Source organism: Citrobacter cronae (genome assembly GCF_016893685.1).
Classification (GTDB): domain Bacteria; phylum Pseudomonadota; class Gammaproteobacteria; order Enterobacterales; family Enterobacteriaceae; genus Citrobacter; species Citrobacter werkmanii.
Window position 1 is genome coordinate 3,879,684 of the sequence record NZ_CP069763.1, and the last position, 55,349, is coordinate 3,935,032.

At 50.7% G+C, this 55,349-nt stretch carries 57 protein-coding genes, 2 pseudogenes and 1 other annotated feature; of the genes and pseudogenes, 31 read left to right on the plus strand and 28 right to left on the minus strand.

Translation table 11 applies throughout. The annotated features are described in order from the left end of the window. From JSN25_RS16805 to pspA, 5 genes and pseudogenes are all read right to left on the minus strand, one after another. Positions 1–369 (minus strand): annotated as a pseudogene (locus JSN25_RS16805) (sugar phosphorylase); the annotation flags it as partial. 191 nt (positions 370–560) lie between these two features. Continuing rightward, positions 561–791 carry a phage shock protein PspD gene (pspD, locus tag JSN25_RS16810; protein ID WP_038640914.1) on the minus strand — a complete coding sequence of 77 codons (231 nt, stop codon included), beginning with the start codon at positions 789–791 and terminating at the stop codon, positions 561–563. A gap of 8 nt (positions 792–799) precedes the next feature. Beyond that, on the minus strand, positions 800–1,159 hold the full coding sequence (gene pspC / locus JSN25_RS16815) for an envelope stress response membrane protein PspC (protein ID WP_004193243.1): 360 nt from the start codon (positions 1,157–1,159) through the stop codon (positions 800–802). Further along, entirely contained in the window at positions 1,159–1,383 is a 225-nt protein-coding gene (gene pspB / locus JSN25_RS16820; protein WP_038640917.1) for an envelope stress response membrane protein PspB, read from the minus strand. The genes pspC and pspB overlap by 1 nt, the downstream gene beginning before the upstream one ends. A gap of 54 nt (positions 1,384–1,437) precedes the next feature. Then, positions 1,438–2,106: a phage shock protein PspA gene (pspA, locus tag JSN25_RS16825; protein ID WP_003020532.1), complete on the minus strand. Its 669-nt coding sequence runs from the start codon at positions 2,104–2,106 to the stop codon at positions 1,438–1,440. Between the two features lie 155 nt (positions 2,107–2,261). On the opposite strand from pspA, the gene pspF reads away from it, so the two are divergent. Further along, complete coding sequence (gene pspF / locus JSN25_RS16830) at positions 2,262–3,251, plus strand: phage shock protein operon transcriptional activator (protein ID WP_160956288.1); 990 nt, start codon at positions 2,262–2,264, stop codon at positions 3,249–3,251. An 82-nt stretch (positions 3,252–3,333) separates the two neighbouring features. Continuing rightward, positions 3,334–3,978 carry a quinolone resistance pentapeptide repeat protein QnrB12 gene (locus tag JSN25_RS16835; protein WP_038640920.1) on the plus strand — a complete coding sequence of 215 codons (645 nt, stop codon included), beginning with the start codon at positions 3,334–3,336 and terminating at the stop codon, positions 3,976–3,978. 95 nt (positions 3,979–4,073) lie between these two features. On the opposite strand, the gene JSN25_RS16840 is transcribed toward JSN25_RS16835, so the two are convergent. The 4 genes from JSN25_RS16840 to JSN25_RS16855 all read right to left on the minus strand — a co-directional run bounded on the left by JSN25_RS16840 (position 4,074) and on the right by JSN25_RS16855 (position 6,644). Beyond that, complete coding sequence (locus JSN25_RS16840) at positions 4,074–4,982, minus strand: SDR family oxidoreductase (protein WP_204525160.1); 909 nt, start codon at positions 4,980–4,982, stop codon at positions 4,074–4,076. 176 nt (positions 4,983–5,158) lie between these two features. Next, entirely contained in the window at positions 5,159–5,674 is a 516-nt protein-coding gene (locus JSN25_RS16845) for a 2-oxo-tetronate isomerase (protein WP_233593107.1), read from the minus strand. A gap of 10 nt (positions 5,675–5,684) precedes the next feature. Further along, the gene (locus tag JSN25_RS16850; protein WP_204525161.1) at positions 5,685–6,131 is read right to left on the minus strand and encodes a DUF421 domain-containing protein; all 447 of its coding nucleotides are present in this window, start codon (positions 6,129–6,131) and stop codon (positions 5,685–5,687) included. Between the two features lie 9 nt (positions 6,132–6,140). Further along, positions 6,141–6,644 (minus strand): hypothetical protein, encoded by a 504-nt coding sequence (locus JSN25_RS16855; RefSeq protein ID WP_204525162.1) that lies wholly within the window; start codon positions 6,642–6,644, stop codon positions 6,141–6,143. A gap of 131 nt (positions 6,645–6,775) precedes the next feature. Here JSN25_RS16855 and JSN25_RS16860 point away from each other — a divergent pair, with 131 nt between their 5' ends. The 6 genes from JSN25_RS16860 (at position 6,776) to sapF (ending at position 12,780) form a co-directional block, all read left to right on the plus strand. Next, positions 6,776–7,168: a YdeI family stress tolerance OB fold protein gene (locus JSN25_RS16860; RefSeq protein ID WP_087856130.1), complete on the plus strand. Its 393-nt coding sequence runs from the start codon at positions 6,776–6,778 to the stop codon at positions 7,166–7,168. Positions 7,169–7,497: 329 nt separating this feature from the next. Continuing rightward, complete coding sequence (sapA, locus tag JSN25_RS16865) at positions 7,498–9,141, plus strand: ABC transporter substrate-binding protein SapA (protein WP_204525163.1); 1,644 nt, start codon at positions 7,498–7,500, stop codon at positions 9,139–9,141. Beyond that, the gene (gene sapB, locus JSN25_RS16870) at positions 9,138–10,103 is read left to right on the plus strand and encodes a peptide ABC transporter permease SapB (RefSeq protein WP_038640933.1); all 966 of its coding nucleotides are present in this window, start codon (positions 9,138–9,140) and stop codon (positions 10,101–10,103) included. Before sapA ends, sapB begins: the two co-directional genes overlap by 4 nt. Continuing rightward, the gene (gene sapC / locus JSN25_RS16875; protein WP_016156640.1) at positions 10,090–10,980 is read left to right on the plus strand and encodes a peptide ABC transporter permease SapC; all 891 of its coding nucleotides are present in this window, start codon (positions 10,090–10,092) and stop codon (positions 10,978–10,980) included. The genes sapB and sapC overlap by 14 nt, the downstream gene beginning before the upstream one ends. Next, positions 10,980–11,972 (plus strand): peptide ABC transporter ATP-binding protein SapD, encoded by a 993-nt coding sequence (gene sapD / locus JSN25_RS16880; protein ID WP_003020556.1) that lies wholly within the window; start codon positions 10,980–10,982, stop codon positions 11,970–11,972. The genes sapC and sapD overlap by 1 nt, the downstream gene beginning before the upstream one ends. 1 nt (position 11,973) lies before the next feature. Further along, positions 11,974–12,780 (plus strand): peptide ABC transporter ATP-binding protein SapF, encoded by an 807-nt coding sequence (gene sapF, locus JSN25_RS16885; RefSeq protein ID WP_038640937.1) that lies wholly within the window; start codon positions 11,974–11,976, stop codon positions 12,778–12,780. Positions 12,781–12,820: 40 nt separating this feature from the next. On the opposite strand, the gene JSN25_RS16890 is transcribed toward sapF, so the two are convergent. Further along, a complete protein-coding gene (locus JSN25_RS16890) occupies positions 12,821–13,510 on the minus strand; it encodes an EAL domain-containing protein (protein ID WP_150345577.1) in 690 nt (229 codons plus the stop codon). Between the two features lie 443 nt (positions 13,511–13,953). Here JSN25_RS16890 and fabI point away from each other — a divergent pair, with 443 nt between their 5' ends. The 7 genes from fabI (at position 13,954) to osmB (ending at position 22,061) form a co-directional block, all read left to right on the plus strand. After that, on the plus strand, positions 13,954–14,742 hold the full coding sequence (fabI, locus tag JSN25_RS16895) for an enoyl-ACP reductase FabI (protein WP_038640941.1): 789 nt from the start codon (positions 13,954–13,956) through the stop codon (positions 14,740–14,742). Between the two features lie 211 nt (positions 14,743–14,953). Continuing rightward, on the plus strand, positions 14,954–16,096 hold the full coding sequence (locus JSN25_RS16900; protein WP_204525164.1) for a carboxymuconolactone decarboxylase family protein: 1,143 nt from the start codon (positions 14,954–14,956) through the stop codon (positions 16,094–16,096). A gap of 89 nt (positions 16,097–16,185) precedes the next feature. Next, entirely contained in the window at positions 16,186–18,120 is a 1,935-nt protein-coding gene (locus JSN25_RS16905) for an exoribonuclease II (RefSeq protein WP_204525165.1), read from the plus strand. Between the two features lie 263 nt (positions 18,121–18,383). Beyond that, positions 18,384–20,375 carry a cyclic di-GMP phosphodiesterase gene (pdeR, locus tag JSN25_RS16910; RefSeq protein WP_204525166.1) on the plus strand — a complete coding sequence of 664 codons (1,992 nt, stop codon included), beginning with the start codon at positions 18,384–18,386 and terminating at the stop codon, positions 20,373–20,375. A 182-nt stretch (positions 20,376–20,557) separates the two neighbouring features. Further along, positions 20,558–20,740, plus strand: coding sequence for a YciZ family protein (locus JSN25_RS16915; RefSeq protein WP_042308514.1), 183 nt, complete (start codon positions 20,558–20,560; stop codon positions 20,738–20,740). Between the two features lie 81 nt (positions 20,741–20,821). Beyond that, complete coding sequence (gene yciT, locus JSN25_RS16920; protein ID WP_085048103.1) at positions 20,822–21,574, plus strand: DNA-binding transcriptional regulator YciT; 753 nt, start codon at positions 20,822–20,824, stop codon at positions 21,572–21,574. Positions 21,575–21,842: 268 nt separating this feature from the next. Further along, a complete protein-coding gene (gene osmB, locus JSN25_RS16925; protein WP_038640946.1) occupies positions 21,843–22,061 on the plus strand; it encodes an osmotically-inducible lipoprotein OsmB in 219 nt (72 codons plus the stop codon). Positions 22,062–22,149: 88 nt separating this feature from the next. Here the strand turns inward: osmB and yciH are convergent, their stop codons facing one another. From yciH to pgpB, 5 genes are all read right to left on the minus strand, one after another. Continuing rightward, the gene (gene yciH, locus JSN25_RS16930) at positions 22,150–22,476 is read right to left on the minus strand and encodes a stress response translation initiation inhibitor YciH (protein ID WP_204525167.1); all 327 of its coding nucleotides are present in this window, start codon (positions 22,474–22,476) and stop codon (positions 22,150–22,152) included. Next, on the minus strand, positions 22,477–23,214 hold the full coding sequence (pyrF, locus tag JSN25_RS16935; RefSeq protein WP_110497944.1) for an orotidine-5'-phosphate decarboxylase: 738 nt from the start codon (positions 23,212–23,214) through the stop codon (positions 22,477–22,479). It abuts the gene before it with no gap. Positions 23,215–23,404: 190 nt separating this feature from the next. Further along, entirely contained in the window at positions 23,405–24,574 is a 1,170-nt protein-coding gene (lapB, locus tag JSN25_RS16940) for a lipopolysaccharide assembly protein LapB (RefSeq protein WP_038640951.1), read from the minus strand. Positions 24,575–24,580: 6 nt separating this feature from the next. Beyond that, positions 24,581–24,889, minus strand: coding sequence for a LapA family protein (locus tag JSN25_RS16945; protein ID WP_038640953.1), 309 nt, complete (start codon positions 24,887–24,889; stop codon positions 24,581–24,583). Between the two features lie 149 nt (positions 24,890–25,038). Further along, positions 25,039–25,803, minus strand: a complete 765-nt coding sequence (gene pgpB / locus JSN25_RS16950; protein ID WP_038640956.1) for a phosphatidylglycerophosphatase B — start codon at positions 25,801–25,803, stop codon at positions 25,039–25,041. Between the two features lie 201 nt (positions 25,804–26,004). On the opposite strand from pgpB, the gene ribA reads away from it, so the two are divergent. Then, positions 26,005–26,595 carry a GTP cyclohydrolase II gene (ribA, locus tag JSN25_RS16955; RefSeq protein WP_038640958.1) on the plus strand — a complete coding sequence of 197 codons (591 nt, stop codon included), beginning with the start codon at positions 26,005–26,007 and terminating at the stop codon, positions 26,593–26,595. 52 nt (positions 26,596–26,647) lie between these two features. Here the strand turns inward: ribA and acnA are convergent, their stop codons facing one another. The 5 genes from acnA to topA all read right to left on the minus strand — a co-directional run bounded on the left by acnA (position 26,648) and on the right by topA (position 34,037). Then, on the minus strand, positions 26,648–29,323 hold the full coding sequence (acnA, locus tag JSN25_RS16960) for an aconitate hydratase AcnA (RefSeq protein ID WP_204525168.1): 2,676 nt from the start codon (positions 29,321–29,323) through the stop codon (positions 26,648–26,650). Positions 29,324–29,630: 307 nt separating this feature from the next. Then, entirely contained in the window at positions 29,631–29,798 is a 168-nt protein-coding gene (locus tag JSN25_RS16965) for a hypothetical protein (RefSeq protein ID WP_199952020.1), read from the minus strand. Positions 29,799–29,801: 3 nt separating this feature from the next. Next, the gene (locus tag JSN25_RS16970; RefSeq protein WP_165353571.1) at positions 29,802–29,963 is read right to left on the minus strand and encodes a YmiA family putative membrane protein; all 162 of its coding nucleotides are present in this window, start codon (positions 29,961–29,963) and stop codon (positions 29,802–29,804) included. A gap of 293 nt (positions 29,964–30,256) precedes the next feature. After that, the gene (gene cysB, locus JSN25_RS16975) at positions 30,257–31,231 is read right to left on the minus strand and encodes an HTH-type transcriptional regulator CysB (RefSeq protein ID WP_042308079.1); all 975 of its coding nucleotides are present in this window, start codon (positions 31,229–31,231) and stop codon (positions 30,257–30,259) included. Positions 31,232–31,439: 208 nt separating this feature from the next. Next, positions 31,440–34,037: a type I DNA topoisomerase gene (gene topA, locus JSN25_RS16980; RefSeq protein WP_137347850.1), complete on the minus strand. Its 2,598-nt coding sequence runs from the start codon at positions 34,035–34,037 to the stop codon at positions 31,440–31,442. Positions 34,038–34,435: 398 nt separating this feature from the next. Here topA and JSN25_RS16985 point away from each other — a divergent pair, with 398 nt between their 5' ends. After that, positions 34,436–34,687: a YciN family protein gene (locus JSN25_RS16985; protein ID WP_003020616.1), complete on the plus strand. Its 252-nt coding sequence runs from the start codon at positions 34,436–34,438 to the stop codon at positions 34,685–34,687. Between the two features lie 108 nt (positions 34,688–34,795). Here JSN25_RS16985 and sohB read toward each other — a convergent pair whose 3' ends face one another. Continuing rightward, positions 34,796–35,842 (minus strand): protease SohB, encoded by a 1,047-nt coding sequence (gene sohB, locus JSN25_RS16990; protein ID WP_069324978.1) that lies wholly within the window; start codon positions 35,840–35,842, stop codon positions 34,796–34,798. A 222-nt stretch (positions 35,843–36,064) separates the two neighbouring features. Between sohB and JSN25_RS16995 the strand changes: the two genes are divergently transcribed. Together JSN25_RS16995 and cobO are read left to right on the plus strand one after the other, a co-directional pair. Continuing rightward, positions 36,065–36,826: a YciK family oxidoreductase gene (locus JSN25_RS16995; protein WP_038640968.1), complete on the plus strand. Its 762-nt coding sequence runs from the start codon at positions 36,065–36,067 to the stop codon at positions 36,824–36,826. Further along, positions 36,823–37,413, plus strand: a complete 591-nt coding sequence (gene cobO / locus JSN25_RS17000) for a cob(I)yrinic acid a,c-diamide adenosyltransferase (protein ID WP_204525169.1) — start codon at positions 36,823–36,825, stop codon at positions 37,411–37,413. Before JSN25_RS16995 ends, cobO begins: the two co-directional genes overlap by 4 nt. An 83-nt stretch (positions 37,414–37,496) precedes the next feature. Here the strand turns inward: cobO and rluB are convergent, their stop codons facing one another. From rluB to rnm, 3 genes are all read right to left on the minus strand, one after another. Further along, on the minus strand, positions 37,497–38,372 hold the full coding sequence (gene rluB / locus JSN25_RS17005) for a 23S rRNA pseudouridine(2605) synthase RluB (RefSeq protein ID WP_038640972.1): 876 nt from the start codon (positions 38,370–38,372) through the stop codon (positions 37,497–37,499). Between the two features lie 100 nt (positions 38,373–38,472). Next, positions 38,473–39,093, minus strand: coding sequence for an L-threonylcarbamoyladenylate synthase (locus JSN25_RS17010; RefSeq protein ID WP_042308069.1), 621 nt, complete (start codon positions 39,091–39,093; stop codon positions 38,473–38,475). After that, positions 39,090–39,968: an RNase RNM gene (rnm, locus tag JSN25_RS17015; RefSeq protein ID WP_069324976.1), complete on the minus strand. Its 879-nt coding sequence runs from the start codon at positions 39,966–39,968 to the stop codon at positions 39,090–39,092. The genes JSN25_RS17010 and rnm overlap by 4 nt, the downstream gene beginning before the upstream one ends. A gap of 135 nt (positions 39,969–40,103) precedes the next feature. Between rnm and trpL the strand changes: the two genes are divergently transcribed. The 6 genes from trpL (at position 40,104) to trpA (ending at position 46,772) form a co-directional block, all read left to right on the plus strand. Beyond that, positions 40,104–40,148, plus strand: a complete 45-nt coding sequence (trpL, locus tag JSN25_RS17020) for a trp operon leader peptide (RefSeq protein ID WP_012905981.1) — start codon at positions 40,104–40,106, stop codon at positions 40,146–40,148. Then, positions 40,125–40,219 (plus strand) — a sequence feature (Trp leader region). (Overlaps the previous gene by 24 nt.) A gap of 23 nt (positions 40,220–40,242) precedes the next feature. Then, positions 40,243–41,805 carry an anthranilate synthase component 1 gene (locus JSN25_RS17025; protein ID WP_085048097.1) on the plus strand — a complete coding sequence of 521 codons (1,563 nt, stop codon included), beginning with the start codon at positions 40,243–40,245 and terminating at the stop codon, positions 41,803–41,805. Beyond that, positions 41,805–43,400, plus strand: a complete 1,596-nt coding sequence (gene trpD / locus JSN25_RS17030) for a bifunctional anthranilate synthase glutamate amidotransferase component TrpG/anthranilate phosphoribosyltransferase TrpD (RefSeq protein WP_038640980.1) — start codon at positions 41,805–41,807, stop codon at positions 43,398–43,400. Before JSN25_RS17025 ends, trpD begins: the two co-directional genes overlap by 1 nt. Positions 43,401–43,403: 3 nt before the next feature. Continuing rightward, positions 43,404–44,762 carry a bifunctional indole-3-glycerol-phosphate synthase TrpC/phosphoribosylanthranilate isomerase TrpF gene (gene trpCF / locus JSN25_RS17035; protein ID WP_204525736.1) on the plus strand — a complete coding sequence of 453 codons (1,359 nt, stop codon included), beginning with the start codon at positions 43,404–43,406 and terminating at the stop codon, positions 44,760–44,762. A gap of 10 nt (positions 44,763–44,772) precedes the next feature. Further along, positions 44,773–45,966, plus strand: coding sequence for a tryptophan synthase subunit beta (trpB, locus tag JSN25_RS17040; protein ID WP_038640982.1), 1,194 nt, complete (start codon positions 44,773–44,775; stop codon positions 45,964–45,966). Beyond that, positions 45,966–46,772, plus strand: coding sequence for a tryptophan synthase subunit alpha (trpA, locus tag JSN25_RS17045; protein WP_085048095.1), 807 nt, complete (start codon positions 45,966–45,968; stop codon positions 46,770–46,772). The genes trpB and trpA overlap by 1 nt, the downstream gene beginning before the upstream one ends. A gap of 32 nt (positions 46,773–46,804) precedes the next feature. Here the strand turns inward: trpA and JSN25_RS17050 are convergent, their stop codons facing one another. Next, positions 46,805–48,277 carry a GGDEF domain-containing protein gene (locus JSN25_RS17050; RefSeq protein WP_085048094.1) on the minus strand — a complete coding sequence of 491 codons (1,473 nt, stop codon included), beginning with the start codon at positions 48,275–48,277 and terminating at the stop codon, positions 46,805–46,807. A 184-nt stretch (positions 48,278–48,461) separates the two neighbouring features. Further along, on the minus strand, positions 48,462–48,734 hold the full coding sequence (locus JSN25_RS17055) for a hypothetical protein (RefSeq protein ID WP_204525170.1): 273 nt from the start codon (positions 48,732–48,734) through the stop codon (positions 48,462–48,464). Between the two features lie 649 nt (positions 48,735–49,383). Here JSN25_RS17055 and JSN25_RS17060 point away from each other — a divergent pair. After that, positions 49,384–51,018 (plus strand): phosphoethanolamine transferase, encoded by a 1,635-nt coding sequence (locus tag JSN25_RS17060; RefSeq protein WP_325168714.1) that lies wholly within the window; start codon positions 49,384–49,386, stop codon positions 51,016–51,018. Between the two features lie 65 nt (positions 51,019–51,083). On the opposite strand, the gene ompW is transcribed toward JSN25_RS17060, so the two are convergent. Then, positions 51,084–51,722 (minus strand): outer membrane protein OmpW, encoded by a 639-nt coding sequence (gene ompW, locus JSN25_RS17065; protein ID WP_204525171.1) that lies wholly within the window; start codon positions 51,720–51,722, stop codon positions 51,084–51,086. Between the two features lie 283 nt (positions 51,723–52,005). Here ompW and JSN25_RS22130 point away from each other — a divergent pair. From JSN25_RS22130 to yciA, 4 genes and pseudogenes are all read left to right on the plus strand, one after another. Beyond that, a pseudogene (locus tag JSN25_RS22130) lies at positions 52,006–52,092 on the plus strand (YkgJ family cysteine cluster protein); the annotation flags it as partial. Positions 52,093–52,120: 28 nt separating this feature from the next. Beyond that, the gene (locus JSN25_RS17070; protein ID WP_085048092.1) at positions 52,121–52,864 is read left to right on the plus strand and encodes a YciC family protein; all 744 of its coding nucleotides are present in this window, start codon (positions 52,121–52,123) and stop codon (positions 52,862–52,864) included. A 53-nt stretch (positions 52,865–52,917) separates the two neighbouring features. After that, the gene (locus tag JSN25_RS17075) at positions 52,918–53,457 is read left to right on the plus strand and encodes a septation protein A (RefSeq protein ID WP_069324644.1); all 540 of its coding nucleotides are present in this window, start codon (positions 52,918–52,920) and stop codon (positions 53,455–53,457) included. A 164-nt stretch (positions 53,458–53,621) separates the two neighbouring features. Further along, positions 53,622–54,023, plus strand: a complete 402-nt coding sequence (yciA, locus tag JSN25_RS17080; RefSeq protein WP_038640996.1) for an acyl-CoA thioester hydrolase YciA — start codon at positions 53,622–53,624, stop codon at positions 54,021–54,023. A gap of 87 nt (positions 54,024–54,110) precedes the next feature. On the opposite strand, the gene tonB is transcribed toward yciA, so the two are convergent. Continuing rightward, the gene (gene tonB / locus JSN25_RS17085) at positions 54,111–54,827 is read right to left on the minus strand and encodes a TonB system transport protein TonB (protein ID WP_038643203.1); all 717 of its coding nucleotides are present in this window, start codon (positions 54,825–54,827) and stop codon (positions 54,111–54,113) included. A 224-nt stretch (positions 54,828–55,051) separates the two neighbouring features. Here tonB and JSN25_RS17090 point away from each other — a divergent pair, with 224 nt between their 5' ends. Beyond that, positions 55,052–55,348 carry a YciI family protein gene (locus JSN25_RS17090; RefSeq protein ID WP_006684292.1) on the plus strand — a complete coding sequence of 99 codons (297 nt, stop codon included), beginning with the start codon at positions 55,052–55,054 and terminating at the stop codon, positions 55,346–55,348. The last annotated feature ends 1 nt before the right edge of the window (position 55,349 follow it).

Here is a 55,349-nt window from a genome sequence, read left to right on the forward strand (position 1 = left end):
CCTGGATTCAGCTAATTGCTTAATATCATTCCAGTCACCGGTTTCTTCGGCAACCTGATAGTAATTAATTACTGAAAAACCATCATCCGATGACCACGGATAAAATGGCAACAGATGCACATGAGAAAATATCGACTTAAGCCATTCATTATAAAACTGATTAAACGTTGGCAGCGGTTTTTTATCTTCCGCGTAAAATTGATCGGCGTAGGTGATCAGAACGACATCACCCTCATCCCAATGCGCTTTACGGTTTTTTTTAATTAATTTTTGTGATTTTTCTAAACGCGCAACCAGCGCTTCATAGTGAAGTGAAGAAAATGTGTCGCCATAGACTTCACTCAGACATTTTTGGATTTTTTGGTTCACCTTCATTTCTCGTGGTAGCGGTCCCATGACGCAAGAGACTACTCTGCCGGAAATAAGCTGTCAATCAGCTGAGGTGGCCTGGAGGGGGGTTAGAAAAGAATTTTGGCAGCCAAAAAATCGTATTTGTGAGCTGCCGCAAATTAACTGAGGGAATGTTGATTAATTGTTGCTTGCTTTTGTTGTTTCGGATATCAGGGTTGATTACCTGAATAGCGTTTCGACAATTTTGTCGCTGCCCGGCTCAACAAAGGTTCAAGTACTAACGCCAGCAACATTTTTAGCGGACGTCGGGCCACGGACTTCACGGCCCACCCTGCTACTCCAGCCGGGCCATAGCGCAGCGCAGTCAGCAGCACCAGCTTACCTGCTATTTTAAAGCCCGGCTTTACCTTTTGCCCGGCACGTTGCCAGCGATTATTCATTTTTAACCTCACAATTGGCGGAAGCGGCTGCGTAATGTGAAGGTATCAGATGTCACATAACGCTCCATCTCACGCAAACGTTTTTCACTTGCAGCCAGCTCACGATCGACAGCATCCAACAGCTCACCGCTTGATGGCTGCTGTTCTCCGGAAACCACGTTGTCCGGCATCGGATCCAACACAAACGTCAGTACGATGTAGGCGACAAAGGTGAAAAAGGCCAGACCAAAAAAGATGGACAGCACCACCAGGATCCGCACCAGTTTCACAGGAACATCGAGATAATGCGCAATACCCGCGCAAACCCCTTTCACCATGCCTTGCTGCGGTATACGCCACAGTTTTTTGTTCAGATTAACGCCCCCCATTAGCGGTCCCTCCAGTTTGGATGTTCAGCATCAAGGATGTCTTCCAGCGCTTGAATGCGCTCACGCATCCGCTGTGCGTCCTGGTTAAGTTCAGCCAGACGCTGTTGTTCACTTTGCGCCAGCTCGCCGCGACTGGAACGATTGCTGTAATGCAGCCAGAGCCAAATCGGTAAGACGAACAGCACAAAGATGGTTAACGGGATGGCCAGAAATAGCGCGCTCATGAGTACTCCTTACAGGTGATGAGCGGCGGCGCGTTCGGGCACCGCCAGATATTATTATTGCTTGTCTTGCTGCATTTTGGCTTTCAATTGCGCCAACTGCTCGCTGATTTCATCATCTGCTTTCAGGTCAGCAAATTGCTGATCCAAAGACTTCTGCTTACCGAAGTTATGGCTTTCAGCTTCAGCTTCCATTTGATCGATACGGCGCTCAAAAGATTCAAAGCGCGCCATCGCTTCATCCAGTTTGCCGCTGTCCAGTTGACGACGAACATCACGGGAAGAGCTGGCCGCCTGATGGCGCAGCATCAATGCCTGCTGACGAGCACGGGTTTCACTAAGTTTGTTTTCCAGTTCACCAATCTCTTTTTTCATGCGCGCCAGCGTATCGTCAACCAGCGTTACCTCATGCTCCAGGGAGGCAATCAGGTCAGTCAGTTTCTGTTTTTCGATTAACGCAGAACGCGCCAAATCTTCTTTCTCTTTGCGCAGCGCCAGCTCTGCTTTTTCCTGCCACTCTGCCTGTTGGGCGCTGGCCTGTTCGATACGACGCGATAACTGTTTCTTTTCTGCCAGAGCGCGTGCGGAGTTTGAGCGCACTTCAACCAGCGTGTCTTCCATTTCCTGGATCATCAACCGCACCAGCTTCTGCGGATCTTCAGCCTTTTCCAGCAACGCATTAATGTTGGCGTTCACGATGTCGGCAAAACGAGAAAAAATACCCATAATGTAATCCTCACTTACTGTTCTGATATCGGGCAATGCCCTGCTGCTGTTCTAATGCACTTCGCATGCCAACTTTTTAATCTATTGAATTATTTGAAAATATCCAATTTTACCTGCCGGGATATATAGGGTAAATTGGTGAATAACACTAACAAATGGTGAATTTCATCATGGCAGGATACAAAGATAATCTTCTGGGCGAAGCGAACAGCTTTATTGAAGTTCTGGAGCAGGTTTCTCATCTCGCGCCGCTGGATAAACCTGTGCTGGTCATTGGGGAACGCGGTACGGGGAAAGAGCTTATCGCCAACCGCCTGCACTATCTCTCCACCCGCTGGCAAGGCCCGTTTATTTCACTTAACTGCGCGGCGCTCAACGAAAATTTACTCGATTCCGAACTTTTTGGTCACGAAGCTGGCGCCTTTACTGGCGCGCAGAAACGTCATCCGGGTCGGTTCGAACGCGCCGATGGCGGCACGCTGTTTCTTGATGAACTGGCGACCGCCCCGATGCTGGTACAGGAAAAACTGCTGCGCGTTATTGAGTACGGAGAACTGGAACGCGTCGGCGGTAGCCAGCCGTTGCAGGTCAACGTACGACTGGTTTGCGCAACCAATGCCGACCTGCCGCGCATGGTAAGTGAAGGCACGTTCCGCGCGGACCTGCTGGATCGTCTGGCTTTTGATGTGGTGCAACTCCCACCGTTACGCGAACGTCAAAGCGACATCATGTTAATGGCTGAACATTTTGCCATTCAGATGTGCCGTGAGATCGGGTTACCGTTGTTTCCAGGGTTCACCGACGAGGCCAAAGAAACGCTCCTCCACTACCGTTGGCCGGGCAATATTCGTGAGCTGAAAAACGTCGTGGAGCGTTCGGTTTACCGGCACGGGACCAGCGAATACCCGCTGAATGAGATTGTGATTGACCCGTTCAGGCGTCACACCACACCGCCGCAGGCGCAGGAAACCAGACCTGCATCCGTAACCTTACCGCTGGATCTGCGTGAATTCCAACAGCAGCAGGAGAAGGAATTTTTGCAAAGCAGCTTACAGCAGGCGAAATTTAATCAGAAAAAAGCCGCTGAATTATTAGGTCTGACCTACCATCAGCTCCGTGCGTTACTCAAGAAACACCAAATTTAGCGTACAGGGGCAGACGTTGGACGCGAGGGTTAAAACAGTTTACCATGATGCAATTACTGTATAAAAAAACAGGTTAATCATGATGACTCTGGCGTTAGTTGGCGAAAAAATTGACAGAAACAGATTCACTGGTGCGAAAGTTGAAAATAGCACATTTTTCAACTGTGATTTTTCGGGCGCCGACCTCAGCGGCACTGAGTTTATTGGCTGCCAGTTCTATGATCGAGAAAGCCAGAAAGGGTGTAATTTTAGTCGCGCTATCCTGAAAGATGCCATTTTCAAAAGTTGTGATCTCTCCATGGCGGATTTCAGGAATGTGAGCGCGCTGGGAATCGAAATTCGCCACTGCCGCGCACAAGGTTCAGATTTTCGCGGCGCAAGCTTTATGAATATGATTACCACACGCACCTGGTTTTGTAGCGCCTATATCACCAATACCAACTTAAGCTACGCCAACTTTTCAAAAGTCGTACTGGAAAAGTGCGAGCTGTGGGAAAACCGTTGGATGGGTACTCAGGTACTGGGGGCGACGTTCAGTGGTTCGGATCTTTCCGGCGGTGAGTTTTCGTCGTTCGACTGGCGGGCCGCAAACTTTACGCACTGTGATTTGACCAATTCAGAACTGGGCGATCTCGATGTCCGGGGTGTTGATTTGCAAGGCGTCAAACTGGACAGCTACCAGGCATCGTTGATCCTGGAACGTCTTGGCATCGCTGTCATTGGTTAATATTCAGGGAGCGGTGCCTGCCGCCCCCTGCCCTTAAACAATATTGTCCGCGCTGGCTTTCCCCCGCGGACGTTTCGACTCAGCGAACATAGACGTCAGAGAGTTCCGGTCCCCCCGTCAGAACACCATACCTGACCGGAGGTATAGCTGTTCTCTTCAGCCGCTAAAGTGACATACAGAGGGGCAATTTCTACCGGTTGGCCTGGCCGACCGAGCGGCGCATTTGCGCCAAATTTCTCAATTTTTTCCTGTGGCTGGCCGCCGCAACACTGCAATACCGTCCAGTACGGTCCAGGCGCGACAGCATTCACACGGATCCCTTTGGGTGCCAGTTGCTTTGCCAGCGATTTAGTAAATGACACTATCGCCGCCTTGGTCTGAGCATAATCAAGCAGGATCTCACTTGGCTCATAAGCCTGTACCGACGAGGTATTAATAATCACGCTGTCTCGTGAGAAATGAGGAACAGCCGCTTTGGTGATCCAAAACATGGCGTAGACATTGGTCTTGAATGTCGCATCAAACTCTTCTGTGGTGAGGTCTTCGATCGATTCGCAAAATTGCTGACGACCGGCGTTATTCACCAGAATATCCAACCCTCCCAGCGCTTCTACCGCCTGTTTTACCAGATGGTTACAGAAAGTTTCGTCACGAATATCACCGGGAATCGCCGCGACTTTTCTCCCTGCTTTTTTTATCAATTCGACAACCTCACGCGCATCGTCCTCTTCTTCAGGTAAATAATTAATCGCGATATCGGCGCCTTCGCGGGCATAAGCAATGGCAACAGCACGCCCAATACCTGAGTCACCTCCGGTAATTAATACCTTGCGACCATTTAACCTGCCGCTTCCCTGATAGCTTTCTTCGCCATGATCGGGACGCGGTTGCATTTTTCCAGCCAGACCCGGAAAAGGTTGTTTTTGATGTGGAAAAGGCGGCTGCGGAAAACGTTCTGAATTAGTTTTATTGGTGGTCTGTTTTCCTTTATTTAGGTCAGTCATTCAATCACCTCTCATGAGTCATCGTTCATCGCAAAGACTAATAAGCGTAGAACAAAATGAATGACATGACCTTTATAATTTACCCACAACTTAATTTTTGCCAAATATTAACCTGGTCCTTACGATGATAACTTCACATTGCGTTGAGATATTTACTCGGATAAGTCCTGGTTTATTTATTTGTTCTTCCAGGCTGAAACTTCTTCAACCAATACCGCAAGGCTAAAACGTACCGCCTTTTCTATAACGTCCTGGCAATCACCGGAAAAATATTCCCGTTTTGTTATTATCCGCCCGCGGAAATTCCACGCAAACCACACCGTTCCTGCGGGAGTACCATCCTCCCCACCCTCCGGCCCCGCATATCCGCTAATGGCTATGCTGATGTCGGTTTCGGCTTGCTCACGTATTCCTACAGACATCTCACTGACCGTTTGCTCACTAACGGCGCTATATTTCTCCAGCGTACTGGCCCGCACGCCGAGCATTTTCTGCTTGGCGCGATCGCTAAAGGTTATAACGCCGATATCATAAAATTCTGCGGTATCCGCCTGTGCACAAAGCGCGGCGGCCAAGTTTCCTCCTGTACAAGATTCTGCGGTAGTCAACGTTAAACCGCGATCAATAAGCGTTTTTGCAACCCGTTTCGTCAGTTCATTGCGTGTTTTTGCGTCATTGTACTCCGTGTTCATTACCGCCTCGCTAATTCTCTTCAGGAATGACAGAAATATGTCCGTTACGTTCCAGAATGGCATATTTGATTTTACTGGATTCGGTAATCCCCTGATTTTGTCGTGCTGCGACTAATATATCGTCAAGAGAAACATCCACTTTCTTCATTTTATCCAATAAAGGGATCCCATGATCAAGCAGGATAACCGGAGAGCCATCCAGTACAGATTCTGCCCCACCTACCTTTTTCTTAATGAAACCAAACAGAATATCAAGAGTAACCAGTGTGACAATCGTGATCATGGCGCCGGTTAGCGAAAAATCATTACCCAATAAGGCTTGCTGAGTTGCTTCACTGATAATCAGTAATAAAATCAGATCGAAGCTGGTCATTTGTAACAATGCCCGGCGACCGGCTATTTTGAAAACCACCAGCAAAATAAGGTAAATGGCTAATGCCCGGAAGACCATCTCCATACCCACCTCCTAAGGATAAATAAATTGTCTGAAGCGGATTTCAGGTTCGCCATTTAGCTGGAGAAAACTCATTACACTTCCTGGCTTCACGGGCGTAACCTGCAGCCAGACAGTAAAATCCTGCGTTGCTTCAGAATCATTGTAGACAAGGTAAAGATCGTTACCCTTGCTGTACATGCTGTCTGGCTGCGGCCAAATACTTTCCATCTCATAAAAGTTGTTGAAATCGCCGCCAATGCGCAACGTCATGTTCACAGAATCATGCTTCTGTGCCGAGATTTTAAATTTAAATTCCGTTTGCAAACGACCAAATTTTTCGAATTGTAACTCTGTTGTGTTTAAGGTGTTTTTTCTCGTTACCTCACTTAAATACCCGCCGGAAAACGCTCCCGCCGTAGCAAGTAAAACAATGCAGAGCAAACAGATAAAACCAATCTTGTGAAAGCCTGATTCAAAATTCAGAAAACGCTGACTCTCTTTCACTCCTTGCAAATGGGCTTTCTCTCTGTTCATTTCACCGCCTCGCTTATATCACACCAATCCTTTGTTTTAATGAAAAATTATCATTTGAGACTTATCCCACTCGCCAGATTAATAAATAGCAACCAAACTTAATAAGTCAAATCAATTTCTATGGAGGCTCTATGAAAATATCTTTCGCCCCCTTACTGTGTTGTTTTTTATTGCCATCAGCGTTTGCCGATGATAATGGTGGATTGAAAAAAGATACCGCCCCGCCACCTGCCCACGCACTGGATGAAGGATATCGCGGCACTGAAGATGCAAGAATCATGACCGTCCAACAAGCTAAAACTATGCATGACGGAGCGACTATCTCTTTACGGGGTAATCTCATTGAGGATCAAGGAGGAGATAAGTTTATCTTCCGTGACAAAACCGGCACGATCAATACGCTTATTCCGCTTGCCGTCTTTGATGGCCGAACGGTAAAACCCGATCAAATGATCAGGATTAACGGTAGCCTTGACGCCAAAATGCAACCGCCGGTGGTACGCGTTAATAAAATCCAGAAGTAATTCGACATACGGGAAGATATTCACTCTTCCCGCCTCATTCTTGTTTATTTTCCTCTGATTCTGCAGACATTCCTCCCACACAACAGACTCATTTTTCCCGTCAGACACCTCCCGCCATTGAATCCGGCGTTTAAGCGAGTCAGAGGTGCCATGAAAATGCTAAGATAACTAATAGAGGATATGCAAAGTGGATAGCAGGTATGAATTTTGACCAACTGGCGATGTTGAATTCGCGGTTATCAACCCTGCAGCCCCCAAACACAAACGGTAATGGCAAATGTCATTAAGTATTAGTAAGATAGCTTCTTTATATATAACCCTTTAAAATTATGCGCCTGGTTTTATCATCTCTGATCGTGATGGCTGGACTTCTGAGTGGTCAGGCTGCAGCTGCGCCTGAGCAGGCCTCGTACGCTGATATTCGTGACAGTGGCTTTGTCTATTGCGTCAGCGGGCAGGTCAATACGTTCAATCCACAAAAAGCGAGCAGCGGTCTCATCGTAGACACATTAGCGGCCCAATTGTATGACCGACTGCTTGATGTCGATCCCTATACTTATCGTCTGGTGCCAGAACTGGCTGAAAGCTGGGAAGTATTGGATAACGGCGCAACCTACCGCTTCCATTTACGTCGCGATGTTCCGTTTCAAAAGACAGCCTGGTTCACGCCCACCCGCAAACTGAATGCGGACGATGTGGTATTTACCTTCGAGCGCATCTTTGATCGCCAACATCCGTGGCACAATATCAATGGCAGCAGTTTTCCCTATTTTGACAGCCTGCAATTCGCCGATAACGTCCAAAGCGTGCGCAAGATGGACAACAACACCGTTGAATTTCGCTTAAATCAACCCGACGCCTCCTTCTTGTGGCACCTTGCCACACATTATGCCTCGGTGATGTCGGCAGAATATGCCGCCAAATTAGCCAAACAGGATCGCCAGGAATTACTTGACCGTCAGCCCGTCGGCACAGGTCCGTATCAACTTTCAGAAAATCGTGCAGGCCAATATATTCGCCTGCAACGGCATGAAAAATTCTGGCGAGGTACCCCCTTGATGCCCCAAGTCGTGGTGGATCTCGGCTCTGGCGGAACCGGCCGTTTATCGAAATTACTGACCGGCGAGTGCGACGTGCTGGCCTGGCCGGCTGCCAGCCAGCTCAGCATATTGCGTGATGATCCTCGACTGCGTTTGACGTTGCGTCCTGGGATGAATATCGCCTATCTGGCGTTCAACACGGATAAACCGCCTTTAAACAACCCTGCCGTACGACATGCGCTAGCGCTGGCCATTAACAACCAACGGTTAATGCAATCTATTTACTACGGTACGGCGGAAACCGCGGCATCTATTTTGCCTCGCGCCTCGTGGGCTTATGACAACGAAGCTAAAATTACTGAGTACAACCCGGCAAAATCGCGCGAGCAATTAAAAGCGCTGGGGCTGGAAAATCTGACGTTACAACTTTGGGTCCCCACCAGTTCTCAGGCCTGGAACCCCAGTCCGCTGAAAACCGCAGAGCTGATTCAGGCTGATATGGCTCAGGTGGGTGTGAAAGTGAAGATCATCCCGGTAGAAGGTCGTTTTCAGGAGGCGCGATTAATGGATATGAACCATGATCTGACGTTGTCCGGCTGGGCAACTGACAGTAACGATCCTGACAGCTTTTTCCGACCAATGCTCAGTTGTGCCGCCATTAACTCACAGACCAACTTTGCCCACTGGTGCAATCCGGAGTTTGACAGCATTTTGCGCAAAGCCCTCTCTTCGCAACAACTCTCCTCGCGAATTGATGCCTACGACGAAGCGCAAAATATTCTCGCGCGCGAGTTGCCGATCCTGCCGCTGGCCTCTTCGCTTCGTTTGCAGGCTTATCGCTATGACATCAAAGGGTTGGTGCTCAGCCCGTTCGGCAACGCTTCTTTTGCCGGGGTTTCCAGGGAAAAGGCTGACGAGGTGAAAAAACCATGATTATCTTCACCCTGCGCCGTTTTTTATTACTGCTGGTCACCCTGTTCTTCCTGACTTTTATTGGGTTCAGCCTGAGCTACTTCACACCTCATGCACCGTTACAGGGCGCATCGCTGTGGAACGCCTGGGTATTCTGGTTCAATGGCCTGATTCACTGGGATTTTGGTGTGTCCAGTATTAACGGCCAGTTGATCTCAGAACAACTCAAAGAGGTGTTTCCGGCGACAATGGAGCTGTGCATTCTGGCCTTCGGTTTTGCACTGATGGTTGGGATCCCGATAGGCATGTTAGCGGGCATAACACGTAATAAATGGCAGGACCGTTGCATCAGCGCATTGGCTCTGATGGGCTTTTCTATTCCGGTTTTTTGGCTGGCGCTGCTGCTGACATTGCTCTTCTCTCTGACCCTCGGCTGGCTGCCCGTTTCCGGGCGTTTTGATCTGCTCTATGAAGTTAAGCCCGTTACCGGATTTGCCATTATCGACGCCTGGATCGCCGACTCGCCCTGGCGCGATGAAATGCTGGTCAGTGCGATCCGCCATATGGTGCTTCCGGTGTTAACGCTCTCCGTTGCACCGACGACGGAAGTTATTCGTCTGATGCGTATCAGCACCATTGAGGTCTTTGATCAAAACTATGTTAAAGCGGCGGCTACTCGTGGTTTGTCACGGTTAACGATTTTACGCCGTCACGTACTGCACAACGCTCTCCCACCGGTTATCCCGCGCCTGGGGTTACAGTTTTCCACCATGCTGACGCTGGCGATGATCACCGAGATGGTCTTTAGCTGGCCAGGTCTTGGCCGTTGGCTGATAAACGCGATTCGCCAGCAGGATTACGCGGCGATTTCGGCGGGTGTGATGGTGATAGGCTCACTGGTTATCATCGTTAACGTCATCTCTGATATTTTGGGTGCTATGGCTAACCCTCTGAAACATAAGGAATGGTATGCCTTACGATAGCGTCTACAGCGAAAAGCGCCCGCCTGGTACGCTGCGCACCGCATGGCGCAATTTTTACGGCGATGCAACCGCAATGATCGGCCTGTATGGCTGTGCGGGACTGGCGATTCTGTGTATTTTTGGTGGTTGGTTCGCGCCTTACGGCATCGACCAGCAGTTTCTCGGCTATCAGCTTTTACCGCCGTCATGGTCGCGCTATGGCGAAGTCTCTTTCTTCCTCGGGACTGATGACCTGGGGCGTGATGTTTTAAGTCGCCTGCTCAGCGGTGCGGCCCCAACCGTGGGCGGTGCGTTTGTCGTAACTCTCGCCGCCACGCTGTGTGGCTTGTTACTGGGGGTGGTTGCCGGAGCAACGCACGGTTTGCGTTCCGCGGTGCTGAATCACATTCTGGACACCCTGCTGTCGATCCCTTCACTGTTGCTGGCGATTATTGTGGTGGCTTTTGCCGGTCCGCATCTGACTCACGCGATGTTTGCCGTCTGGCTGGCGCTGCTGCCGCGGATGGTTCGCTCCGTCTACAGCATGGTGCATGACGAGCTGGAAAAAGAGTATGTTATTGCCGCTCGCCTTGATGGCGCAACCACGCTCAATATTCTGTGGTTCGCCGTTCTGCCCAATATTACCGCCGGGCTTATCACTGAAATCACCCGTGCGCTGTCGATGGCGATTCTGGATATCGCCGCGCTGGGTTTTCTTGATCTTGGCGCGCAGTTGCCATCACCGGAATGGGGAGCCATGCTCGGCGACGCGCTGGAGCTGATTTATGTCGCACCGTGGACAGTGATGCTGCCAGGCGCGGCGATCATGATAAGCGTGCTGCTGGTTAACCTGCTGGGTGATGGCGTGCGCCGCGCAATTATTGCGGGGGTGGAATAATGCCATTACTCGATATCCGCAACCTGACCATTGAATTCAGAACCGGCGACGACTGGGTAAAAGCGGTTGACCGTGTCAGCATGACCCTCAATGAGGGGGAAATCCGCGGACTGGTCGGCGAGTCCGGCTCCGGCAAGAGCCTGATCGCCAAGGCAATTTGCGGCGTCGCCAAAGATAACTGGCGCGTAACCGCAGACCGTATGCGCTTTGATGACATCGATCTCCTGCGCCTTTCCGCGCGTGAACGACGCAAGCTGGTCGGTCATAACGTTTCCATGATCTTTCAGGAACCGCAATCGTGCCTTGACCCGTCCGAGCGTATTGGACGACAGCTGATGCAAAATATTCCAGCCTGGACCTATAAGGGGCGCTGGTGGCAGCGCATCGGCTGGCGCAAACGCCGGGCGATTGAGCTTTTGCACCGCGTCGGGATAAAAGATCATAAAGATGCCATGCGCAGCTTCCCGTATGAACTGACCGACGGCGAGTGTCAGAAGGTAATGATCGCTATTGCACTGGCGAATCAGCCGCGCTTGCTGATTGCCGATGAACCGACGAACGCGATGGAGCCAACGACCCAGGCGCAAATATTTCGCCTGCTGACCCGGCTGAACCAAAACAGTAATACTACCATTTTGTTGATCAGCCATGACCTGCAAATGCTCAGCCAGTGGGCGGACAAAATCAACGTAATGTATTGCGGACAAACGGTGGAAACGGCGCCCAGTAAAGATCTGGTGACGATTCCACATCATCCTTATACGCAAGCGTTGATCCGCGCCATTCCTGATTTTGGTAGCGCGATGCCGCATAAAAGTCGTCTGAATACCATGCCAGGAGCGATTCCATTGCTGGAACAATTACCCATCGGCTGCCGTCTGGGGCCGCGCTGCCCTTATGCTCAGCGTGAATGTATTGAAACCCCACGACTGACCGGAGCAAAGAATCATCTCTACGCCTGTCATTTCCCGCTGAACATGGAGAGAGAGTGAGATGGTAGAAACCCTGCTCGAAGTTCGCAATCTGAGCAAAACCTTTCGCTACCGGACGGGTTTATTTCGCCGCCAGACCGTTGAGGCCGTTAAGCCACTCAGCTTTACCCTGCGCGAACGTCAGACACTCGCGGTTATTGGTGAGAATGGTTCCGGTAAGTCCACGCTGGCAAAGATGTTAGCTGGCATGATTGAACCCACCAGCGGTGAACTGCTGATTGACGATCATCCGCTCCAGTATGGTGATTATTCATTCCGTAGTCAGCGTATCCGTATGATTTTTCAGGATCCGTCAACATCGCTTAACCCTCGCCAGCGTATTTCACAAATCCTTGATTTCCCGCTGCGTCTGAACACCGACCTGGAACCTGAACAGCGTCGCAAACAGATTATAGAAACGATGCGCATGGTTGGACTGTTACCTGACCATGTGAGCTATTACCCGCATATGTTGGCGCCGGGGCAAAAACAGCGTCTGGGGCTTGCCCGCGCGCTTATTTTACGACCTAAAGTGATTATCGCCGACGAGGCCCTTGCCTCTCTGGACATGTCGATGCGTTCGCAGCTCATCAATTTGATGCTGGAATTACAGGAAAAACAGGGGATTTCGTATATCTATGTGACTCAACATATCGGCATGATGAAGCACATTAGCGATCAAGTATTAGTCATGCATCAGGGTGAAGTTGTTGAGCGTGGCAGTACCGCGGATGTTCTGGCCTCCCCGCTGCATGAGCTGACTCGTCGTCTGATTGCAGGGCATTTTGGCGAGGCGCTCACTGCCGACGCCTGGCGGAAAGATCGCTAACAAAGCCGCTGCCCTCCGAAACCGGAGGGCAATTGCGCCATCAGTGACCAACACCGGGTAAGAGCAGTGTCTCGACCTCGTGAAAAACGACTGACGGAAAAACGCTCCCCTGTATCGCCCAGACACCTGCCGCGCTGACGTCATCGATAAGTCGTGATGTTTCGACCCCCTCCACCGCAACGCGATCGCAATATTCCCGGATGTTTTTGATAAGCACCGGGAACATCGGCTTTTCTACCTGTTCAAGGAAGAAACCGCGATCCAATTTAACCACGTCAAAATGACCGCAAACCAGCGGACTTGCCCCGACGTTACCGGAGCCGAGATCGCCCAGCCATAGCGCGTTTGGGCCGTCACAGAGTGAATTAATCAGCAGATTATTCAGGCAAATCGTACTCGACAGAAAACGCTCTGACAGTTCCAGTGCAATAAAGGGCATTGCGTGTAGGGCCGACTTGATGACCGGATCACCAATCGCCAGAAGTGCCATTTCATCGATGAGATGAAGGGTACAGAGCAGATTGTTGCTCTCAAACCAATCACGCTTTTCGGCAATTAACTGAATTTGCTTGAGCATGAAATTACGCTTTTGTTCGCTATTCCACGCTGAAACGACGAAATCTGCATGCAATGGGCGAACCGTATCTGCAGCAAACCGGGCGATCATCTCCACGCCCAGCAACTTATTTGTTGTGTCTCTCATCGGTTCCGCGATGAAATGATAGTGCATAAGACCACTCCAATTGATCATAACCTCCTGATAATGCACTTTTAATCACAATCAATCAATAATATCGATCAATGTATCGATATTGATCGATAAAAACAATATATCATAACAATCTGAATATATGCATATTTTTTGTTTTAAGAAAGTTCCTACCTTGCTATGTTTATTAACATCAGCTAGCGCCTTAATAATACCATTTTAGCGCCTTTAAAGCCTTGTATTTTCTCATTGTCTTCAATGCAATACGGGTCGGGCAAAGCACAACCAGGGGAAGTAATATCCTCGCCATTTGCAATGAATGGTAAGGGTCATTTAGGGTTGATAACCATTCTAAAAGGAACAATGAGTAGGATATAATTTCAGCCCAATTTCGCGCGTTTTTGAGATGGCAATCATCACGCATTGATTGCTACGAAGAAGCAATGACCATAAGGATTAAAGCTATGGGTTTTCTTTCCGGTAAGCGTCTTCTGGTGACGGGTCTTGCCAGTAAATTGTCCATTGCCTGGGGAATCGCTCAGGCAATGCATCGTGAAGGCGCTGAACTGGCGTTCACCTACCAGAACGACAAACTAAAAGGCCGAGTGGAGGAATTTGCCGCTCAACTGGGGTCCAGCATCGTACTACAATGTGATGTTGCCGAAGATGCCAGCATCGATGCGATGTTCGCTGAACTGAGCCACTCCTGGCCGAAATTCGACGGATTCGTGCATTCCATCGGTTTCGCGCCTGCTGACCAGTTGGATGGCGACTATGTGAATGCGGTCACCCGCGAAGGTTTTAAAATTGCTCATGACATCAGCGCTTACAGCTTTGTTGCGATGGCAAAAGCTTGCCGCTCTATGCTTAACCCTGGCTCTGCGCTACTGACGCTATCCTACCTGGGTGCAGAGCGCGCAATCCCTAACTACAACGTGATGGGGCTGGCGAAAGCGTCTCTGGAAGCCAACGTCCGTTACATGGCTAACGCAATGGGTCCTGAAGGTGTACGAGTGAACGCCATCTCCGCAGGTCCAATCCGCACTCTTGCCGCTTCCGGCATCAAAGATTTCCGTAAAATGCTGGCGCATTGTGAAGCGGTGACGCCGATTCGCCGCACCGTGACGATTGAAGATGTAGGCAATTCCGCAGCATTCCTGTGCTCCGATCTTTCTGCCGGCATCTCTGGTGAAGTCGTTCACGTTGATGGTGGCTTCAGCATTGCAGCGATGAACGAGCTGGATCTGAAATAATCGTTTAGTCCTCTGTGGGCGGCCTGCCGTCGCCCATGATTTCACCTCCTCCTCCACTGCCCTGTGCCATATATACTTTTCCGATATTTATTATCACGTAACAATCTTTCATCCCCTCATCGGCTTACGTCAGGATATTGCAGCGCAAACGATCCGGCGTAGGTGTATGACGACGTGTCCGGGTCGCCACTTTTTAGACCAAGGAACGCCCATGGAACAACGCCGCATTGTAGGCAAAAGCCACTGGTATCATGAGACGCAATCCAGCACGTATCCGCAAGATGTTCTGCCGCTGGTGCCGGAGGCCGCTCATGTTGACGACAGCTTTTTACTGGACCTGGCGATACCTCATGACGTGCTTTTACCCTTTCAATCCTGGTTAACCCCTGCCCGTAAACTTGCCCAACTTCTTTTCCCTGCTCACGTCGTACTGGATCGGATGCATACGTTCAGCGCCTATGAACGGATGAGTACAGCCCTGACCGTCGCTCAGGTGTATGGCGTGCAGCGATTGTGTAATCACTATGCCGCGCGCTTAACGCCGCTGCCGGGTCCTGATTCGTCTCGCGAAAGTAATCATCGACTGGCGCAAATCACCCAATATGCGCGCCAGCTCGCCAGTTCACCGGCTGTGATCGGCGAGCGGGACCGTCAGCACCTGGATGCGGTCGGGCTGACCAGCTGCGATAGCATATTGATGAATCAAATCATCGGCTTCGTCGGTTTTCAGGCCCGGGTAGTCGCATTACTTCAGGCCTGCAGCGCTCACCCGGTACGTCGAATACCGGGCCTCGATATACAGCAATTCGCTCACGCTTCGCCATTTAGCGCCACCAACGCCAGCTGGCACGCTGCGCCATTAGAACCCGAGCAGCTGCACTCCCGCGCGAAACCGCGCGCGGATTATCCCAACGAACTGCACGCGCTGCTCCCCCTGCTAGCACATTCACCTGCCGTTTTAGATTTACTTGGGTCACTGATTTCCAGCACGCTACGCAGCGATATGCCGACGCGGGCATTTTCTCTGACGACCCTGATGACATCACGCATCAACGGCAGCGTGTCCTGCTTTAATGAACATGCGCATACGGCATATGAATTAACTGACATCATCACTGTCCTTCGTCAGGATGAACGTGAATTGCAGCGCTGGGAACAACGACATCCGGTTGAGCGCGTCACCCTGCAGGCGGTACAATGGCTCACCCGAGCGCCCGACCGCTTTAGCGCCGCACTGTTAACACCGTTGTTCGATCAGGGTATCTCTTCAGAACAGGCGATTAACCTGCTGGCCTGGAGTGGATTATGCGGATGGTTAAATCGCTTGAAAATCGCGCTGGGCGAGACGTATTAACCGATCCACTTACTTAAAGAGCGCTTGCTGCAACTGACAGAATCGCGTAAAACTGTCAGCCGCTCTTTTAGCCACGAAAATAGACAATTATGCTTCAGGACAACCCGCTGCTAGCGCAGCTTAAACAGCAACTACATTCCCAGACGCCACGTGCTGAAGGGGTGGTAAAGGCCACGGAAAAAGGCTTTGGCTTCCTGGAAGTCGATGCACAAAAAAGCTATTTCATTCCACCGCCGCAGATGAAAAAAGTGATGCATGGCGACCGTATTGTTGCGGTGATCCATACGGAAAAAGATCGTGAGTCTGCTGAACCGGAAGAGCTAATCGAACCCTTCCTGACGCGCTTCGTGGGTAAAGTTCAGGGCAAAAATGACCGTCTGTCCATTGTGCCGGATCATCCGTTACTGAAAGAGGCGATCCCTTGTCGCGCCGCCCGTGGCGTTGAGCATGAATTTAAAGAAGGTGACTGGGCCGTGGCAGAAATGCGCCGCCATCCGCTAAAAGGCGATCGCACCTTCTACGCTGAACTAACCCAATTTATCACCTTTGCGGACGATCATTTTGTCCCGTGGTGGGTCACGCTGGCGCGCCATAATCTCGAAAAAGAAGCACCGGACGGCGTTGCGACCGAAATGCTGGACGAAGGTCTGGTGCGTCAGGACCTGACCGCCCTCAATTTCGTCACCATCGACAGCGCCAGCACCGAAGATATGGACGATGCGCTGTATGCTGAAGAACTGGCCGATGGCAAGCTACAGTTAACCGTTGCTATTGCCGATCCTACCGCCTGGATTGCAGAAGGCAGCAAACTGGATAAAACGGCGAAGATTCGTGCGTTCACCAACTATCTGCCGGGATTCAATATCCCGATGCTGCCACGTGAACTGTCTGACGATCTCTGTTCTCTGCGTGCGAACGAAGTACGCCCGGTTCTGGCTTGCCGCATGATCATTACCGCCGACGGTACGATTGAAGACAACATCATCTTCTTCGCTGCGACTATCGAGTCTAAAGCGAAGTTGGCCTATGACAACGTCTCCGACTGGCTGGAAGGCACCGGCTACTGGCAGCCTGAAAGCGACGCGATTGCTGAACAAATCCGTCTGCTGCATCGTATTTGTCTGAGCCGGGGTGAATGGCGTCATAACCACGCGTTAGTATTTAAAGATCGTCCGGATTACCGTTTTGTCCTCGGTGAAAAAGGCGAAGTGCTGGATATTGTGGCGGAACCGCGTCGCATCGCTAACCGTATCGTGGAAGAGTCAATGATTGCGGCAAATATTTGTGCTGCACGCGTTCTTCGCGACACGCTGGGCTTTGGAATTTATAACGTCCATATGGGATTTGATCCGGCAAACGCTGACGCACTGGCCGCGCTACTGAAAACCCATGGTATGCATGTAGATGCCGAAGAGGTCCTGACGCTGGAAGGCTTCTGCAAACTGCGCCGCGAACTGGATGCGCAGCCTTCCGGTTTCCTCGATAGCCGTATCCGCCGGTTCCAGTCGTATGCTGAAATCAGCACCGAACCAGGTCCGCACTTTGGGCTGGGTCTGGAAGCATATGCCACCTGGACCTCTCCTATTCGTAAGTATGGCGACATGATCAACCACCGTCTGCTTAAGGCCGTCATCAAAGGCGAAACGATTGCCCGTCCGCAGGATGATACGACCCTGCAAATGGCCGAACGTCGTCGTCTGAACCGCATGGCTGAACGCGATGTGGGTGACTGGTTATACGCCCGCTTCTTGAGCGACAAAGCCGGCACCGACGTCCGCTTCGCGGCCGAGATCATTGACGTCAGCCGCGGCGGTATGCGAGTACGTTTAGTGGATAATGGCGCAGTCGCATTTATTCCGGCCCCGTTCCTGCATGCTGTTCGTGACGAACTGGTATGCAGCCAGGAAAGCGGCACCGTACAAATCAAAGGTGAAGTGGTTTACAAAGTCACGGATGTGATTGATGTAACTATTGCCGAAGTGCGGATGGAAACCCGCAGCGTTATCGCACGTCCAGCCGTGTAACATTGATAAAGCTAACGGCCTTTCTCTTTCTGTGAAAGGTCGTTTTCTTTTCCCTCCCAAATCTCCACCACGCACTACACTTCTTTCATCCGGTCTAATTTATTTTTTACTATTTTCAGTTCCGCTAGCTTTGCTTTTTTTAGATTCTGCATTACATATAAATACATAAATAAAACAATACGTTCAGCCATAGTCACCCTGTATGAATCATGGCTAACTATACTTTTGAGGCTCTATGCGCTTTAAACGGGATAGTACACATCATGAAAGACGTCCGGGAGCGGGTTACGTTGTATAGCTATGTGGGCACTCATAACCCCTACTGGCGTTTGTCAGAGGATTGCAACATCCTGCATTTCTCTATCGACGAAGCGTCAGCAGTCGATCAGACCATCGAATTGTCAGCTGAGCAAGCCGACCGCATTCGCGAAATGACGGTGATTACATCGAGCCTGTTGATGACGCTTCCCATTGAAGATGACGACATTCCCGTGCATCTGGTCGGCAGGAAAATCAATAAGCGCGAATGGGCGGGAAGCGCATCCGCCTGGGATGACACCCCTTCCGTCGCGCGCGACCTGGCTCACGGCCTCTCTTTCGCTGAGCAGGTCGTTTCTGAAGCTAACTCCGTCATTGTCATTCTTGACCGTATGGGCAACATTCAACGTTTTAATCGCCTGTGCGAAGAGTACACCGGTCTCAAAGAGCGCGAAGTGATTGGCCAAAGCGTTTTCACGCTGTTTATGAGCCGTCGCGAGGCCGCAGCCTCACGGCGCAACATTGAGGTGTTTTTTCGCGAAGGTAACTCTTATGAGGTCGAACGTTGGGTAAAAACCTGCAAAGGCCAGCGTCTGTTTCTGTTCCGCAATAAGTTTGTGCATAACGGTAGCGGCAAGAACGAAATATTTCTGATCTGTTCCGGTACCGATATTACTGAAGAGCGCCGCGCGCAGGAACGTCTACGGGTATTGGCCAATACCGACTCCATCACTGGTTTACCGAACCGCAACGCAATTCACGAGCTGATCAGCAACGCCATTGAAAACGCGGGCGATACACAGGTTGGGATTGTCTATCTCGATTTGGATAACTTTAAAAAGGTGAACGACGCCTACGGTCATATGTTTGGCGATCAGTTGTTACAAAGCGTGTCGCTGGCTATCCTCAGTTGCATCGACGACAACCAGCTACTGGCCAGGTTTGGCGGTGATGAATTCATTGTCCTTGCCACCGAAACGTCCCAGGGCGCGCTGGAGGCTACGGCATCGCGTATCCTGACGCGCCTGCGTCAACCTTTTCGCATTGGACTGATAGAAGTCTATACCGGATGTTCAATCGGTATTTCTCTCGCGCCACAGCATGGACAGGACGGCGAGAGCGTCATCCGTAACGCGGATACGGCCATGTACACAGCAAAAGAAGGCGGTCGTGGTCAGTTTTGCGTCTTCTCACCGGAAATGAATCAACGAGTTTTTGAATATTTGTGGTTGGATACCAATCTGCGTAAGGCGCTGGAAAACGATCAACTGGTTATCCACTATCAGCCAAAAATAACCTGGCGCGGAGAAGTTCGTAGTCTGGAGGCTCTGGTTCGTTGGCAGTCCCCGGAACGTGGTCTCATACCGCCATTGGAGTTTATCTCCTACGCCGAAGAATCAGGGCTCATCGTTCCGCTCGGTCGATGGGTTATTCTGGACGTCGTGCGCCAGGTGGCAAAATGGCGTGCCAAGGGGATAAATCTACGCGTGGCGGTAAACGTGTCTGCGCGCCAGCTCGCCGACCAGACGCTATTTACCGCTCTCAAGCAGGTGCTTCACGATCTCAACTTTGAATACTGCCCGATCGATGTTGAATTAACGGAAAGCAGTTTGATTGAAAATGAGCAGTTGGCGCTATCCGTTATTCAGCAATTTAGCCAGTTGGGGGCACAAATCCATTTGGATGATTTTGGCACCGGTTATTCGTCGCTATCTCAACTGGCCCGCTTCCCGCTTGATGCGATAAAACTGGATCAAACCTTTGTCAGAGATGTGCACAAGCAACCTATTTCACAGTCGCTGGTGCGGGCCATTGTCGCGGTCGCGCAAGCGCTCAACCTGCAGGTCATCGCCGAAGGCGTTGAAAGTGCAAAAGAGGATGCGTTTTTGACCAAGAACGGCGTCAATGAGCGTCAGGGATTTTTATTCGCCAAGCCGATGCCTGCAGCTGCGTTTGAACGATGGTATCGACGACACCTGAATAAAAAAACGCGATAATGCAGAAAGATTCCTCGGAGAAAATAGCCATAAATGGACAATACGTGATGATTCTATCTGTATGTAATCACAGAATATATAATATTCTTCAATCATTCAGGTTAATACTATTTTTCCCTTCTCTTTTGCCATGAAATTCTGCATCATGAAATTCAAACTCTATTGCCCTTTGGATGATGACCATGTCTGATATCGACGCTCAGCGTCTGGCCGAACGCATTGATACCGTGTTGGATATCCTCGTTGCAGGTGATTACCACTCAGCCATCCACAATCTCGAAATTCTGAAGGCTGAACTGTTAAACACGGTCAAAGAAGATACTCAATCTTTGTCAACTAAACAGAAAGCTCCGTGGGAGATCTGATGACATCGCTCTCTTGATGTTACTGCTATCAGCAGACTTCCGTTTATTTTCCGATACGATATTGCTATAAAAATTAATACTATGAATTCCCGACAACAATCCATTTTGCAGATGGTGACCGATAAAGGTCAGATGAGCGTCGCCGATCTGGCAAAAATCACCGGCGTTTCAGAAGTGACGATTCGACAGGATCTGAATACGCTGGAAAAACAGAGTTATTTACGCCGTGCGCACGGATTTGCTGTTTCATTGAACAGCGATGATGTGGAAACACGCATGATGACCAATTTCACGCTAAAACGTGAGCTGGCCGAATTCGCTGCATCACTGGTCAGCCCCGGCGAGTCTGTATTCATTGAGAATGGCAGCAGCAATGCGCTCCTGGCAAGAACCCTGGCGGAGCAAAAAGATGTCACTATCATTACGGTGAGCAGCTACATCGCTCACCTGCTCAAAGAAACACCCTGTGAAGTGATTCTCCTCGGCGGGATTTATCAGAAGAAAAGTGAGAGCATGGTCGGCCCCCTGACTCGCCAGTTTATCCAGCAGGTACACTTCAGTAAGGCCTTCATCGGCATTGATGGCTGGCAGGCAGAAACCGGCTTCACCGGACGCGATATGATGCGTTCTGATGTGGTTAATGCGGTACTGGAAAAAGGCGCAGAGGTTATTGTGCTTACCGACAGCTCAAAATTTGACGCCATTCATCCTTATACCCTGGGGCCTTTAGCACGATTCAGTCGCGTCGTGACGGACTCTAAGCTCAGCGCCAGCGTACAAATGCAGCTTGAACATTCAGGATTAACCGTCAATATCATTGATACCAACGCATAATGGCTGCGCAAGATGATTTGTCGGCAGGCAAATCATCTCCTCTCTGAGAGTTATCTGACAACCCAATTAAGACTTTTTACCTGTTGTTAACAGGATAAACTCGTAGAATTAATATTAGCGATATAACAGGAGCGAACATCCAACTGCAGGATATTGGTTGTCATGCCTTCGCTAAACGGTTTCACGGAAATATCTTTGATAGTCGCGATTTAACGCTATCCTTAAAGAACACTGGATTCCGTGAATCAATAATTCAGGAGAAAGTATTATGTTAGTAACGAGCAAAAAAATGACCGCAGCCATTCTGGCGCTTACTCTGGCAATGTCTCTGAGCGCCTGCTCTAACTGGTCCAAACGCGATCGCAATACCGCTATCGGTGCCGGTGCGGGTGCAGTAGGTGGTGCAGTCCTGACCGATGGCAGCGCGCTGGGTACGCTGGGTGGTGCTGCTGTTGGTGGTATTATTGGCCATCAGGTAGGTAAATAATTTACGGTTGACCGGCTCGATATAATTAAACGTTTACTTTTTCAGCTCTGTATTTAAAAAGCCACGGATTATCTCCGTGGCTTTTTTATTAACCGCCAGCCAGTTTGACTTTCATGCCTTTGGCCTCCAGCAATAATTTTATCAGGTCACGTTTATCGCCCTGAATTTCAATCACGCCATCTTTTACCGCCCCACCGCAACCACATTTTTTCTTCAGTTCCGCGGCTAATTTAGCCAGTTCCGCATCATCCTGATCAATACCGGTGATCAGGCACACGCCCTTGCCTTTACGACCGCTGGTCTGGCGTTGAATGCGGACAATACCATCACCCTTTGGACGTTCAGGGGCGACCTTCGGTTCATCAATGCGTCCGGAGTCGGTTGAATAGACCAGGCGAGAGTTTGAATCGCTCATTTACACACCTCGTTTCAGAGAGGCATTGATCATCTTCAGCGTCTGCGCCGGGTCGGCAGACTGCGTGACCGGACGACCAATCACCATGTAATCCACACCGGCTAACTGCGCCTGCTCTGGCGTCATAATACGACGCTGATCGCCCGCCTCGCTGCCTTCAGGACGAATACCCGGGGTCACTAACTTAAATGCCTGTCCAAACGCCTGTTTGAAACGTACCGCTTCCTGGGCAGAGCATACGACTCCGTCCAGCCCGCAATGTTGGGTTAAACGCGCCAGTCTTTCAGCATGCTCCGCAGGTGACAACGTCACACCGAGATCGGCCAGATCGCTGGCTTCCATGCTGGTCAGCACCGTCACAGCAATCAGCAATGGCGCATCGTTACCAAAAGGCACCAGGGCCTCACGGGCTGCCGTCATCATGCGCGCCCCGCCAGAGGCGTGTACGTTAACCATCCACACGCCAAGGTCGGCAGCCGCAGCTACGGCATGTGCAGTTGTATTGGGAATATCATGAAATTTCAAATCCAGAAAGACGTCAAAACCGCGCTGTTGTAGTTCGCGAACCAACTGAGGTCCAAAAAGCGTGAACATCTCTTTGCCCACTTTCAAACGGCAATCACGAGGATCAATTCTGTCGACAAAAGCTAATGCTTTATCACGATTTGCGTAATCAAGAGCGACAACGACAGGAGAATCAGTAACAGCACGAGAAGAAGATGAAGCAGTAAACGTCATGACCAGACCTTCCTGAGGATGGGCGCCACCGGTGGCGCAAAATGGGTAAACGGCGTGCATTCTACCTGCGGCAATAGAAAATTAACAGGCGCGATTACATTTCTGCCAGGCGAACCGGCTGTGGAGGTTGATGATGGGACGATTACACCCTATAAGGATGTTGTAACTAAGTTGAAGCTTTTTTAAAAAATTACAGCCCATCAAGCCCACGAATAGGTTTAATGGTTGACCATGAACGGCAGGATGGACAATGCCAGTACAGCGTATAAGCGGTAAACCCGCATTTTTGACAGCGATAGCGCGGCTTACTACGTACCTGCTCCCCGACCATATCGCGCAGCACCATCAGGCTCTCTTTGGCGCGCCCTTCTTCTGCTTCGTTAAGATGATAATCCATCAGCTTGTGGAATACACGCATCGTAGGATGGCGTTGCAGCTGACGAGTAATATAAACCTGAGCGGTATCAGTTCCCTCACGCGCCTCAAGGATATCTGCAAGCATCAGTTCAGCGGCGGCACCGGTATTTTCCTCAACCGCACGGCGTAAAAACTCTGCCCACTCATCGTTTTTGCCCAGATGCTGGTAGCAGCTTTGCAGCATTTCCAGCGTTTCACTGACCAGCTCTTTATCCTGAGAAATCACCCGTTGCAGACTTTCAACCGCCCTGGAGTAATCGCCGTTCAGCATATATACGCGCCCCATCATAATGGAAACGCGGGCGCTGTTTTTGTCTGCTGCCGCCCCTTTTTTCAACAGCGTCATGGCACGGTCCATATCGTCGTTGCCCATTTGCTGTAACGCCAGTTCGCAATAGAAATGCGCTATCTCAATGCGTTGTTTGTCTTTGCCAAGCTTTACCAGACGCTCTGCAACGTCAATGGCTTTTTGCCATTCGCTGGTTGCCTGATAAATTTGCAGCAACTGTTGTAATGCCCCAACGCGAAAATCTGTTTCATCAGTAAGCTGATTGAACATGTCTTCCGCACGGTCATACAGGCCTGCGGCCATGTAGTCGCGGCCCAGTTGTTGCACTGCCAGCAAGCGCTGTTCGTATGTCAGCGAGGCACTTTCCATAAGCGTTTGGTGGATGCGGATTGCACGATCGACTTCACCGCGCGAACGGAACAGGTTTCCGAGGGTGAGATGAGCCTCAACGGTGCCCGTGTCCTCTTTCAGCATATCAAGGAACAGATCCACCGCTTTATCTTGTTGGTTGCTCAGGAGGAAGTTAACCCCGGCGACATAGTCACGGGAAAGTCGGTTGGCTTCATCCTGCTTTGTTTGTTGCGCACTTCTGCGACCCATATACCACCCATAGGCAGCGGCTACAGGTAAAAGCAGAAACAACAACTCCAACATAAATAATTATTCCTTTACAACCGACGAATCGGCGGGTACCGCAACGTCGGTCGCAGGCGCAAGCTGGTTTTCCAGTCGTTTGATTTTACGTTCGGCGCGCGCAAGAGACACTCGAACCTTCAGCCAGAAAAGGCCGCAAATTAGCCAACCAATCGCAAAACCTGCGGCAAACAATACAGCAAGCAGCGTAGAGATACGATACTCACCCTGAGCCAGCAGGTAATTAAACGTAACCTGTTGATCGTTTTGCGCACCTAATGTCACCGAAATAACAAAAATCGCCAACACCAGTAAGAAAATGAGTAAATATTTCACATTACTTCCCGTTATGTGGTTTAAGCGAATAAATCGTGTCCAACTTACCGCGTTGAGCCCTTTAAATTACCATTTTCACACCGAGTGCGAAATGGAAAAGCGCTTTATGCCTTCTGATTTAAGGGCAAAATTCGAAAAATCAATCATAGCTAACTTTCTTGCTCACGCTGCGCGATTTCTTTTGTCTCCTGCACTGGCGGTGTTAAGGGTCCGCATATCCGCTGCGCAAGCCAGGTTGCCAGGGTCACCAACAGCCAGGAAATCAGCGTTGCGACCACCAAATCACGGGGCCAGTGCATTCCCAGCAGCAAGCGGCTCCCCATCACACCCGTCGCCCAGATGAGTAAGAATGCTATAGTCAGCGTACGTCTGCGCGGCCACAGCAATCCTACCGCCAGCAAAGCCCAACTGGCAGCAAACATTGTATGCCCGGAGGGAAAAGCAAATCCTGTTTCTTTTTGCCAGTGCTTACGTAGAAACGTTGGCACGTCCCGCTGTTCGGCTAATTGTTCTTTGACTAAGTTCCCGCGATCTTTACGTTTTAAAGTGTAGAACTCATCCACCGGAATATGGTGCGTTTTTTCCAGCCATACAACAAATGGCCGCGGTTCCTGCACCTTATCCTTAACCCATGACTTCACGCCCTGCCCAACTAAAATCGCCACCGCCAGGATCGCAAACAGCATTACCGCCGCTTTCAGACGAAAACGCAGACACCATAAAAACCATGCACAGAGCGCTACGTGAGTGATAATCCCCCATGGCTGTGTCACCGTTTCCGTTACCCAGAACAGGGATTTTAACCACCAGACATTATGCCCAGGTTGCCAGTTCCAACCTGATACCCATACAGCAACCGGCATGATAAGCAGCAGTCCGGCGCCGACTGCGGTGCGCTTTGCAATTGAAAGCATTGCCTCTCCTTTCGTTGATAAGTCTCACAATCATAACTGAAAAATGCGCACGCCGGGAAAATTGACAATTTTGTGCCATTCCAAAAGCGAATCCGTTGTCGCAATTAGGTGAACATCGCTGGCTTATGGCAAAATAGTGCAATACAGAACAGAAGCCAACAGGCGACGGCACGACAGTGCCAGCATAATCTGGAGAATTACATGCAGCTTAAACGTGTGGCAGAAGCCAAACTGCCAACCCCCTGGGGTGATTTCCTGATGGTGGGATTTGAAGAACTGGCAACCGGACACGATCATGTCGCACTGATTTTTGGCGATATTACAGGCCAAACGCCTGTCCTGGCGCGTGTCCACTCTGAGTGTCTGACTGGCGATGCGCTGTTTAGCCTGCGTTGCGATTGCGGTTTCCAGCTCGAAGCAGCCCTGTCGCATATTGCCGAAGAAGGGCGTGGCATTCTGCTCTATCATCGTCAGGAAGGGCGCAACATTGGACTGTTAAATAAAATCCGCGCCTATGCGCTGCAGGACCAGGGTTATGATACCGTTGAAGCCAATCATCAGTTAGGCTTTGCAGCAGACGAGCGTGATTTCACACTGTGTGCGGACATGTTCAAACTGCTGGGAGTTGACGAGGTACGTTTGTTGACCAATAACCCGAAGAAAGTGGAAATTCTGACCGAGGCGGGTATCAATATCGTTGAACGCGTGCCGTTAATTGTGGGTCGTAACCCGAATAATGAACATTATCTGGATACCAAAGCCGCGAAAATGGGTCATTTGTTAAATAAATAATTTCCATTTACCCGGTACAGAAAAAAGCCTGCTCACGCAGGCTTTTTACATGTCAGTTCAACATATTACGAATGACGTAGTGCAGAATGCCGTCGTTCTGGTAATACGTTAACTCCGTCGCGGTATCGATGCGGCAACGGCATAAAATCACCTCTTTACGCCCATCCGCACGGGTCAAACTTACCGGAACTGTCGCCCCCGGTTTAATGTTTTGCAGATCCGTAATATCAATCGCTTCCTCACCGGTTAATCCCAGTGTTTTACGCGTAACGCCCTGTGGGAATTCAAGCGGTAAAATCCCCATACCGATCAGGTTAGAACGGTGAATTCGCTCAAAGGACTCAGCAATCACCACGCGCACACCCAGCAAGCGTGGGCCTTTCGCAGCCCAGTCACGACTGGAGCCAGAACCATATTCCTTACCGGCAATGACCGCCAGCGGAACATTCTCCTGTTGGTATTGCATGGCCGCATCATAGATAGCTACCACTTCCGTCCCCGGTAAATGCCGCGTCATTCCGCCTTCCACGCCAGGCACCATCTCATTGCGGATACGTATATTGGCAAAAGTACCGCGCATCATCACTTCATGGTTTCCGCGGCGGGAACCGTAGGAGTTAAAGTCTTTGCGCTCAACGCCGTGGCTTTGTAGATACCGACCGGCCGGGCTATCCGCTTTAATACTACCGGCAGGAGAAATGTGATCGGTGGTCACCGAGTCGCCTAACATCGCCAAAATGCGTGCGCCATGAATGTCCTGTACCGGATCCGGCGTAGCCTGCATACCATCAAAGAACGGCGACAAACGGATATAGGTCGAGTCAGACTGCCAGCCATAGGTGTCAGCCCGATCAACTTGAATCGCTTTCCATTCCGGCGTGCCTTCAAAAACTTCGGCATACTCTTTATGGAACATCGCTGTAGAGACCTGCTCAACGGCCCGGGCGATTTCCTGGGCAGTTGGCCAGATATCTTTCAGGTAAACGGGATCGCCTTTTCTGTCATGACCTAACGGGTCTTTCGTCAGGTTAATATTCATATTCCCCGCCAGCGCGTAAGCGACTACCAGCGGCGGTGACGCCAACCAGTTCGTCTTGACGAGCGGATGGATGCGGCCTTCAAAATTACGGTTGCCAGAAAGCACTGCGCCGACCGTGAGGTCGCCTTTTTTGATAGCCGTCTCAATAGGATCGGGCAACGGTCCGGAATTACCTATACAGGTGGTACAGCCATAACCCACGAGGTTAAAGCCCAACTCGTCAAGATACGGTGTGAACCCGGCCTGCGCCAGATAGTCAGAAACGACTTTAGAGCCAGGCGCCAGCGAGGCTTTAACCCAGGGTTGACGTTTCAGACCGAGCGTAACCGCTTTCTTCGCCAGCAGCCCCGCCGCCATCAATACGCTTGGGTTAGAGGTGTTGGTACAGGAGGTGATCGCCGCAATCACCACCGCGCCATCCGGCAACAGGTATTGATGCCCGTTCATTGTATAATCCACTGGCTGACGATCTTTTAGCGAGCTATTCACCTCAAGCTCGTTACTCGCCGAGAACGCTTTCGGGACATCTGCGAGTGCCACTCGATCCTGTGGACGCTTCGGTCCGGCAAGGCTCGCTTCCACACTGCCCATATCCAGCTCCAGCGAACTGGTAAATACAGGTTCATCGCCTGGGTTACGCCACATCCCCTGCGCTTTAGCATAAGCGCCGACCAGGTCGACCTGCTCCTCACTGCGTCCGCTCAGGCGCATATATTCAAGCGTGATGTCATCAATCGGGAAGAAACCACAGGTTGCGCCATATTCCGGCGACATGTTCGCAATGGTTGCCCGATCGGCCAGCGGTAAGGTATCCAGGCCATCACCATAGAATTCAACAAATTTCCCAACCACACCATGCTTACGCAGCATTTGGGTGACGGTCAGCACCAGATCGGTCGCGGTGATACCTTCCCGCAGTTTACCTACCAGCTTGAAGCCCACCACGTCAGGGATAAGCATAGAGACCGGCTGGCCCAGCATCGCGGCTTCGGCTTCAATGCCGCCGACGCCCCAGCCCAGCACACCGAGACCATTTATCATCGTAGTATGGGAGTCGGTACCGACCAGCGTATCCGGATAAGCCACCCATTCACCGTTTTGTAATTCGCTCCAGACGGCTTTACCCAAATACTCAAGGTTAACCTGGTGGCAAATCCCCGTTCCCGGCGGCACAACGCTGAAGCGACTGAATGCTTGCTGTCCCCATTTCAGGAACACATAGCGCTCATGGTTACGTTCCATTTCCAGACGGACGTTCTCTTCGAAAGCGTCATCATCACCGAAACGATCCACCGTTACGGAGTGGTCAATGACAAGATCCACTGGCGAAAGCGGATTCACTTTTGCCGTATCCCCGCCCAAACGTTTTACCGCTTCGCGCATAGCGGCCAGATCGACCACTGCGGGTACGCCAGTAAAGTCCTGCATCAAAACGCGAGCGGGTCGATAGGCAATCTCACGGTCGGCATGCGCGGTTTTCAGCCAACGCGCCAGTGCATGAATATCGTCTTCGGTAACGGTATTTCCGTCCTGCCAGCGAAGCAGGTTCTCCAGCAAAACTTTTAGCGATTTGGGCAGGCGGGTGATATCACCCAGTGTTTGTGCGGCCAGAGGCAAGCTGTAGTAACGGTAGGTTTTATCATTAACCTGCAATGTGTCCATACTGGCTTCGCGTAGGGTCGACGACATAGCTCCTCCTTAAATGACAGGGTTAGATCCCCTGATTTTCTTCAGGGTTAGTATTAAAGATAACACAAACAAAATGTAACGCTTTGATAACAACTCAAATTGATAAAAGTGTAAACATCGGAAGAGCGGAGTGCGGTGTGAAATACGCGGGGAAGATTCGAGAGCGGAAGTTGATAGTGTTAATGTGTAGCAGGCATGTTGGTAGTCGATAATATGCTGATTAGAGTGGACATCGCGATTGTACGTAATAAGTCATACGAGATATCAGACAGAGGACGATTAATAATGACGATAAAATTCGTATTAATTACTGTTTCTGTTCATCATCAGTAAACAGATCAATAAACGCGCGTTGTTCAGGGGAAAGCGTCCAGGAGGTGGGGATTTCCGGCCCATTCTCTGCGCCGGTATTGCTATCTGTTTCATTTTCATGAGGAGCTGGCGTCACGGTGGTGTGTTGTTCCGGTGCGGACATGACCTACCCCCACACTTGCCAGGCCACGAGCGCGACGACAATCCAGAACACTGCGGAGCCGAGAAAAACAGCAAACCAGGCTTTACGTTTCATCACGGGATCCCTGCGTGCTGGCTGGTTTCCTGAAGGCATCGCTAACCTCATACTATCGAAATCACTTATCATTTAGGTACCAAACAATCGGTACAATTAATCATCAGATAGGAGGAATCCTAATAAAAAAGGCAAAAAAAAGCCAGTTAATTTTCAGACTCGTCCTGATAAATAAATCGATTGTTTGATCGGTTATCAATATTTGAAAGGAATTTTTGGCAAGCTGGCTAATTTGAAACTACTTTAGAGATCCTTTTCCATAAACTATATATGGTTAATTTATTCACTGTAAATTATCGATTAATTCAGCGTCTCCCGTCGGTATCGCTTTATGCAGAAGGATACCGACGAGGTAACAGCCGGTATTATTTCTCAGGCAATTTAATATCTTTAAACATGGCTTCTATATCATCGTTAGAACGCAACGCTACCGCAGTATCCACCACATCTCGCGTCAGATGCGGCGCGAAACGTTGAATAAAATCATACATGTAACTGCGTAAAAACGTGCTGCGACGAAAACCAATTTTGGTGGTGCTATGACTGAAGATATCGTGCGCGTCAACACGTACAAGATCAGGGTCGGAGACGGGATCAACCGCCATGCTGGCAATCACCCCCACCCCAAGCCCCAGACGCACATAGGTTTTAATGACATCGGCGTCGGTCGCGGTAAATACTATACGCGGTTCCAGACCCGCACGGTTAAACGCGGTATCCAGTTCCGAACGCCCGGTAAAACCGAAGGTGTAGGTGACCAGCGGATACTGCGCTAACTCTTCAATAGAAACGGACGCTTTTCCCGCCAGCGGATGATCCGGCGTCACGACGATCGAGCGGTTCCAGTGATAGCAAGGCAGCATCACCAAATCGTCATACAGATGCAGGGCTTCTGTCGCAATGGCAAAGTCTGCATTCCCTTTCGATACCGCTTCGGCGATTTGCGTCGGCGATCCCTGGTGCATGTGCAAAGAGACGCGAGGGTAACGCTCAATAAAACCTTTAATCACGTTTGGCAGTGCGTAACGTGCTTGCGTGTGGGTCGTCGCGATGTATAACGAGCCTTTGTCCGGCCAGGTATGTTCGCCGGCCACCGACTTAATGGCATCCACCTTCGACAGAACCTCACGCGCAATACGGATGACTTCCTGCCCCGCTGGCGTAACCTGCGTCAGGTGCTTGCCGCTACGGGCAAAAATCTGGATGCCAAGTTCATCTTCAAGCATACGAACTTGCTTACTGATGCCTGGCTGGGAGGTATAAAGCCCTTCCGCCGTTGAGGAGACATTAAGGTTGTGGTTCACCACCTCAACAATGTAGCGAAGCTGCTGTAATTTCATGTCAAGCCATCCCGATTTATGCCATCAGATCATCGTTTCAGAGCAGGCTCGTTAGCGCTGCTAATACGATTTAATAATAAAAAACGTGTTAACTATAACCACTATATCATTTCTATGTAAGCTGTATAGGCATGACAAAAAATAATACGCCAGAAACGAAAAGGGCCGCTTACGCGACCCTTTAAGGAAGAATTCAGGCGGAATGCCGTTATTTCTTCCCTTCTACCCATTTACCGTCAACAAAGAACGCTGACCAACCGGTCGCCTTACCGTCTTTCTCAGCGGCAACGTATTGCTGCTTGGTTTTACGGCTGAAACGAACCATGGACTTGTTGCCATCCGGGTCAGTCTGCGGCGCGTCTGCCAGATAGCGCAGTTTTTCCGGCAGACGATCGCGGAAGCGGTACAGCTCTTCCACTAACGGCGCGCGGGTCTCACGTGATTTCGGGAACGTATTTGCCGCCAGGAAGATACCTGCCGCGCCATCACGTAACACAAAATACGCGTCAGATTTTTCACACGGCAGTTCCGGCAGCGGAACCGGATCTTCTTTCGGCGGAGCGACTTCACCGTTACGCAGGATCTTACGAGTGTTTTTGCACTCGTCGTTGGTACACGCCATGTACTTACCGAAACGCCCCATTTTCAGGTGCATTTCAGAACCACATTTTTCGCACTCAACGATAGGACCGTCATAACCCTTGATGCGGAATTCACCCTCTTCGATCTCGTAGCCGTCACAGGTCGGGTTATTACCACATACATGCAGCTTACGCTTAGGATCGATAAGGTAGCTGTCCATCGCCGTACCGCACTTCTTGCAGCGACGTTTGGCGCGCAGAGCGTTCGTTTCCGCGTCGTCGCCTTCCAGCACGTTCAGCACTTCGTTTTCCGGCACCAAGTTAATGGTGGTTTTGCAACGCTCTTTCGGCGACAGCGCATAGCCGGAACAGCCGAGGAAAACGCCGGTGCTGGCGGTACGAATACCCATCTTGCGTCCGCAGGTCGGGCAATCAATACTGGTCAGCACCATCTGGTTCGGACGCATACCGCCCTCTTCAGGATCTTTTTCGGCTTTATCCAGTTGCTGAGTAAAATCGGTGAAGAAGTTGTCGAGTACGCCTTTCCATTCGGCTTCGTGATTCGCCACCTGGTCGAGGCTGTCTTCCATCTGCGCGGTAAAATCGTAGTTCATCAATTCGCGGAAGTTTTCTTCCAGACGATCGGTGACGATTTCACCCATTTTTTCTGCATAGAAGCGACGGTTCTCAACACGAACATAGCCGCGATCCTGAATCGTGGAAATAATCGACGCATACGTTGATGGACGACCAATACCCCGCTTTTCAAGCTCTTTAACCAGCGAGGCTTCACTGAAACGTGCAGGCGGTTTGGTAAAGTGTTGCGCTGGCGTCAGTTCGACAAGCGTCAACGTATCGCCTTTATCCACGGCCGGTAAGATGCGATCTTCATCGCCCTTACGCAATGCAGGCATCACTTTGGTCCAGCCATCGAAACGCAGAATACGACCACGCGCTTTCAGGCGGAAATCACCCGCGCCCACGGTTAAGGTGGTGGAGTCGTATTTCGCCGGCGTCATCTGACAGGCAACAAACTGACGCCAGATCAGCTGGTACAGTTTTTGCGCATCAGCTTCCATGTCTTTCAGCGATTCCGCCTGTACGGCGACATCGGAAGGACGGATAGCTTCGTGCGCTTCCTGAGAGTTCTCTTTGCTGGCGTACTGGTTCGCGCTCTCCGGCAGATATTTTTTGCCAAAATTATCGCTGATGTACTCGCGAACCATGTTCACCGCATCCTGGCTCAGGTTGGTTGAGTCAGTACGCATATAGGTGATGTAGCCCGCTTCATACAAGCGCTGCGCCATCATCATGGTTTTCTTCACGCCAAAGCCCAGTCGCGTGCTCGCAGCCTGCTGTAGCGTGGAGGTAATAAACGGCGCGCCCGGCTTGCTGCTGGTCGGTTTATCTTCACGTTCCAGGACGCTATAGCGCGCTTTTTCCAACAGGCTGACAGCGGCAAGCGTTTGTTCCCGATTGACCGGGCGGAACGGTTTATCATTCTGGTGCGTCACCTCAAGCGGCAACGCATCGCCTCCAGGCGTGGTCGTGTCAGCACCAATTTCCCAGAACTCTTCTGGAACAAATGCTTTGATTTCGCGTTCGCGCTCAACCACCAGACGCACGGCAACCGACTGTACGCGGCCTGCTGACAAACCACGCGCAATTTTTTTCCACAGCAGCGGCGACACCATATAGCCCACCACGCGGTCCATAAAGCGGCGCGCCTGTTGCGCGTTAACCCGGTCGATGTTCAGTTCGCCCGGTTTTTCAAACGCCTGACGAATAGCGTTTTTAGTAATTTCGTTAAACACCACACGGCTGTAGCGTGCGTCATCGCCGCCGATCACTTCCCGCAGGTGCCATGCAATGGCTTCCCCTTCGCGGTCAAGGTCGGTTGCGAGATAGATGTGGTCGGCTTTTTCAGCCAGTTGCTTCAGTTCAGAAACAACTTTCTCTTTACCAGGCAGCACTTCATAGCGCGCATCCCAGTTGTGCCACGGGTCAACACCCATGCGGTTGACGAGAGCGCCACGTTCATCCTTTTTGGGCTTTTTAGCCGTTTTGGTGGAGGTTGAGTCGGCGCTCTTTTTAGTTGCTGAGCCACTGGTCGGCAAATCACGGATATGACCAACGCTGGATTTCACCACGTAGTCATTACCCAGATACTTGTTGATCGTTTTGGCTTTTGCCGGGGACTCAACGATGACAAGAGCTTTACCCATATTCACCTTTACCTAATTTGATTCTTCCAGAATGCGTCGCACGTTGATTCACCTTCCACTGGCGACGAGACATTGATATGGTCTCTGCGTCGGCGGATATCAACCCCTTAAACTTTTTCGCGCTTGTAATGTAACTCTCATGTAACTGAGTTAACAGGCTTTTTTGCTCACAAACGCTATAGCACGACGAAGTATTGGTCGAATGTCAAGCAAATCTGTTGCCAGATTGACGAAAGCGTCACACTGTACCTGATAAAATGCGTTACGCAACTTTATTAGCATGCAAAAACAAATCCCGCCAGTTGCAACCCCGACGTAAGACCTTCATTTATGTCAGGGAATATTTGCCCATAAGCCGGGCTCGGCGTAGACTAATGTCCTTGTTTAAGGAGTAAATAATGCATAAAGACACGCAACCTATCGATCGCGAAACGCTGCTGATTGAAGCCAACAAAATCATTCGTGAGCATGAGGACACGCTGGCGGGGATTGTCGCCACCGGCGTTACGCAGCGAAATGGCGTGCTGGTTTTCAGCGGAGATTACTTTTTAGACGAACAAGGGCTTCCGACGCCCAAGAGTACGGCGGTGTTTAATATGTTTAAGCACCTGGCGCACGTACTTTCTGAAAAGTATCACTTGATCGATTAATACAAGAAATGATTTGCCGGATGGCGGCTCCGCCTTATCCGGCCCGGGATGTTACGATCCTCAAGGCCGGATAAGATGCTTTAGCATCACCATCCGGCAATGACTATTTTACATCAGCGGTTTTTGTCCTCGCTGCCACCAGCGCAGTAGCAAACGATCGGCGCTCTCGGCCGCACTCCCGGTAAAGCGATCCATCAGTTTTTTGCGCTGCATATAGCGAACGCTTAACACTTCGCGACCTTCCATTAGCCCGAGAATCACTTCGTCGCTGGTATTGATTTCATCCACCAGCCCGTTTGCCAGCGCCTGTTGCCCAAACCAGTGTTCCCCGGTGGCCACCTGTTCAATGTCCAGAGTCGGACGCATGCGCTGCACAAAATCTTTAAACAGGTGATGGGTTTCATTCAGATCTTCGCGGAATTTTTGCCGCCCTTCTTCCGTGTTTTCACCCAGCAGCGTCAGCGTACGCTTATACTGCCCGGCGGTGTGCAGTTCGATATCAATATCCTTCCCCTTCAGAAAGCGGTTAAAGTTCGGGATCTGCGCCACGACGCCAATAGAGCCGACAATAGCAAACGGCGCTGAGACAATTTTATCGGCTACGCAGGCCATCATATATCCACCGCTCGCGGCGACTTTATCCACCGTTACGGTCAACGGAATCTGCTTATCGCGCAAACGCTGTAACTGCGACGCAGCCAGACCATAACCATGGACCACACCGCCCGGGCTTTCCAGGCGAACCACCACTTGATCCTGCGGTTTAACGACCGCCAACACCGCCGTCACTTCCTCACGTAACGCGCTGACCTCATGGGCGTCCATGCTGCCTTTAAAATCCAGCACCCATACACGTGGTTTATCAGATGATGTACTGTCTCCCAGCTTCGCTTTTGCCTTGGCTGCCTTTGCTTCCAGTTTCTGTTTCTTTTTCTGCGCCTTATGCCAGAATTTTTGCTGATGCCCGTCCAGTAGCGCCAGCGACAGATCATCCTTCATCTCTTTATATTGCTCGCTGAGGTTAATAACCCGCAGCTCCCCGCGCTGACGCTTGCGTTGTGTCGCGTTCACAATCAGCATCACAACTACCGCAATAGCCACCACGACAGTGACAATTTTTGCCAAAAACAGCCCATATTCAGACAACAATTCCACGAGACCCACCTTGGTTAAACAACGCTATTTCCGCTCAGTGTACAACAGGCTGCTTAACCCGTCTTGCTTCATCCATCCTGGCGCAGAATCAGCAAAAAGCATGACAAAGCGTTCATTTTGCGGTGTTATTGCCTTTGGCTGATTGAAAAAGAACAGGGTTTAAGGCATAAAGCCGAAACGTTATCGCGAACGAGAAGGCCAGAGCGTTGCCGAGGAGTAGCCGTGCATTACCAACCTAAACAAGACCTTTTACAGGACCGCATTATTCTGATTACCGGTGCCAGTGATGGTATCGGACGTGAAGCCGCACAGACCTATGCGCGATACGGCGCGACCGTGATTCTGCTCGGGCGTAACGAAGAAAAACTGCGCCAGGTTGCCCGCACTATTGCCGATGAAAACGGTACGCAGCCACACTGGTTCACGTTGGATCTGCTCACTTGTACGTCTGAAGAATGCCACCAGCTTGCACAGCGCATTGCCGCACATTTTCCACGTCTGGATGGTGTTCTCCATAATGCCGGATTACTGGGTGATATTTGTCCGATGAGCGAACAAAATCCGCAGGTCTGGCAAGATGTCATGCAGGTAAATGTGAATGCCACCTTTATGCTGACCCAGGCATTGCTGCCGCTATTGCTGAAATCCGATGCCGGATCGCTGGTCTTTACCTCTTCCAGCGTTGGTCGCCAGGGACGCGCCAATTGGGGAGCGTATGCCACTTCCAAATTCGCTACCGAAGGCATGATGCAGGTTCTGGCAGATGAATATCAGAACCGTCACCTGCGCGTAAACTGTATCAATCCAGGCGGTACGCGTACCGGCATGCGAGCCAGCGCATTTCCAACTGAAGATCCGCAAAAACTGAAAACTCCCGCCGATATTATGCCGCTCTATCTGTGGCTGATGGGCGATGACAGCCGCCGTAAAACCGGTATGACTTTCGATGCCCAACCGGGCCGTAAACCAGGAATAGCTCAATGAGTGAAGAACGCTACCAGCAACGCCAGCAGCGCGTTAAAGAGCGGGTTGATGCCCGCGTTGCCGCTGCAAATGATGAGCGCGGGATCATTATCGTGTTCACCGGAAACGGTAAGGGTAAAACCACCGCAGCGTTCGGGACCGCCACGCGTGCGGTGGGCCATGGTAAAAAAGTCGGCGTGGTGCAATTTATTAAAGGTACCTGGCCAAACGGTGAACGAAACTTACTCGAACCCCATGGCGTAGAGTTTCAGGTTATGGCGACAGGATTTACCTGGGACACGCAAAACCGCGAGTCGGATACCGCAGCCTGTATGGCCGTATGGGAACATGGAAAGCGAATGCTGGCTGACGCTCAACTGGATATGGTTATCCTGGACGAACTGACCTATATGGTGGCGTACGACTATCTGCCGCTTGAAGAGGTTATCAATGCCTTAAATGCGCGCCCAGCCCATCAAACGGTGATCATCACCGGTCGGGGATGTCATCGCGATATTCTTGAGTTAGCAGATACGGTCAGCGAGCTGCGCCCGGTTAAGCACGCGTTTGAAGCGGGCGTGAAAGCTCAGATGGGAATTGATTACTGACAGCAGGCCGGATAAGGCGCTTGCGCCGCATCCGGCTCCACGCTAACGCCTGATGGCGCTTTGCTTATCAGGCCTGGTCATGATTAACCGTTGTTGCTGCGACCGCCCGGACGACGGCTGCTGCCGACCTGTGAGTGGCGCTTCACCGCACGACGGATCTGATTTGCTTTCATCCGACGACGATCTTTCTCGACGGCAACTTTAGAAGTCGTTTCCGGCTTCAGCTCCACCAGTTCACGCAAATAGTTGGTCTGCGCAAGATCAAGCTCCGTCCAGCCGCCACGCGGCAGCCCTTTCGGCAGCGGGATATCGCCGTAACGGACACGGATAAGACGGCTTACCTGCACGCCTACAGCTTCCCACAGGCGACGTACTTCACGGTTACGCCCTTCGGTCAGCGTGACGTTGTACCACTGGTTGATCCCTTCACCACCGCTGAACTTGATTGTTTTAAACGCCGCCGGACCATCTTCCAGCTGTACACCACGACTCAGATCGCGCAGTTTCGCGTCATCAACCTGACCAAACACACGCACCGCATATTCACGCTCAACTTCACGGCTTGGATGCATCAGACGGTTTGCCAGTTCACCGTCGGTAGTGAACAACAGTAAACCGCAGGTATTCACATCCAGACGCCCCACGGCAATCCAGCGCGCATCGCGCAGTTTTGGCAGACGATCAAACACGGTCGGACGACCTTCCGGATCGTTACGGGTACACAGTTCACCTTCTGGTTTGTAATAGGCCAGAACGCGACAGATTTGTTCCGCAGACTCTTTAACCGAAATCAGATGACCGTCGATACGGATTTTCAGACCCGGCGTCACTTCAACGCGATCGCCGAGCGTGGCAATTTTACCATCAACGCTCACACGGCCCGCGGCAATAATGGTTTCAATTTCACGGCGAGAACCGTGGCCGGCGCGCGCCAGCACTTTTTGTAACTTTTCGCTCATAGAGCTTCCTTTAAATGTCGCCTTCACAGGCGTCGAACAGGAGAATCAACGGCGCCAGTCAGCGCCATTTTAAGGCCGCGTAGTATAGCGGTTCACGCCCTTATAAGAAAGGTTTAACGTCGCCGACGCCTTCACGCAAGACCACCGGAGAATCGTCAGTTAAATCGATGACCGTGGTCGGCTGCTGGCCGAGATAGCCGCCGTGGATAATCAACTCCACCTGCTTCTCCAGACGATCCTTAATCTCTTCCGGGTCAGATTCGGTAAATTCACTGCCCGGCAGCATCAGTGACGTGGAAAGCATCGGTTCGCCCAGCGCTTCCAGCAGCGCCAGCGCAATCGGATTCGACGGCACACGCAGGCCGATGGTTTTACGTTTTTCCTGCAACAATCGGCGTGGCACTTCTTTCGTCCCTTTCAGGATAAAGGTGTAGTTGCCCGGCGTGTTATTTTTAATCAAACGAAAAGCCACGTTATCGACAAACGAATAGGTCGACAGTTCGGACAGGTCACGGCACATCAGCGTAAAGTTGTGTCCGTCCGGCAGGTGGCGAATGCGACAAATGCGCTCCATTGCGCCTTTATCTTCAATTTTGCAGCCCAACGCATAGCCGGAATCGGTTGGATAGACAATCACCCCGCCCTTACGCACGATTTCAACGGCCTGATTGATCAGCCGCTGCTGCGGGTTTTCGGGATGAATATAAAAAAACTGGCTCATACTTTCCTCTCTGTAATCTCAGGCTGTTCCCAAAGTTGCCAGACGCCTTCTACGCCTGCGGGCAACCAGAGTTTACGACCCAGTTCAATCCACGGGCAGGGCTGATGAAAATCAGATCCTTGCGATGCCCACAATTGATGCTGGCGCGCAAGCGTCGCCAGATGGGTGCGTTCATTGGGAGACTGTTGGCACTGCGCCACTTCCATCGCGTCACCGCGGTGTTCAGCGAAGTATGCAACCAGTCTTTTCAGCCACTTAGCGCTAAGATCGTACCGCCCCGGATGAGCCAGAACTGCCTTACCGCCAGAATGATGAATGACATCAATAGCTTGTTCTATTGTACACCACTGCGGCGGAACGTAACCGGTTTTCCCACGGGCAAGGTATTTTTTAAAAACATCTGCAATAGTCGTGGCTTTTCCGCATTCCACCAGAAAACGCGCAAAATGTCCCCGCGTGACCGCCCCGCCATCTGCCAGACGCAACGCGCCTTCCCATGCGCCGGGAATATGCGCTTTGTCGAGTCGTTCAGCAATCAGGCGCGCGCGCTGCTGACGGCGCTCCGTTTGTTGCGCCAAAAACTCGCACATCAATGGATGAGAAATATCTATATTCAGACCTACAATATGGATCTCATGATTTTCCCACACCGTTGAAATCTCGACGCCCGAGATCAGATTTAACGCTAAACCCGAACGTGAAATTTCTTCTCTTGCCGCCGCAATACCGCCCGTGGTGTCATGATCGGTGATCGCCAGTGTGCCGACTCGCATCTCTACCGCACGGTGTACTAAGGCTTCAGGGGTTAATCGCCCATCGGAGGCTGTAGTATGACTGTGCAGGTCATAAATCACTGCGTAATTCGTGTCGCTCAAGGCGGCTCCCATTTCAATAAATGTCGTAACACGCCCATCATAGCGGTTTCGACAAATTTACTGAAATCAGGTGTTGACTTTACTCCATCGAACTAGTTAACTAGTACGCAAGTTCACATGAAGAAGGTATCTGAGATGAAAGCAACATTTGTTCTGCACGGTTGGTGGCGCACTTCCTGATTTCGGGCAGTGTCTTACGTCTGCAATATGCAACCAGATACCCGGCCCGCCAACTGAGCGGGCTTTTTTTTGAACAAAATTAATGAGAACAACGATGCAAACACCAAAACCGACACTCGAACTGCTTACCTGCGATGCCGCCTACCGTGAGAATCCGACGGCGCTGTTTCATCAGGTATGTGGCGCTCGTCCAGCGACACTGCTGCTTGAATCTGCAGATATCAACAGCAAAGATGATCTGAAGAGCCTGTTGCTGGTCGACAGCGCGTTACGCATCACCGCCCTGGGTGACACTGTCACTATTAAGGCGCTCTCCGCGAACGGCGCATCGCTGCTGCCCCTGCTGGATGCAGCGCTGCCTGCTGGCGTTGAAAACGAACAACAGCCGAACATACGCCATTTGAAATTTCCCAATGTAAGCCCGTTGCTGGATGAAGACGCCCGCTTATGTTCCCTTTCCGTATTTGATGCTTTCCGTTTATTGCAGGAACTGGTCAACGTCCCTGCGCAAGAACGTGAAGCGATGTTCTTCGGCGGTCTGTTTTCCTATGACCTGGTCGCCGGTTTTGAAGATTTACCTCAGCTTGAAGCAGGTAACCGTTGCCCGGACTACTGCTTCTATCTGGCTGAAACGCTGATGGTCATCGATCACCAAAAGAAAAGTACCCGCATTCAGGCCAGCGTATTTACCCCCAGCGATGGCGAAAAACAGCGTCTGAACGCTCGTCTGGCGCAACTGAGCCAGCAGCTTACCGAGCCTGCGCCGCCACTGCCCGTGACAGAAATTCCGCAGATGCGCTGCGAATGTAACCAGAGCGATGAAGAATTTGGCGCTGTGGTGCGCGGGATGCAAAAAGCCATTCGCGCAGGCGAGATTTTCCAGGTGGTTCCGTCCCGCCGTTTCTCATTGCCCTGCCCGTCACCGCTGGCGGCCTACTATGTGCTGAAGAAAAGTAATCCCAGCCCGTATATGTTTTTCATGCAGGACAACGATTTCACGCTGTTCGGCGCCTCCCCGGAAAGCTCGCTGAAATATGATGCCACCAGCCGGCAGATTGAGATCTACCCGATTGCCGGGACGCGTCCGCGCGGTCGCCGTGCGGATGGCTCGCTGGACCGCGATCTCGACAGCCGTATCGAGCTGGAGATGCGTACCGATCATAAAGAGCTTTCCGAGCACCTGATGCTGGTTGACCTTGCGCGTAACGACCTGGCGCGCATCTGCACGCCGGGCAGCCGCTACGTTGCTGACCTGACCAAAGTGGATCGCTACTCCTTCGTGATGCACCTGGTTTCCCGCGTGGTCGGCGAACTGCGTAGTGATCTGGATGTGCTGCATGCGTACCGCGCCTGTATGAATATGGGCACGCTAAGCGGCGCGCCGAAAGTTCGCGCCATGCAGCTTATCGCCGAGGCAGAAGGTCGTCGCCGTGGCAGCTATGGCGGCGCGGTAGGCTACTTTACCGCCCATGGCGATCTGGATACCTGTATTGTGATTCGTTCCGCACTCGTGGAAGACGGTATTGCCACCGTACAAGCCGGTGCCGGGATTGTTCTGGATTCTGTACCGCAGTCTGAAGCCGATGAAACCCGTAATAAAGCGCGTGCGGTTTTACGTGCTATCGCCACCGCGCACCACGCACAGGAGACCTTCTAATGGCTGACATTCTGCTGCTCGATAACATCGACTCATTTACCTATAACCTGGCGGATCAGCTGCGTACTAATGGTCACAACGTGGTGATTTACCGCAACCATATTCCGGCCCAGACGTTAATTGACCGCTTAGCAACCATGAAAAACCCGGTGCTGATGCTCTCTCCGGGACCCGGTGCGCCAAGCGAAGCGGGCTGCATGCCGGAGCTGTTAACCCGCCTGCGCGGTAAGCTGCCGATTATCGGTATTTGTCTGGGGCATCAGGCGATTGTTGAAGCCTACGGCGGCTATGTCGGTCAGGCCGGAGAGATCCTGCACGGTAAAGCATCCAGTATTGAACATGACGGTCAGGCAATGTTCAGCGGTCTGGCAAATCCATTGCCGGTAGCGCGTTACCACTCGCTTGTTGGCAGCAACGTTCCAGCCGGTTTGACCATCAACGCCCACTTTAACGGCATGGTGATGGCGGTCCGTCACGATACCGACCGCGTGTGTGGCTTCCAGTTCCATCCGGAATCGATCCTCACCACCCAGGGCGCGCTTCTGCTGGAGCAAACGCTGGCATGGGCGCAACAGAAACTCGAACAGACCAATACGCTGCAACCTATTCTGGAGAAACTGTATCAGGCTCAGACGCTGTCCCAACAGGAAAGCCACCAACTGTTCTCGGCCGTAGTACGCGGTGAACTGAAGCCGGAACAACTCGCTGCGGCCCTGGTGAGCATGAAAATTCGTGGCGAACACCCGCATGAAATTGCCGGCGCGGCAACCGCACTGCTGGAAAACGCCGCCCCGTTCCCGCGTCCTGATTATCTGTTTGCCGATATTGTCGGTACCGGCGGCGACGGCAGCAACAGTATCAATATCTCCACGGCCAGCGCCTTTGTTGCGGCGGCCTGTGGACTAAAAGTGGCGAAGCACGGCAACCGCAGCGTCTCCAGTAAATCGGGTTCTTCGGATCTGTTGGCGGCATTTGGCATTAATCTGGACATGAACGCCGATAAATCCCGTCAGGCGCTTGACGATCTCGGCGTGTGCTTCCTGTTTGCACCGAAATACCACACCGGTTTTCGCCACGCCATGCCGGTACGCCAACAGTTAAAAACCCGCACGCTGTTTAATGTACTCGGTCCGTTGATTAACCCGGCGCATCCGCCGCTGGCGCTGATCGGCGTTTACAGCCCGGAACTGGTGCTGCCGATTGCCGAAACGCTGCGCGTATTGGGGTATCAACGTGCCGCGGTCGTACACAGCGGCGGCATGGATGAAGTTTCGCTGCATGCGCCGACTATTGTGGCAGAGCTGCATGATGGCGAAATCAAGAGTTATCAACTGACGGCGGAAGACTTTGGCCTGACGCCGTACCATCAGGAACAGCTGGCGGGCGGTACGCCGGAAGAAAACCGTGACATTCTTAGTCGCTTGTTACAAGGTAAAGGTGAAGCCGCTCACGAAGCAGCCGTTGCCGCGAATGTCGCCATGTTAATGCGCCTGCACGGTGAAGAAGATTTAAAAACTAATGCGCAAACCGTGATTAATGTGCTGCGTAGCGGCGCGGCCTACGACCGTGTTACTGCGCTGGCAGCAAGAGGGTAAATGATGCAAACCGTTTTAGCGAAAATTGTCGCTGACAAGGCGATTTGGGTAGAAGCCCGTAAACAGCAACAACCGCTGGCCAGTTTTCAGAATGACGTACAACCCAGCGCTCGTGATTTCTACGATGCGCTGCAAGGCGCACGTACCGCCTTTATTCTGGAGTGCAAAAAAGCCTCGCCATCGAAAGGTGTGATCCGTGATGACTTCGACCCGGCACAGATTGCGGACGTGTATAAACATTATGCATCAGCGATTTCCGTACTGACCGATGAAAAATATTTCCAGGGCAGCTTTGATTTCCTGCCCATCGTCAGCCGTATCGCGTCGCAACCCATCCTGTGTAAGGACTTTATTATCGATTCTTACCAGATATACCTGGCGCGTTTCTACCAGGCGGACGCCTGCCTGCTGATGCTGTCAGTACTGGACGATGAGCAATATCGTCAACTCTCCGCCGTGGCCCATAGCCTGAAAATGGGTGTTCTGACCGAGGTCAGCAACGAAGAAGAACTGGAACGCGCGATTGCGCTTGGCGCGAAAGTCGTCGGTATTAACAACCGCGATTTACGTGACCTGTCGATTGATCTGAATCGCACCCGCCAACTGGCGCCACGTCTGGGCCATGGCGCAACCGTCATCAGCGAGTCCGGTATTAATACCTACGGCCAGGTACGCGAACTCAGCCACTTCGCCAACGGTTTTCTGATTGGCTCTGCGCTGATGTCGCATGATGACCTGCACGCCGCTGTGCGTCGGGTTCTGCTTGGCGAGAACAAAGTCTGCGGTTTGACCCGGGCTCAGGATGCAAACGCGGCATATGAAGCGGGCGCCATATATGGCGGGTTGATTTTTGTGCCCTCATCTCCGCGCGTAGTTAGCGTTGAGCAGGCGCGGGAAGTGATGAGCGGCGCGCCATTACAGTATGTCGGCGTGTTCCGCAACACCGAGATTACCGAGGTGCGCGATAAAGCGTTGGCCCTGGGACTGACTGCGGTGCAACTGCATGGGAGCGAAGATCAGACCTATGTTGACGCGCTGCGCGATGCGCTGCCCAAACAGGTGCAAATCTGGAAAGCGCTGAGTGTTGGCGAAACGTTGCCGGCCCGGGATTATCAGCATGTCGATAAATACGTGTTCGACAACGGCCAGGGTGGTAGCGGTCAACGCTTCGACTGGTCGCTTTTAGGCGGGCAATCGCTGGAAAACGTTTTACTGGCTGGCGGACTTGGCGCTGATAACTGTGTCAATGCGGCAAAAACCGGCTGTGCCGGGCTCGATTTTAATTCTGGCGTAGAGTCACAGCCGGGCATCAAAGATGCACGACTTCTGGCTTCGGTCTTTCAGACGCTGCGCGCATATTAAGGAAAAGGACATGACAACATTACTCAATCCGTACTTTGGTGAATTTGGCGGTATGTATGTGCCACAAATTCTGATGCCTGCTCTGCGTCAACTGGAAGAAGCTTTCGTCAGCGCGCAAAAAGATCCTGAGTTTCAGGCGCAGTTTACCGATCTGCTGAAAAACTATGCTGGTCGTCCAACCGCGCTGACAAAATGCCAGAACATTACTCACGGGACCAACACCACGCTGTATCTTAAGCGTGAAGATTTACTGCACGGCGGCGCGCACAAAACTAACCAGGTGTTGGGTCAGGCGTTACTGGCGAAGCGTATGGGGAAAACGGAAATCATCGCCGAAACCGGCGCAGGTCAGCACGGCGTCGCATCGGCGCTAGCCAGTGCGCTGCTGGGTCTGAAGTGCCGTATTTATATGGGTGCGAAAGACGTTGAGCGTCAGTCGCCTAACGTTTTCCGTATGCGTCTGATGGGGGCAGAAGTCATTCCTGTTCATAGCGGTTCTGCAACGCTGAAGGATGCCTGTAACGAAGCCCTGCGCGACTGGTCTGGCAGCTACGATACCGCGCACTATATGCTCGGGACGGCGGCAGGACCGCATCCCTTCCCGACCATTGTACGTGAATTCCAGCGCATGATCGGCGAAGAAACAAAAGCGCAGATCCTGGAAAAAGAAGGTCGTTTGCCGGACGCTGTTATCGCCTGCGTGGGCGGTGGTTCTAACGCCATTGGTATGTTTGCCGATTTTATTAATGAAACCAGCGTCGGTCTGATTGGCGTAGAGCCAGGCGGTCACGGGATCGAATCCGGTGAACACGGCGCACCGTTAAAACACGGTCGTGTCGGGATTTACTTTGGCATGAAATCCCCGATGATGCAGACCGAAGAAGGACAGATTGAAGAGTCTTACTCTATTTCCGCAGGTCTGGATTTCCCGTCTGTCGGGCCGCAGCATGCATACCTGAACAGCATCGGTCGCGCCGATTATGTTTCAATCACCGACGATGAAGCGCTGGAAGCCTTCAAAACGCTGTGTTTACATGAGGGGATTATCCCGGCGCTGGAGTCCTCCCATGCCCTGGCGCACGCCCTGAAAATGATGCGTGAAAATCCGGAAAAAGAGCAGTTACTGGTGGTAAATCTCTCCGGTCGCGGCGACAAAGACATTTTCACCGTACACGATATTCTGAAAGCGCGAGGGGAAATCTGATGGAACGTTACGAAAATCTTTTTGCACAGTTGAAGGACCGCAAAGAAGGTGCTTTTGTCCCCTTCGTAACCCTGGGCGATCCGTCGGTTGAGCAGTCACTGAAAATCATTGATACGCTGATTGAAGCCGGTGCCGATGCGCTTGAGCTAGGCATTCCATTCTCCGATCCGCTGGCGGACGGTCCGACCATACAGGAAGCCACACTGCGGGCATTCGCCGCGGGCGTGACACCGTCACAATGCTTTGAGATGCTGGCATTGATTCGTCAGAAACACCCTACCATTCCAATTGGTCTGCTGATGTATGCCAACCTGGTGTTCAGCAAGGGTATTGACGAATTCTACGCTCAGTGCGAGAAAGTCGGTGTGGATTCTGTTTTGGTGGCAGATGTGCCTGTTGAGGAGTCTGGACCATTCAGAACTGCGGCACTCCGCCACAACATTGCACCTATTTTCATCTGCCCCCCTAACGCTGATGAAGAACTGCTCCGCCAGATTGCCTCTTACGGTCGTGGCTATACCTATCTGCTTTCACGTGCTGGCGTGACCGGTGCTGAAAATCGTGCGGCGTTACCGCTCCATCATCTGGTTGAAAAACTGAAAGAATACGGTGCTCCTCCGTCATTACAGGGATTTGGTATCTCTGCGCCTGACCAGGTCACCGGCGCGATTGAAGCCGGTGCTGCCGGGGCAATTTCCGGCTCAGCGATTGTGAAAATCATTGAGAAGAATGTTGCCGCACCTGAGCAAATGCTGGCTGAGCTGAAAGCCTTTGTCAGCGCGATGAAAGCGGCCACGCCTTACTAAGCCAAATCAACCGCCAGAGACTTCTGGCGGTTTTACCCTTCTTTGGTGTTCTTCATTTTGTACATGGCGTTATCCGCATTCTGAATTGCCACATCCAGCTCGCCGTTCACTTCCGCAATCCCCCACGACACTGACAATGGCACGGTATGACCGTCCACCACAAACACATGGCTGGTCACCTGCCCGCTAATGCGTTGCGCAATTGCCTTAGCGTCACTTGCCTGCGAGCGAAACAGCAGGATCATAAACTCATCCCCGCCGGTACGAATCACAATATCGTGGCTGGTTCGGGTGTTAGACAGCATTCGGTTAGCGATAATTTGCAGCGCCCGGTCACCTGCCGCATGGCCCCAGGTATCATTGACAGCCTTGAACTTATTGCAATCCAGTAACACCACCGAGCAGTGCGATAAATCACGACGCTTGATGATGTCGAGAATTCGGCGGTTAAAACAACCGGTCAGCGTGTCGATATAAACCTTGAGGTCGCTTTCATTCAGCCAGGATTTTAGTGAGAAACTGATGATGACGAAGAAGAACGGCGCCAGCAGGATCACAATTCCGGCATGCGAATCACGCACCATAAAACGGCCTAATGACAGCGAATAGTGCAGCGCATATTTCTCCGAAAAGTTGCGCACCATATAGCGGGACTGGCCTGTACATCTACCGGATAAACAAAGGCTCTCATTGTTGGTCAAATTCACCAACTCCACATTCAGCTCAGGTGGAAGGTGGTAGTCAAAGGCTTGAGCCAACGCTTCCTGCAATTCCGGCTTTGAATGGTCATAGACCAGATAGGCCACGATTTGGTCTGATATCTCTTTACCCGACAGATCGTAGATATAGCTCACCACGCTGTAAGCTTTTTCACCGGTAATTTTATCGGTATAGAAGTTCGTTGAACTAAGGGCTTTGTTTTTGACGTTTTTTTGCAACAGTCGGGTATAGAAATCGACAGGTGGATAGAAAAAGTTGGTGATATCCCGCGCCATTTCAGAATTGGAGAAGCTGAAATTGCGCGAATCGGAAGCCATAAACCAGTAAAAATAATCTGAGTTTTTGGCGATAATGTAACGATGCGCATCGAAGCTCCCCGGGTTTAGCTCATTGACCATCCCGCGAATAAACTCCGCCGCCGTATACATACACAACGCATTATGACTGGTTCGCTGGGCAATAATTGTCCCCGTCGCCGAATGCAGCCGCTTTGGGTCGGCGTTAATGCCCCATTCATCTTCATTGCGGGGAACAAATTGTGAAATTTCGCCACATTGCTCGCCCGTTTTGATATGGTGATAGCGCTCGCCAATCGCGTCGGCGATCAACTCGTTATCGTTAAAAATGTCCATCATGCGCGCTTGCAGGCGATTAACACCTTCACTGGCTGCCGCTATCCGCTGCTCATAGATAATAAACAGAAATAACGAAGTAAATATCAACGTAATGAGCCCTGATACCAGCAATGCCTGCCTGTTTCTGAGCTTATCCTGCACAATCTTCACGAGTCCACCCTGCTAGTTAACATATTGCCAAACCGGTTACCCGTTTATGTTGTTGCATAACTGCGCTGTACGTTGATTGAGAATATTTACCGCCCCTTCGCTGATGAGTAAAAGCTCGCCGTTGCGCGCCCTGAAGTTACCGATTTATACAACAAAAGCACATATTTGTTAACATAAATGCAAACTAAGAATCGCCTTCAATGGGATACCCTGCCCGACGGATAGCCTCACGGCAGTCGTTTACACCGGCGGCGTACCCCGCTTCAATCTCACAAACCGGGCTGGCGCTGCAATAAGGCAGTTTAACCGGAGTGGCCATAAGTTTCTCCAGAATCTCCATTTTATCCATGTAATTCAGCAGCTCACGAGCCACGCTTACGGCAAACTCGGCCGTATCATCGCCGGTGAACGGTTCCAGAAGCGTGATTTTTTGTTGGAGTTGATGGCGGGTTAGCATCGTCAATACCCTCAAAGCCAGTTTGCTTAAAGAGTAGCATTACATCGAAGAAGAGAAATACGCCACTGACGATTCAGGGGGCAAATCTTAATCACAGCCTTCACAGTTATGGCTGAAACCGGGCACGGTATCCTCGTATTTTTACAGAACATATTCATAGGTAGCGAATAGCTCTGCCCATCCCACATTCGATCTGAGATGTTGCCGTTGTTTGCAATGTTTAAGAGATGAGCAGCGAAACGCTGAACGCATCAATATCATAAAGTTTTAGTAATGATTTACATAGATATCATATTAAATGTGAATATTACATTGGCTCATCAAGACTAAAATCATTATAGTGTCAGAGTAATAGCGTTATTTTTGCAAAGCCATAACAATTTCACTTAGGTCATGTTATTAACGTGTGAATTAGTTGTTTATAAATGCAGGATGCCCCAAGACTATTTGCACTTAACTCAAATTCACCTTTTAAAAATATTCAGAAAGCCAAAGGGATCAAACCACAGGATAACGACTAAATAGCATTGAATAAAACGACATAACGGCGATCACACCTGAGACAGGTCTGTGAGGTTGCTACATGTAACTTATTCACCCTCAATAATTGCATAAGTAAACAATAAAAGCACATAAGAAGAAAATTCTTATGTTTAAAACATATTTTGTTTGTCAGGATATCTGGGTCCATAAATTAAAAATCATGTCTATCCAATTTAACCTTCAAATGGTCAGAAGTGGTTTACGCCCACTTAAAATTATTCCGCTAATTATTTCCGTGTTAATTATTGCCAGTGTTAATATATTAACTGCAAAATATAACACTGTGATTAATCGGACACTTGTGTTTTTCATGATCATGCTTTCACTACGATGCCTACAGTATGTCTTTTTCAGAAATATTCTGGCTGCTTTAATTTTAATACCCGTCGCAGCTGATATCACTCTTCAATTGCATGCCTGGAATAATTACAACTCAGAATTTAGTTATGGATTTGCGTTAAGTGTTTTAAATACAACTCCCAGTGAAGCAATAGCGATGCTGAGATTATATTGGCGCGACTGTGTTACGTTCTTTATACTTGTAATGTTTTTTATTTACTCTATAAACACTGGCGCGAGACCTGTACCCTATCGATTTCGTCACTACCCAATAGTTATTTTGGGCTTGATAATTTTCTTTTTGTTTTCGCAAGCTTATCTCCACCAGATCAGGAAAAGTAATGTTGAAAGTCTGGTGCAACGAGTCATCCGCTCTACTCCAGTAAGTACCGGAAAAGAGTTTATGCAGGCTATGCAAGATAACGCCATAATTTCTGATATCGGTACAAACATTCCCAATTATAAGATAACAGTAACTGATACCGGGATCGAAAACTATATACTGATCGTCGGGGAATCTGCGCGTGCGTTAAATATGGGGATATATGGATACACAAGGGATACCACCCCTGAACTTATCAAACAAAAGCAGCAACTTTTACTGTTTAATAACGCGATTGCGCCTGCACCGGTAACAATCATGGCCGTCCCCCTGGCACTTACTGCTGACTCAGTGCAAGCCCGTCACCCGCGTAATTACAGCGATAATATTATTAATATCACCAACCAGGCTGGCTATGATACATACTGGTACAGTCGCCAGGGAAATGGAGGGGCGCATAACAATATAATTACCGGGATTGCCATGAATGCACATCAGCATGAATGGATAGAATATGGCTATGATGAGGCGTTGTTACCGTTATTACATAAGGCATTGCAGAAGCCAGGTAAGAAACTTATTGTCCTGCATTTATATGGCAGTCATGAACCTTCCTGTCAACGTTTTCCAGAAAGTCATACTGTCTTATTTGGCCAGAGTAAAGCTGACGATTGTTATGATAACTCAATTCGCTATACTGATGAACTGATGGGTAATATATTCAATGCACTGGAAAACACTCGCTCATCAGTAATGTATTTTTCCGATCATGCGCTGATCCGTGATCCTGCTCGCTCGGTGGTTTATTCTCATGGTGGTGTTAGACCGCCTAAAGAGGCATTACAAATCCCGATGTATATTTGGTACAGCCATTTAGTCGATGAGAAAACAAAGTTCACTGGAGATTATAATACGCCGTGGTCTGCCGATGATCTTAACTCTCTTGCAGAATTGTGGCTTGGCATCCATCGTCAGGGCAACGCGAAAAAGTCTATGAAATCCTGGTTAATAAACTACCAAAAGGAGATTTTCATCATGGACACAACGGGTAAAAAATACCATTGGAATGATGTTCGTTAATGCTGAAGAGTTGGCAAAACTGGTCATCAAATGACCAGTTTTGCAGAAGGGCTTTGCAGAAGAGCTTAAAAACGATAACCCGCAGAGAACATAAACACCCACGGTTCGAGACGCACGCTGTCTCGCTGCTGGACGCCACCCATTTTATAACTTGCGGTGGTGTCGATATCCATGTACCAGACCGACATGTTAATCAGCCAGTCGCGGTTAATCAGATAGTCCATACCGACTTGCCCTGCCGCACCCCAGGAATCTTTCAGGCTCAGGTCCGATAAGCCAGTTTTTTTGCCGTTATCGTTAAAACTTTCGTCGAAGAAGGTGGTGTAGTTCACACCAACACCAACGTAAGGACGCAGTTTGCTGCTGGAATCACCGAAGTACCACTGTGCCATTAATGTCGGCGGTAAATGGTGAACAGTGGCAATATCGCCCGTCGCGGCAGTCCCAATTTTGTGACGGAACGGCGTGGCTGCCAGTAATTCAACACCGATATTGTCGGTTGCCATGTAGGTGAATGTCAGACCCAACTGGGTGTTATTACTGACATCAAAGCCACCTAAGCTTCCCAGCGTCCCCCCCGCGCCTTCCGTCGGCCTGACGGTAGCAGAACCCGCACGAATGAAGAATTCTCCAGCCTCATGCGCAAATGCGTTACCAGAGAGAAGAGTTGTTAAAGCCACTGCTGCAACTGTTAATTTTTTCATGTCCGCTCCATCGTTATGGTTATAAAAGCGGAACAAATATACCCACATTGGAGTAATAAGTGATCTTACCTGGATCACATTGACTTTGATAATTTAACATTTATTGATCCAGATTAAGTTAGAACTTGCATTCAAAATCCTGGTTAAATTAATTCAGATCAATTTTGATATATTTTCGCCATGCAAGTATCCGATACCTGCTGATGGCAAGCGTTGCTTATTTGCCCATGATGCGCAGAGAACAATCAGCGTTCTTGCATAACGCTGAAGTGATAGCCAAAAATTACCGGAGCTTTACAAAGATATGCCTTTCCATACATCGCGCGATGCTGCCACTGTAGAGTTATCCAGGGTACAATTGCCCGCAAATGAACACCTGCAAAACTCAAGGAGAGTGCATGTCTATCACGGCGAAATCCGTTTACCGTGACACGGGAAACTTTTTCCGTAATCAATTCATTACCATCTTGCTGGTATCGTTGTTGTGCGCGTTTATCACAGTGGTGTTAGGGCATGCCTTTTCTCCCAGTGACGCACAAATTGCGCAGCTCAGTGAAGGGGATCAGTTAACCAGTAGCGTGGGTCTGTTCGATCTGGTACAAAATATGAGCCCGGAGCAACAGCAAATTCTGCTACGCGCTTCCGCGGCGTCGACATTTTCAGGCCTGATTGGTAATGCCATCCTCGCGGGAGGTATCATCCTGATGATTCAGCTGATTTCAGCAGGTCATCGGGTCAGCGCGTTACGCGCCATCGGCGCCAGTGCGCCAGTGTTGCCCAAGCTGTTTATTCTGATTTTTCTGACTACTCTGCTGGTGCAAATCGGTATTATGCTGGTGGTCGTACCCGGTATTCTGCTGGCTATCCTGTTAGCTCTCGCACCGGTGATGTTGGTACAGGATAAAATGGGTGTCTTTGCCGCAATGCGCAACAGTATGCGTCTGACATGGTCTAATATGCGACTGGTCGCGCCGGCAGTGATCGGTTGGCTGCTGGCTAAAACGCTGCTGTTGCTTTTTGCGCCAAGTTTTGCGGTACTTACGCCGAACGTAGGCGCGGTATTGGCGAATACGCTGAGCAATATGATCTCCGCCGTGTTGCTGATCTATTTGTTCCGCCTGTACATGCTGATTCGCCAATAAACCCTGAACGCATACCGGGCGCAGGCCTGGTGCTTTTGATGACGGAATGAAGAATGAAGCAGTTTCTTGATTTTTTACCGCTGGTTGTCTTTTTTGCCTTTTATAAGCTTTACGACATCTACGCGGCGACCTCGGCACTGATTGTCGCGACGGCTGTGGTTTTGATTTACAGCTGGGTTCGCTACCGCAAGGTCGAGAAGATGGCGTTAATCACCTTTGTTCTGGTTGCCGTGTTCGGTGGCCTGACTATCTTCTTCCACAACGATGAATTCATTAAGTGGAAAGTTACGGTGATTTACGGACTGTTTGCCGGTGCGCTGCTGGTTAGCCAGTGGGTGATGAAAAAGCCACTGATTCAGCGCATGTTAGGCAAAGAGCTGACCCTGCCGCAGCAGGTCTGGTCGAAGCTTAATTTAGCCTGGGCCGTCTTTTTCATTCTCTGTGGCCTGGCGAATATCTATATCGCTTTTTGGCTGCCGCAGAATATTTGGGTCAACTTTAAAGTATTCGGCCTGACAGCCCTGACCTTATTCTTTACGCTGCTGAGCGGTGTCTATATTTACCGCCATCTGCCGCAGGAAGATAAATCGTAATACATGCCCGCCAGATCTACCGATCTGGCGAATTTTTATCCCCTCAGGTTCCTCATTACCGCTAACCCGGCTTACTTCCACTTCACACGCCGCATCCCTCTGTTCTCAACGCGCAAATTCTAGTAGCATCGCGCCTGTAATCTTTCTCTATAGTCGGTTCAACAATGACAACAACGAATAATACTCCCCAGGGTGAACTGGTTTTACGCACTCTGGCTATGCCTGCCGATACCAATGCGAACGGTGATATTTTTGGCGGCTGGCTGATGTCACAAATGGATATAGGTGGCGCTATTCAGGCCAAAGAGATCGCACATGGTCGTGTGGTAACGGTGCGCGTTGAAGGAATGAGCTTTTTACGCCCGGTTGCCGTAGGCGATGTGGTTTGTTGCTATGCGCGCTGCGTGAAGCGCGGGACGACCTCGATCAGCATTAATATTGAAGTCTGGGTGAAGAAAGTTGCTTCAGAACCTATCGGCCAGCGCTACAAAGCCACCGAAGCCCTGTTTATCTATGTTGCCGTTGATAAAGACGGTAAGCCACGTCCGATCCCTACCCTGGGCTGATAAGTCACGATAGCATCGCCCTCCGGCAATCACTCAGTTCATTGCTTATTGCCGGATGGCGGCGAACCGCCAAATCCGGCCTGCGCCTTATTCAATCTGCGTTGCGCCGTTCAGACGGAACACGATATTCACTACCAGTCCGGACCCCGGTTTCCCGGCCTCATAGCGCCATCTGCGCATCGCATTTTTCACTTCACGCTCAAACATATTCGCCGGCTGCGCGGACAGAATTTCCACGTTTTCAACACGGCCATCCGGCGTCACATCAAATTTAACTTTAACACGACCTTCTATGCGTAGCGCTTGCGCTCGCGCAGGATACTGCGGCTGATTACGGCTTAAAGCGCGAGGACCTGCTGGCGCACTTACCGCTGCTTTACTGGTTGCCGGCGCAGTACTGGTCGTTGGACGCGCAGGCGCCGTATTTTCAAATGGGGATGCCGGGCGCGGCTCTGCGGGTTTAGCATCACGTTTGGGCTGCTCTACCACTTTTTTCACCGGTTTTGGCTTCGGTTTAGGCTTGGGCTTCGGTTTCTCAATCACTACCGGCGCCTCTTTTGGCGGCTCCGGGATTGGCTCTGGTTCCGGTTCTGGCTCGACTACGGGTTCCGGCGGCGGCTGAACGGCCTGGGGCGGTTCGAGATCGGCAGGCGCGACCATGGTAACGGAGATCGGCTGCGCTGGCGCAGGCAGTTCAATAACCTGATGTACCGAGGTATACAATAGACCCGCCACTACAGCACCATGGATGCCGACGGAAAGTAACGTTGGCCAGGGAAAGCGACGAGGTAAATCAAGGGTCATTGAAGTCATAATCGTTTCAGTTAAAAAACCAGGCCCTGATTTTAAATGCAAATAGCAATCATATTCAATAAGACCTGGGCAGTAAGCCGCATTTAAAACACGATTTTATGTAAAAAAACCTTCATCACAATGTGGTCTTAACAAATCCGTTATCTTTACGTTGCAGTTGGCATGCCTTTCCAATAACGTAATTAACGACTTTTACCGATTAAGGAGCTCTACCCGTGCTGTACGTTATTTATGCTCAAGATATCGCAGACTCTCTCGACAAACGCCTTTCCGTGCGCCCTGCTCATCTGGCCCGTCTGCAACTCCTGCATGACGAAGGACGACTGCTCACGGCAGGACCGATGCCAGCAGTTGACAGTAACGATCCGGGTGTCGCGGGGTTTACCGGCTCGACGGTAATTGCAGAATTTGAATCTTTAGAAGCAGCGCAGGCGTGGGCAGAAGCCGACCCCTATGTCGCAGCAGGCGTTTACGCGCAGGTTTCAGTAAAACCGTACAAGAAAGTATTTTAAG

Excerpts from the sequence above, each read along its gene's own strand:
- pspD (WP_038640914.1), bottom strand. The coding sequence starts at position 791 with ATGAATAATCGCTGGCAACGTGCCGGGCAAAAGGTAAAGCCGGGCTTT.
- pspC (WP_004193243.1), bottom strand. The coding sequence starts at position 1,159 with ATGGGGGGCGTTAATCTGAACAAAAAACTGTGGCGTATACCGCAGCAA.
- pspB (WP_038640917.1), bottom strand. The coding sequence starts at position 1,383 with ATGAGCGCGCTATTTCTGGCCATCCCGTTAACCATCTTTGTGCTGTTC.
- pspA (WP_003020532.1), bottom strand. The coding sequence starts at position 2,106 with ATGGGTATTTTTTCTCGTTTTGCCGACATCGTGAACGCCAACATTAAT.
- pspF (WP_160956288.1), top strand. The coding sequence starts at position 2,262 with ATGGTGAATTTCATCATGGCAGGATACAAAGATAATCTTCTGGGCGAA.
- JSN25_RS16835 (WP_038640920.1), top strand. The coding sequence starts at position 3,334 with ATGACTCTGGCGTTAGTTGGCGAAAAAATTGACAGAAACAGATTCACT.
- JSN25_RS16840 (WP_204525160.1), bottom strand. The coding sequence starts at position 4,982 with ATGACTGACCTAAATAAAGGAAAACAGACCACCAATAAAACTAATTCA.
- JSN25_RS16845 (WP_233593107.1), bottom strand. The coding sequence starts at position 5,674 with ATGAACACGGAGTACAATGACGCAAAAACACGCAATGAACTGACGAAA.
- JSN25_RS16850 (WP_204525161.1), bottom strand. The coding sequence starts at position 6,131 with ATGGAGATGGTCTTCCGGGCATTAGCCATTTACCTTATTTTGCTGGTG.
- JSN25_RS16855 (WP_204525162.1), bottom strand. The coding sequence starts at position 6,644 with ATGAACAGAGAGAAAGCCCATTTGCAAGGAGTGAAAGAGAGTCAGCGT.
- JSN25_RS16860 (WP_087856130.1), top strand. The coding sequence starts at position 6,776 with ATGAAAATATCTTTCGCCCCCTTACTGTGTTGTTTTTTATTGCCATCA.
- sapA (WP_204525163.1), top strand. The coding sequence starts at position 7,498 with ATGCGCCTGGTTTTATCATCTCTGATCGTGATGGCTGGACTTCTGAGT.
- sapB (WP_038640933.1), top strand. The coding sequence starts at position 9,138 with ATGATTATCTTCACCCTGCGCCGTTTTTTATTACTGCTGGTCACCCTG.
- sapC (WP_016156640.1), top strand. The coding sequence starts at position 10,090 with ATGCCTTACGATAGCGTCTACAGCGAAAAGCGCCCGCCTGGTACGCTG.
- sapD (WP_003020556.1), top strand. The coding sequence starts at position 10,980 with ATGCCATTACTCGATATCCGCAACCTGACCATTGAATTCAGAACCGGC.
- sapF (WP_038640937.1), top strand. The coding sequence starts at position 11,974 with ATGGTAGAAACCCTGCTCGAAGTTCGCAATCTGAGCAAAACCTTTCGC.
- JSN25_RS16890 (WP_150345577.1), bottom strand. The coding sequence starts at position 13,510 with ATGCACTATCATTTCATCGCGGAACCGATGAGAGACACAACAAATAAG.
- fabI (WP_038640941.1), top strand. The coding sequence starts at position 13,954 with ATGGGTTTTCTTTCCGGTAAGCGTCTTCTGGTGACGGGTCTTGCCAGT.
- JSN25_RS16900 (WP_204525164.1), top strand. The coding sequence starts at position 14,954 with ATGGAACAACGCCGCATTGTAGGCAAAAGCCACTGGTATCATGAGACG.
- JSN25_RS16905 (WP_204525165.1), top strand. The coding sequence starts at position 16,186 with ATGCTTCAGGACAACCCGCTGCTAGCGCAGCTTAAACAGCAACTACAT.
- pdeR (WP_204525166.1), top strand. The coding sequence starts at position 18,384 with ATGAAAGACGTCCGGGAGCGGGTTACGTTGTATAGCTATGTGGGCACT.
- JSN25_RS16915 (WP_042308514.1), top strand. The coding sequence starts at position 20,558 with ATGTCTGATATCGACGCTCAGCGTCTGGCCGAACGCATTGATACCGTG.
- yciT (WP_085048103.1), top strand. The coding sequence starts at position 20,822 with ATGAATTCCCGACAACAATCCATTTTGCAGATGGTGACCGATAAAGGT.
- osmB (WP_038640946.1), top strand. The coding sequence starts at position 21,843 with ATGTTAGTAACGAGCAAAAAAATGACCGCAGCCATTCTGGCGCTTACT.
- yciH (WP_204525167.1), bottom strand. The coding sequence starts at position 22,476 with ATGAGCGATTCAAACTCTCGCCTGGTCTATTCAACCGACTCCGGACGC.
- pyrF (WP_110497944.1), bottom strand. The coding sequence starts at position 23,214 with ATGACGTTTACTGCTTCATCTTCTTCTCGTGCTGTTACTGATTCTCCT.
- lapB (WP_038640951.1), bottom strand. The coding sequence starts at position 24,574 with ATGTTGGAGTTGTTGTTTCTGCTTTTACCTGTAGCCGCTGCCTATGGG.
- pgpB (WP_038640956.1), bottom strand. The coding sequence starts at position 25,803 with ATGCTTTCAATTGCAAAGCGCACCGCAGTCGGCGCCGGACTGCTGCTT.
- ribA (WP_038640958.1), top strand. The coding sequence starts at position 26,005 with ATGCAGCTTAAACGTGTGGCAGAAGCCAAACTGCCAACCCCCTGGGGT.
- acnA (WP_204525168.1), bottom strand. The coding sequence starts at position 29,323 with ATGTCGTCGACCCTACGCGAAGCCAGTATGGACACATTGCAGGTTAAT.
- JSN25_RS16965 (WP_199952020.1), bottom strand. The coding sequence starts at position 29,798 with ATGTCCGCACCGGAACAACACACCACCGTGACGCCAGCTCCTCATGAA.
- JSN25_RS16970 (WP_165353571.1), bottom strand. The coding sequence starts at position 29,963 with ATGATAAGTGATTTCGATAGTATGAGGTTAGCGATGCCTTCAGGAAAC.
- cysB (WP_042308079.1), bottom strand. The coding sequence starts at position 31,231 with ATGAAATTACAGCAGCTTCGCTACATTGTTGAGGTGGTGAACCACAAC.
- topA (WP_137347850.1), bottom strand. The coding sequence starts at position 34,037 with ATGGGTAAAGCTCTTGTCATCGTTGAGTCCCCGGCAAAAGCCAAAACG.
- JSN25_RS16985 (WP_003020616.1), top strand. The coding sequence starts at position 34,436 with ATGCATAAAGACACGCAACCTATCGATCGCGAAACGCTGCTGATTGAA.
- cobO (WP_204525169.1), top strand. The coding sequence starts at position 36,823 with ATGAGTGAAGAACGCTACCAGCAACGCCAGCAGCGCGTTAAAGAGCGG.
- rluB (WP_038640972.1), bottom strand. The coding sequence starts at position 38,372 with ATGAGCGAAAAGTTACAAAAAGTGCTGGCGCGCGCCGGCCACGGTTCT.
- JSN25_RS17010 (WP_042308069.1), bottom strand. The coding sequence starts at position 39,093 with ATGAGCCAGTTTTTTTATATTCATCCCGAAAACCCGCAGCAGCGGCTG.
- JSN25_RS17025 (WP_085048097.1), top strand. The coding sequence starts at position 40,243 with ATGCAAACACCAAAACCGACACTCGAACTGCTTACCTGCGATGCCGCC.
- trpD (WP_038640980.1), top strand. The coding sequence starts at position 41,805 with ATGGCTGACATTCTGCTGCTCGATAACATCGACTCATTTACCTATAAC.
- trpCF (WP_204525736.1), top strand. The coding sequence starts at position 43,404 with ATGCAAACCGTTTTAGCGAAAATTGTCGCTGACAAGGCGATTTGGGTA.
- trpB (WP_038640982.1), top strand. The coding sequence starts at position 44,773 with ATGACAACATTACTCAATCCGTACTTTGGTGAATTTGGCGGTATGTAT.
- trpA (WP_085048095.1), top strand. The coding sequence starts at position 45,966 with ATGGAACGTTACGAAAATCTTTTTGCACAGTTGAAGGACCGCAAAGAA.
- JSN25_RS17055 (WP_204525170.1), bottom strand. The coding sequence starts at position 48,734 with ATGCTAACCCGCCATCAACTCCAACAAAAAATCACGCTTCTGGAACCG.
- JSN25_RS17060 (WP_325168714.1), top strand. The coding sequence starts at position 49,384 with ATGTTTAAAACATATTTTGTTTGTCAGGATATCTGGGTCCATAAATTA.
- ompW (WP_204525171.1), bottom strand. The coding sequence starts at position 51,722 with ATGAAAAAATTAACAGTTGCAGCAGTGGCTTTAACAACTCTTCTCTCT.
- JSN25_RS17070 (WP_085048092.1), top strand. The coding sequence starts at position 52,121 with ATGTCTATCACGGCGAAATCCGTTTACCGTGACACGGGAAACTTTTTC.
- JSN25_RS17075 (WP_069324644.1), top strand. The coding sequence starts at position 52,918 with ATGAAGCAGTTTCTTGATTTTTTACCGCTGGTTGTCTTTTTTGCCTTT.
- yciA (WP_038640996.1), top strand. The coding sequence starts at position 53,622 with ATGACAACAACGAATAATACTCCCCAGGGTGAACTGGTTTTACGCACT.
- tonB (WP_038643203.1), bottom strand. The coding sequence starts at position 54,827 with ATGACCCTTGATTTACCTCGTCGCTTTCCCTGGCCAACGTTACTTTCC.